Origin of the sequence: Vibrio rotiferianus CAIM 577 = LMG 21460 (assembly GCF_002741985.1) — a bacterium.
GTDB classification, from domain to species: domain Bacteria; phylum Pseudomonadota; class Gammaproteobacteria; order Enterobacterales; family Vibrionaceae; genus Vibrio; species Vibrio rotiferianus.
The window spans coordinates 1-57,671 of sequence record NZ_APHW01000101.1 but is presented as its reverse complement, the minus strand read 5'-3'; the positions used below and the strand labels follow the sequence as shown (position 1 = coordinate 57,671).

Here is a 57,671-nt window from a genome sequence, read left to right as displayed (position 1 = left end):
CAAGGCTTATTAATGTGAAAGAAGTGTTAACCATTAAGGGATTGTCACTGGGCATTAAAATGGAGTTAGTTAGGGATATTAGCTTTAGTCTAAAAGAGAAAGAGTTCTTAGCGATTGTTGGTCCTAATGGGTGCGGAAAATCGACCTTTATTCGCACCATTATGGGAACGGTGAATATATTCTCTGGTGAATTGAGTTTTCTTGGTAAACCACTTTCGAGTTATAACCATAAAATGCGTTCAAGATATATTGCATTTATGGGGCAGAATAATACCGTCGACCCACAAATGAGAGTGCTTGATTATATTTCACTGGGGCGGTTTCCTCATTTTCACTATTCCACACGCCAATATGACAACGAATGCATTACCCGCGTGATCGCTGAGCTTGGACTGGAGACGTTAAGAGAGCAAAAAGTTGGGCAGCTTTCTGGTGGAGAGTTTCAGCGCGTCAACTTAGCGCGAGTGTTGGTGCAAGAGCCCAAGTTGCTGCTTTTGGATGAGCCGACGAATCACTTAGACCCTAAAGCGAGAATAGAGCTTCTCAAAATCGTTAAGGATAAGCAGATCACGACGATTGCCGTATTACATGATTTAAACCTTGCCGAATACTTTGCCGACCAAGTGATGATCATTAATCGAGGCAAAATGCAGGTGTGCGATACGGTCGAAAACACGCTCAATGCTCACTGGATAAAAGATACTTTTGATTTGAATACCCTTCATTTCTTACATCCTACAACAGGAAAAGCGATCCGTTTTTTTGAAATAGATTAAGGAGTTACCGTGAAAAAAATATGCTTGATGCCGTTGTTTTTATCTGTCTCTGTTTACGCAAACACCAATGCACCGACGGAACCACATTACCCAGTCAGTGTTGAAAGCTGCGGGGACGTGTTGACGTTTGAACAAGCACCAAAACGAGCGGTATTCCAAGATCTCAATATGACGGAAATGGCGTTCGCATTGGGGCTACAACCTAACATGGTGGCGGTAAATGGTATTACAGGTTGGTATCAAGTATCTGATCAGTTCAAGGCAGACTTAGGTGATATTCCCGAAATCTCTGGGCGTTACTTAACGCTAGAACCTTTACTAGAAAAGAATCCAGACTTCCTGTTTGCTGGTTGGAACTACGGTCTTAAATTTGGCTCGGATCTGACGCCACAAAACTTGGCGCACTTTGGAGTAAAGACGCTGGTCCTCAGCGAAAGCTGCGCTCACATCACTAAGAAGAAGCAAGAAGCTCCATGGAGCTGCTTTACGGCGATGCCCTTAAGTTGGGCAAAGTCTTCGATAAGAGTGATAAAGCACAGAGCTTAGTCGAGAATTGGAAGAAAGACCTCAAAGACATCGAGGCAAAGGTATCAGCTTATCCAACCAAGAAGGTGTTCCTTTACGATTCAGGCATTGATCAGCCCTTTACCAGTGGGCGCTTTGCTATGCCTCATGCGCTGATCAAAGCGGCTGGTGGCGTCAACGTGATGGGCAACGAAAACTTTAGTTGGGGCACTGCACCATGGGAAAAAGTCGCCATTCATAATCCTGATATGATCATTTTGGTGGATTATGGCAGCTCAGATGATGCAGCGATCAACAGCTCGATAAAAGCCCTGAGTGACAACCCTCTAATGCGCCAAACGAAAGCGGTGAAAAATGGTCAATTTTTGCGGCTGAAGTACAGTGAGCTGACGCCAGGCCCCAACAATGTAGTTGCCATCAAGAAGATTGCAGCCAAGCTCCATCCCGAGGCTGGTATCGTGATTCATGAGTAATTCGAACGTAAAGTTTTGGCTTGCTATCGTGGCAAGCCTGATGCTGCTATCGGTCATACTGTTCCTTTCGCTCTCTTACGGAACAATAAACATCCCCTTTTCCGCTGTTTATCAGTTTTTTACCTTTGACCAGGCTTCGCTACCTGCAATGACCAACGTTATTTTGAGTGAGATTCGAATTCCTAGATTTCTTCTCGCGATTTTAGTTGGTGCTGGGCTTGCCATGGTGGGGGCGCTATTGCAGACCGTGACCAAGAACGACTTGGCTGACCCATTCTTATTCGGGTTATCCGCGGGAGCATCGGCTGGCGTTGTTGCGGTTATCAGCCATTTCGATTTAGCGTTAGGTCAATGGTCTTTACCGGTGGCAGCATTTGCTGGGGCAACCTTATCCGCAGCTTCGGTTATCCTAGTGTTCTTTTTGCAAAAGTCTCAAGGGGTTGAGCGCCTGATCTTATCTGGGTTGGCGGTTTCGTTCCTGTTTAGTGCCATTACTGGGTACTTGATTTATACCGGCGATCAACGTTCGGCGAGCAATATTCTCTTTTGGTCGATGGGGGGGGATTAGGGCTGGCAAAATGGGAGAATCTACCGTTTGCCTCTGTTGGGGTTATTGTGCTCGCACTGTTTACCATGCTGCGCTGGCGTTCGCTTGATGCTATGTTGGTGGATGAGGACACCAGTAACTCACTGGGTGTAAGCGTCAAATTCCTCCGCGTGACCGTGTTTATTTTATCGGCACTCTCTACAGCCATCTTTGTCTCTTTAAGTGGCGTGATTGGCTTTGTTGGACTTATCGTGCCGCATCTCGCGAAACCATTTTCCGGACCAAGTCATCGTTATCTATTGCCTTTATGTGCTTTTATTGGCGCGATGCTCCTCTCAGCCAGTGACTTAATGAGCCGAGTGCTGATCCCTGGTCAGGAGTTACCCATCGGCCTGATGACTTCTGCAATTGGCTCTATGTTTATTCTGTTTTTCGTACTTAGAAAGAAATAAGGCGAGATAGACCCCAATTGTCTTGGCGTTAACTCGGTATATAACAGTCGGCCTCACCGTTTAAAGTGGTGAGGCCGACTTTTTTGGTTAAGGGCGTGAGAAAGCTTATTCCTCGTTATCGATTACTTGTTGTTTAGGATGATTCTTTCCGCATCACCCACCGCTCTGGTTAAGCTATTGCTGCTAGACAACTGACCGGAACTTACCGGGCCAAGAACATGGGTATATAACGCTAACTGCTTCTCGAATGGCAGTTTTAGAGTGTTGTAGAGCTCCTGCCTAATTTGAACATGAGACTCTTGTGGGGCTGAAGATAAGCGTAGTAGGGTTTCATGAATAACAGTTTTCATCTGTTGTTTGTCCTTTTGTTTTCTACGTTGTTAGGGCTTAAATAAAGTACCACCACCGAGCATGTGCATACTCGGTGGTGGTCGTGTTCATCAGTATTGGAAGCGTTAGGCTTGGCGATTCAGCGTTTCAACCACAAGCGTATAGTTTGGTGACTCATTTATATTGGTTTGGTTTAGATTACTCGCTTTATCCAAGCGTTGGCGGCAACTAGGGCTTAAATGCTTTAAGTGAATCTGCTTGTTTTGAGCCTGATAGCGCTCAGTCAAAGTCACGATGGCGGCAATGGCGGAATGGTCAGTCACTCGAGTGTTGGCAAAGTCGACAACTACGTCTTGCGGATCGTCATGTACGTTGAATAGCTCTAGGAAGTTTGCCGCAGAACCGAAGAAGATCGGCCCATAGACTTTGTACTCTTTTATGCCTTCTTCTTTGGTACTTGTCTCTGCGTAAATATACTTCGCGTGTTCCCATGCGAACATTAATGCTGAGGTAATCACGCCTACCGCTACTGCAACAGCAAGATCCGTCAACACGGTTACCACGGTAACTAAAACAATAACGAAGAAATCTTGTTTAGGTACTCGACGTGCCAGCTTGAATGTCGCCCATTCAAATGTACTAATCACCACCATGAACATCACACCAACAAGGGCTGCGAGAGGAATCATCTCAATCAGTGAAGAAGCGAATAGGATGAACAACAAGAGCGAGATAGCGGCAACGATGCCCGATAGACGCCCGCGTCCACCTGAATTTACGTTGATCATGGACTGACCAATCATTGCGCAACCACCCATTGCTCCAAACACTGAACAGGTTAAGTTCGCGATGCCTTGCCCGATACACTCGCGATTAGGTTGACCACGGGTGCTTGTTATTTCATCCAGTATTGTCAGTGTGAGTAGTGATTCGATCAGACCAATTGCGGCAAGGATGACAGCGTAAGGCAAAATGATTTGCAGTGTTTCTACCGTAAATGGTACCGCTGGAATGGAGAAGCTAGGTAGCGAGCCTGCTAGTGTTGCGGTTTCGTCAACAGACATGGTGCGCAGGAAATCGATGACTGTGCGTGTTTCGAGATCCAAGCCTACAACAAGTGCTGTAACGGTGACGATTGCGACCAAAGAAGATGGTACAGCAGTAGTGAGCGTTGGTAGAAAGTGAATGATTGCCATGGTTAATGCAACTAGGCTTATCATTAGCAGCATTTGATCTTGTGGTAGCCAAGTCAGTATGCCGTTGATATCCGGCGCTTTAAACTGGCCTAACTGCGCTAGGAAGATAACAATCGCCAGGCCGTTTACGAAACCAATCATCACCGGGTGAGGTACGATTCGGATGAATTTCCCTAGTTTGAATAACCCCGCAGTGAGCTGAATGATGCCTGCCAGCATAATTGCGGCAAAGAGATATTGGACGCCGTGAATCGCCACAAGGGATACCATGACGACTGCCATCGCTCCGGTTGCACCAGAAATCATACCAGGACGCCCGCCAATGATAGAGGTGATAAGCCCTACAATGAAGGCTGCGTACAGGCCAGCCATCGGATCCACGCCAGCTACAAAAGCAAAGGCGACGGCCTCAGGGATTAAAGCCAAAGCAACGGTTAGCCCAGAGAGAATATCTTTTTTCATGTTAAACCCAATAGTTTATTTATTCGCTTGATGACCGTTAGATTTTGATAGTTTTTGTCTTTTCTAATTTCGTTAACTAAGGTTCTTCTTAGTTGTGCTTTAGTGACGGTTAGAGGAGGCATACTCAAAGGGCCTTTTACCCTGCATGACATCGTATCAGGGCAATATATCTCGGCTTTGGCTGTGTTTTTTAGTAGCCAACGAAAGCAATTTGGACATAATTTGTCTGTTTTTTCGTACATATTTCTTTGGCTTATTATCAGTTAGAGAGATAAAAAGTTAATGCCATTAGAATATAAGCGGATGCTATATCCATCATTGGCGATAGACTTGAACTTACAAATAAAAACATTATCGAAATTAAACTTGTACTTATTTGAATTTTCACAGTTATAGAAGAGTAAACTAGAGTCCAGTTCAACAAAGACGTTATCTTCTGAATCGAAAGAAAAGGAGATGACATCATCAATAGAGTTAAGAAAACTTAAAATTTTATTCCAGTATGTGGCATCGAAAGGTATTAACCTAATCTCAAAGTCCTCAATAGATGAATAGTCAATCCTTTCTAAGTTCATTTTCTACCTCAAAAAAAGCCCTAACCAAAATTGGATAGGGCTAAGTTGTGCAAGAGCGGAATAAAGTTATTTTTAAGTAGGTTACTTATCTCATATGAGCGAGTGGACTTTATCAAAATGGGGTTTATATCGACAAGTAGGCATGAAATGTTTTTTATTATTTCAAAACATTATGACTTAATTGTTTAATTTATAAAATAAAAACAAAGTCTTTTCCTGTTCAATTTAGTTTTTTTATTAATGATATGGGACGTGAAGTCGTGAGTAGGTAAAAGATTATAGAACGGTGAAGATAGTTAAAGAGTACTGCGCGTAAAAATTAAACATAATGCGCGCATGTTGTAATGAAGTGCGTCTAAATAATCAGCATAATCTTATAGTTTTACTTACGATGTGGATTGTTTGTGAAAGGAGAGGTATGAAAATATTTAGAGGCATATTAATTGATTTAATCATCCTTGTCGGGGTTCTATCCGGGATGATTACCTTCTCTTTAAATAAAGTCGATATATTAGGTACTATTCTGATTGTCACCGCTTCTTTGTTGATCCTTGCTCTATTTATCTATGGTTTAAAAGATGGATATAAAAGAAGCGGTTAATTCTATTATGATTCGATATTGAATTGGAATGAAATATAACTAATGACTCCCTTTTCTAGCCTAAATGATGTTCACGTAAGTTAAATGTCCTTATCATTAATTTAAAGGTAACATTAAAATGACTGGCACCATTATAAAATGCTCGAGAAATACAAATAGTGCACCAATGAATAGTCACTCAACGCAAAGTGTTGCGTTTTCTCATTACAATAATATCTCTGCTCAGCTGCCTATTGACCCTCAAACCAACCAACTTGTTGAAGGTGGCATTCAGGAACAAGCCAAACAGTGTCTTTTGAACATTAAAAGAATTGTAGAGAGCATTGATCACGTAATGGATGATGTGGTTAAAGTGAATGTCTACTTGACCAATATTGATGACGCAGAAGCAGTGAACAAGGTGTATGCGACTTTCTTTACGAACCTTCTGCCAACACGCACTGTCTTGGCGATTGAGGCGGTACCTTTTGAAGGGGCGTTGCTACAAATGGATGCGCTTATTTCAAATGGTGAGGGGACCACACCACAAAAGCCATGTGACTTAATCAAGGTGTCGCGTGATACTGAACTGGCACCAACAAGTCCGTTTTCTACCCAGACTGTCGCATTCTCACACTACAACAATATCTCAGCACAGTTGCCTATTGATACCGCGACAGGAAGCTTGGTCGAAGGTGGTGTAAAAGAACAAACTCAGCAATGTCTGCAAAACATCAAGAACATCCTAGAGAGCATTGATGTTCCGCTGGATGACATCGTAAAAACGACCGTTTACCTACAAGATCTGGCTGATATCGAGTCAGTGAACGAAGTGTATCGTACTTTCTTCCCCGACTCTGCGATTGCAAGAGCAGTGGCGTACGTGCCTGCGCGCTCAGTTATTCAAGCATCTGCGCTACCAATGGGCGCAGCAGTACAAATTGATGCTGTGATTTCTCATGGTGACGGCACGCCGCCGCAAGAAGTTGAAGATCGCCATGGCATTGTGATTAAGGCAAACAACACGCTGAACGCTCCTCTTGATGCGCTTGCGACGCAAACTGTGGCGTTTTCTCACTATAACCACATTTCTGCGCAACTACCGATGGATGCACTGAACCATGAACTGGTTCAAGGTGGGGCTAAAGAGCAAGCTGAGCAATGTTTGAAAAATATTAAAGCGATCGTTGAGAGTATTGGCCACGTGATGAATGATGCGGTTAAGGTCAATATTCAAGTGACTGACATTGCTGATATTGATGCAATCAACGAGGTGTACGCCACTTTCTTTGATGGCGATTTGCCAGCAAGAACCGTGATTGCCGTATCTAACATCGTGCTAGGTGCAAAAGTTCAAATGGATTGTGTTCTGTCAAATGCAGAAGGCACAAAACCACAAGTGTAATCAAATACAAAGCCATCACTCTGTTTAGGAGTGATGGCTAATGATTCAATTGCTCGTTGGATTATCTCTACTCTATATTTCTTTCTGGTTGAAAAACGACATCCAAGATCTCAATGGTTTTCTTGTTGCCGTTTGGCAGTATCCAATCGATCCGTTGACCGACAGATAGCCCAATGAGCGCCATACCAATCGGAGCGAGTATGGAGATGTGAGAGTTGTCTTTTACTTGGTTTGGATAAACGAGCACTTTCTGAATTTGTTCTTCCTCACCAAGGAATTTAAACGTCACTTTAGAGTTCATCGTGACAATATCGCTACTAATCTCATGTGGCTCGACAATCAAAGCGCGGTCAATTTCTTCTTCTAATTTAAGCAGCTCGTCGGTGAAATTCGGAATGTTATCAAGTAATCGACAGATATTGTTGTAGTCATCAGATGTAACGGTGATCGAATTAGACATAATACTTCCCTAAATCTAATTTCCATGCCCAAGCACCTTGAGGCCGCTCGGGTATATAGTGAAATTTTCTATTGCATAAAGCGAGATACCATACTCATGCATGGTTAGAGAAAATGTTACCTAAACTCAAGGATTGGTTATTTAAGTGAAAATCAGAACGAAATGGTCGTAAATCTTAATGTTTGCTCGCTAAGTCCTGCACTTAGACTTCAATTTAGAATCTTTAGCTCACCTCGCTACTTCTTGTTGATACAAGAGACGCATCACTGGTCTTTTTAGACTGGATTCGGAACTGTGATGGTGTCAGGTGGTACTTGCGTTTAAAGGCATCACAAAAGTAAGCGGCACTGCCAAACCCGCATCGGTTGCTGATCTGTGAAACGTTATAGGAAGTGAACGTTAACATGTTCAGTGCGAGCCCCATTCTTACGTCGACTAATAGCTGGCTAAACGATAAATTTTCTTTTTGTAAATGTCTTCTCAATGTAGAAGTTGAAGTAAACAGTTGTTTGGCGACATCCTGTATTTGCCACTTTCTTTGTGGTTCTTTCGTGATCATTCTAGCGATCACTTCTCGCTTACTTTCTTCGTAATTAAATTGAAATACATTGAAGACATCGATGCCAGACTCACAAAGTGAAAGTAACACAAAGTATAAGGTTTGCTCTAAAAACATGATTTTCAGAGCATCTCTACTCAGTGAGTCATACACTTCTTTGAGCAATTGAAAGTTGTTGTCCACATCCACTGGGGTTGGCAATTGATGGGCTACGGTGTTTTTGATGAAGCTACGTTTTTGAGGAAGTTGAAGTAGCGAGCCTTCTAGCATCTCATCGGTCACGATTAACAGCTGAATTTGTAAGGGCGAGAATGACGACTTCTGAGTCAAATGACATGACAGGCAAGTAAACTGCGGAATGATTAATGTTGATGGGCCATCGATGGTGATTTGCTGATCATTGATATAGACCGTCCCTTTCGCAAAGGCGATGTTTACAATGTAGTGATACTCTACGTAAAACTCCTCAAGTTTCACAGGCTTGTACATTTCAATATATCTATATTCCACTATTGCTTATCTCATAATTGGGCTTACTACATGCAGTAAGTTGGGCTAAAAGAAAAGCATCCATGCGACGGTACAATGCACAGTATAACGCCACTCACTCCTACTTTTCATAAATTCATCAAAGAAAGTGCATTATCTTAGCAATTTGAGCTAATTTCTAAATGCGTGCTATTGATTTTTTGATTAAGTAATTGAAAGTAAAGGGTAATGATGGTGTTTCTATCAGTAGTCGAAATTAAGATTAAGAGTCAGCTGATAAGTTCTTTGTTATGAGACCAGTTGGCGGTGATGTTCTTCATGCTGAAGAGGTGCTTAAATAATCCTGAATACCAGTAGATATAGATATTGGGCCATAATGTTTAGATGATTTGCTTTGAGGTTTATATCTAAAGTTTATGGGCTGATATCGGAATGGAATAGCGATGTTTCTATTGTATATTTTGTGTCGAGAGTGGTTAGGAGACATAACCTACCAGTCGAATCATGTAGCTATTGTTGATGATAAAAATTGCAATCCTTCGTTATCAATATTTACGGGTTAGTTAGTCTAAAGCTTGGCCAATGAGTTTGCCTAATCACTCTCAAACTATTCAAAACTTAGTACCTTGTTCAAAACTTAGTACCTTACTGAAAATTCTAATACGCCATATACCTGGTCATCAATTACTCATTGATGATTATTGGTCATTTGTCTTTCAATAACTTTCGGCTTATTCATCGTTAGTTAAAACACATCAAATATTTACTCCTATCCATTATTTTGGAAAATTCTTATGCAAGAAGACTACAAACAACCTTTGCGAATTGGCGTTGGTGGACCTGTTGGTTCTGGTAAAACGGCATTGTTGGAGGTTCTCTGCAAAACCATCCGAGACCAGTATCAAATTGCAGTGGTCACCAATGATATCTACACACAAGAAGATGCAAAAATTTTGACTCAAGCGGAAGCCTTAGATGCAGACCGTATTATTGGGGTCGAGACAGGTGGTTGCCCGCATACCGCGATTAGGGAAGACGCCTCAATGAACCTAGCAGCGGTAGAAGAGCTTTCTACGCGGCACAAAAACCTAGATGTGGTATTTATCGAAAGTGGTGGTGATAATCTTAGTGCCACGTTTAGTCCAGAGTTGGCTGATTTAATGATCTATGTGATTGATGTGTCGGAAGGAGAGAAGATCCCGCGCAAAGGCGGACCGGGCATCACACGCTCTGATCTGCTTGTTATCAACAAAATAGACCTTGCGCCTTATGTTGGTGCGTCACTAGAAGTCATGGAAGCCGATACCGCTCGAATGCGCCCTGAAAAGCCATATGTATTTACCAACCTAAAAGAAGGGCAAGGCTTGCCGGAAATCATAGACTTCATTGTCGATAAAGGCATGTTAGAAAAGAGATAGTGACAAATACATCATAGACATTACGCATCAGCAATGGTGCTTATCCGCAGTCGCTTCTATGTCTGATATGCACTGAAAACGATAAAAAAAGCAGCTTTAAAGAGTTAAAGCTGCTAAAGGATCATTGTGCAGAATAAGTAGATTAAATCTACGGAACAAAAAGTGAAATCAAACAATAGTAACGTTTGATAAAAGCTATAGTATATGACCAGTGTTTTAGTTCAATATATATAGCGGATGTTGAGTTTGAATCTAAACACCTGGAGCGTATAGCTAAATAGTCGTTACTTTAATAACCTAGTGAGATTCTTTGGTCTTTTTATATAGTCATAAAATTCTTTAGTTTTCAGTCGGCCGACCGAAAGTTCAATCTTTAGTTCATTAGCAAGTAATCTTAGCGTCGATCTGTTTACAATACTCTTACTGGCATTCAGTTTATCTAGGTATTCATCCAATATTTTGTCATCATAAACGTAAATATATTCACTCATAATTGCATGTCTTTTTCAATGATGGTTTTGTTGAGCATTGGACTCTAAAAGTAAATTGTTATTAATAGAGATGTGCTGCTAATAAAGAGATGGGGTTTAGACGATGGTCGCTTTATGGTTGGATTATTAGTGCATAAGAAAATCTCTTCAACTTATTTTGTTAGAATTTCTTGATGTTGAAATAGTCTAGTCTAATGATGAAATACAAATCTCACTATTGTATTTCTTTTAAATCCATTTAAATATTTGCTTGATTTATTTTGATAAATGTTGATTATGGTTGTGTTTGTATTTATCTGACACTGTGATGACTTTGACGTTTTACTAATTATCTGATTTTTATTAATTTATTAAAATGAGGATAAAATGAATAAATCACTGTTAGCGATTAGCCTGCTATTGAGCTCTACAGCACATGCTGCGCATTGGGGATACGAAGGTGAGAATGGGCCTGAATTTTGGGGTAAATTCTCTGAAGATTGCCAACAAGGTAAGAACCAAAGCCCGGTAAATATTCAATCAACTGTGTTGGGCATTATGGATGAGATAAGCATCAACTACCTAGGCAATTCCGTTTCCGCCATTGATAACGGCCATACTCTGCAAGCCAATGTTGAGGGCAATAACACGCTATTGGTTGACGGTAAAAAATTCACGCTTTCTCAATTTCACTTCCACACACCATCTGAAAACCATGTTGACGGAAAAGAGTACCCGCTTGAGGCACACTTTGTTCATACCGATAAAGATGGCAATCTCGCTGTTGTCGCCGTTTTCTATAAGCTAGGAGATGAAAATCCAGCGCTGAGCAAGTTGCTGAAGCAAGAGTTTGAAGAGGGAAAAACAACCAGCGTTGAGTCTGTGAGTATCAAATCGCTCATTCCTTCTAAGCACGCCTACTACCGATTCAATGGCTCGTTAACCACACCACCATGTTCTGAAGGTGTTCGTTGGCTGGTTTTGAAAGATGTTGAAACGGTATCTGAAGCGCAAGTGAAAGCGTTTATGGATATCATGGGCAAAAATAATCGCCCGATTCAGCCGATTAACGCTCGACTCATCATCAAATAATCATCAATGATAGCTCGTAGTCTGACGCGTTTTGCGCGCTATCTGCGATACATGGTTGTTTAAATGAAAAAAAGGACTCTTAACGAGTCCTTTTTGATATTAAAAATAAGAGCATACATCAAGTGGAACTCAAGTGCCTGATGGGGACTCCATCCTTGGAGATTTGACACTTAAGCGACATCGAGCGCAGTCATACATTACACCCGGATGTACTAACCAAAACCAATTTAACATTCGACTTATTAGCAGTACATCAAATGATTTTTGTTACTAAAACAGAGCTAACCTTATAAATTATAAATGGTTTTTCTTTCAGTGAGCCTGATGGTTTTGCCGATATTGAGCTTGCATCGAAGCGAAGTTAGCGCATTTTCAAATGCCCAGAGGGGCTCAGTTGTATTTTGGGGTGGTGAAAAAGTGAGCTGAATTGAAGATTGTCAGTTTTACTTGATAGAGAGTATTAATCGTCAGCGTCATCATTGGCCTTAAGTCTCTGTTTTAGAAAAATTGTTACCGTTTTGCGTTTATTTACCAAGTTAACCCTACCAAGTGGCTCTTTTTTGCAGTGGATAGAAAATCTAACCTATTCTTACTTCAAGCAATGAAATCAATGCGTTAATATGCATATGTTGTTCATAGAACGATAAGATTAACGGGTAGCAATGTCAGAGTTAGGGTTCTTTATTCGCGATATTTAGGAGTTAGCGCGTTATGTCAGAGAAAATTTCCACATCGGCGTTAGCAAAAATGCGCCAGATAGAAGCCAAGCTGTTGTTTGCTGATCTGAAACGCGCGGGTTACATCGTGCGTAAAGACGACCATTGGATTTTGACCGAAGAGGGCACCAAGTACGGTGGTGAGTATGTCGATCACCCTAAATTTGGGCCGTTCATCGTTTGGCCAACCAATTTGCACATAGAACTTGCGACGTCCTCTGGCAAAACCTACAGCGCTACCCAACTGGGTGAGAAGCTCAAACTTAATGCCAAACGCATGAACCAGTTGTTAAGCGAGTTAGGTTGGATTAGCAAATCTGACGAAGGTTGGAGCCTGACCGAAGCGGGCATACGTGCTGGAGGTCACCTGCGTGTCGATAAGGAATCGAATCATACCTTTGTGGTGTGGCATGACATAGTGTTGCGTAACAAGCGCCTTAAGCAGTCAGTGATTGAGTTTTTGGGGCAAGATGCCGAGTCTCATTCCACGGACAAGTCCCTTTCCAACTTTCGTCAAAAGTTTGAAGCCAAACACCGCACTTTAGACGGGCATTACGTTCGCTCCAAAGGGGAACTGTTAATCGATAATTGGTTATATCTAGCGGGCGTAGTGCATGCGTACGAACGCCAACTACCAATTGCCCAAGACGTGACCAGTGATTTCTATCTGCCTAGTGGCAAAGTTTATTTGCAATTTTGGGGCAGTGACACCGGCGAGATGTCAGAATCGGAGCAAGAGAAGATTCGTGGAGTGTACAAAAATCACAATTTCAACTTAATTGAAGTTGAAGCGAGTGAGGTAGATAGGTTAGATGAAGTGTTACCGAAACGCCTACGCCAGTTTGGTATTCAAGCCTATTAGCCGCACTGTCATCTAGAAACGAAAAACCCGTGAGCAGTCACGGGTTTTGTCTATTCAGCGTTTATCTTTGGTCGTCATCCGAAGGATTAGAAACCTTTGATGTTTTCCGCTTCTAGTTCAGAGAAGTACTTAACTGTCTTCACTTTAAGTTCTTGTTGTGAAGGCTCATCACAAACGATCACTGCTTTAGGGTGAAGCTGAAGTGCAGAAACCGTCCATAGGTGGTTTACGCTGCCTTCTACTGCTGCTTCTAGAGCAAGTGCTTTGTTGTGACCTGTTACTAGGATCATTATTTCTTCAGCGTCTAGTAGCGTACCAACACCGATAGTCAGTGCGTACTTAGGCACTTGGTTGATGTCGCCATCGAAGAAACGAGAGTTCGCGATACGAGTGTCTTCTGTCAGTGTCTTGATGCGAGTGCGTGAAGACAGAGAAGATGCTGGCTCGTTGAATGCGATGTGACCGTCGTTACCCACGCCGCCCATGAATAGGTTGATCTTGCCGTAAGACTTAATTTTGTCTTCGTAGCGCTGACATTCTGCTTCGTGATCTTCCGCGTTACCGTTAAGAAGGTTGATGTTCGCTTCTTGGATGTTTACGTGGTTGAAGAAGTTGCTGTACATGAATGAACGGTATGATTCAGGGTGATCCGCAGGGATACCAATGTATTCATCCATGTTGAATGTTACAACGTGTTCGAAGCTTACTTCACCAGCTTGGTAAAGTTCGATTAATGCTTTGTAAGTTGCTAGAGGAGTGCCACCAGTAGGTAGACCCAGAACGAATGGACGCTCAGCAGTTGGTTTGAAGTCGTTAATACGCTTAGCGATGTGTGCTGCTGCCCACTTGCCTACTTGTGCTGCCTGAGCTAACGGGATAAGTCTCATTTTGTGCCCCTAGTTATTGGAATTTAAGATGTCCTGAAACATTAATTCGCATTATAAAATAAGTAATGGCGAACTGCTATTGTTTTAGGTCAAAAATTTGCTTTTTCTTTAATCAATGTTGCTTTTCTCAGCAGTTTTCACGTTTGCTTACGATAATGGCTTACTTACATAGAAGGCGTTTGTGTCGCTAGACTAGCTGTTTAGTGTTTAAAATTTATGACTGAAATTAAGTTTTTCATGTAACTGATACGTTGAGTAGAGGTTTGTTCTGTAAGAGAAAGTAACAAGAAAATACGGAAGTTATGATCTTACGCAACCTATGGTGTGGCACGGTGTTTTTTCTTTAACCATACTTAAATGGAGTTTATTGCTGAGGAAAATCGCAATGAGAAATGAACTAGACGCCACCAAAGTGCTGCAAGCATATGAATGTGTCATGAACAAAGGCACGCCAACGGAATTCGGTAAAATATATGAAGGGGTTGAAGCATTCTCTGATTATGATGGCTACAACGTTTTTATGCGGGGGAATGGCGTGGAATTGAAAGTGGGATTCCATAACACCTATCACTTGGAGTATGACCAAGAACACCTAAAAGACAGCTTCCTGAAGAAGGTTGCAATGCTGGCCAAATAGTGGGAAGTGAGCTTATTGAGTTGAAAAAGCCCTTAAAGAAATTACTTAAGGGCTTTTCTTTGACTCATCCAAGCGTGAACACTTGGTGAGGGGCTGGAATTAATCGTCTTCTGCTAAGCTCTCTTCTGCATAGTCATCTGACGCTTCTGGTTTGTTGCGGCCATTTAGCGTGTGAAAGCGTTTGCGACCACGAGCCAGTTGGACGTACTTCAACCAAGTGCGTTCGATTTTTGTTTTCGCTTTGCCTGGGTTTTCTAGAACTTTCACGAAGTGTTTTTCTTCGGAGTTCTCAGGTGTCAACTCGCCTGACTCTAGGCCAAGCATAGTATCCCCATAAATTGTTAGGATTTCCTCTTCTGAGAGAGTAAAATCGCCAGACTTTGCAAAGCCGCGCGGAAATTTTACGTTGTCGTAAAAACGTTTTTTGCCATGACGAAATTCAGTGTCAGACATATCAACAGCCTCTGTAACCGTTATTGATGAATGTGATGAATTACGGCGAAATTAGGCGCAAAGCTAACAAAAGAAAAACAAAACTTTTTTGTCGTCAAAATTTTAATTAGTTGTTAATCTGGTTTTATATTGACCAGGAGATGGTTTATGGATGTAAAGGTCTTTCGAACATTTTTAGAGCTGGCAAAGGTTCGTCACTTCGGACGAGCTGCTGAGAACTTATACATTACTCAAGCCGCAGTAAGCGCACGCATCAAACAACTCGAAAGTTATTTCGATACGCAGTTGTTTATTCGTGATCGAAATAACATAAAGTTGACGTCTGCAGGCGAGCGTTTGATCGGCTATGCTGAGGTGATGGTCACCACTTTACAGCAAGCTAAGCTCGAATTATCCCTTGAAGATGGCAAAGCATTACAGCTCACTATGGGCGGTACGCCGAATATTTGGGATGCTTACCTGCAAAATTGCTTGAGTGTGGTAACAGACTCGTTCAGTGGTTATGGTTTTATGGCGGAAGTCATGGGTCGTGAAATGCTCAGCCGCAGTCTTTTAGAGCGTACTCTCGATATGGCATTTGCCTTTGACCAAATCAAAGCGGATGAGCTCAACTGCAAAAAAGTAGCGGATGTGGTGCTTGTGTTAGTTTCTACCGAGCCTGACTCTCTTGATACCGTATTTGGTAAGAAATACGTGTATGTGGATTGGGGTACACGCTTCGCTTCTGAGCATGCGGAACGTCACCCAAAAATCCCAGCTCCTTACCTTCGCACTTCTACCGCTCGTATCGCATTAGACTTCGTTTTGGAGAAAGGTGGTAGCGCATACCTACCAGCATCTTTGGTTGAGCCATTTATCGCAAGCGGGCAGCTCTACAAGGTGTCTGGCGTAGAAGATTGGTACCGCCCTATCTATTTGAGTTATCGCAAAGCTAGCACGTCTGTAGAGGCGATTAAACAGGTTGAAGAACTGGTTAAAGACATCGACCCTCTCACCGCGTATAGCTTGCAGCAAATCGCAGACATTCCTGCCGACGAATAGAGATAATTTGTCATCTTCTAAGTGAGATTAAGAAAAGCTCTTGGTATAAAACTAAGAGCTTTTTATTTGGATCTTTCTGAACCTAGAGTTATGGCAGAATGCATCCAGTGCTGTGCTATTAAGTCAGGTAGATGAACGACAAAAAAAGAGCACAATCAATTGTGCTCTTTTGCTTTTACAAGGGAGATAGGAGTAATTACAGGTTCATTAAACTTTCGAGTGAATCTTCCACACAATTGTAGTGATAAGTCCTTATGCTGGTGCCATCAGTTGTATTAATTTGAATTTCTGAAATCTCATTATCCGAGTCACGCTCAATAATGCCTATAGAGTGTTCCACCGATCTGCTAGTAATAACCTTGTGATTTCTAAGTACAATCACGCACGTATGTAAGTCCATGCCAATTCCCTTTAGCCGACGTTGTTGTGTTGTTCTTACCTAACCTTAGTGCACAAATTGACTAATGCCACATTTTCTCATTATTGAGTTCCGAAAATGGCTAACCTCATTCTGCATTGCAATCTACAATGTATGTGTACTGATTGAGCCCTAATGTTGGTTCTAAATGAAGGATGAAAACGGGAACACTAATATGACCATCAATCCATACGCTTCTTTAACCAGGGAGCAGTGCCAGAGAGCGCGTATGGCACGAGACAGTCGTTTTGACGGACGCTTTTACATTGCAGTGAAAACCACCGGCATCTTTTGTCGCCCTATCTGTCCTGCCAACTTACCAAAAGAAGAAAATGTCGAGTATTTCACCGATAAAACTCAAGCTTTGAAGGCTGGGTATCGCCCTTGTTTGCGATGCCGACCCGATAGCGCCCCAGGCTCTTGGGCGTGGAAAGGTGTCGAGACAACATTTCAACGCGCGATCACAATGATCGATCGCGGAGAATTGCAGAACCAGTCTCTTGCTGCATTATCGAAGCGCCTAGGGATCTCAGATCGTTATTTGCGCATGCTGTTCGAGCAATATCTTGGAATGTCACCCAAGCAATACGCTCAATACCAACAACTGATGTTTGCCAAGCAGTTGCTACACTCGAGCTCCATGTCAGTCACTGAAATTGGGTTTGCCGCGGGGTTTAATAGTACGCGACGTTTCAATGATGCGTTTCAAAAAATCCTGCAACTAACGCCATCTCAAATACGCCGAAAAGAGTTTGATGGCATGGGGACGAATCGAATTGTATTGCCTTATCGCGGTGCGTTGAATTGGCAACATATGCTTGATTTTTATCGCTTACGTGCAATTGAGGGAGTGGAGCAAGTTACTGAAGATGCATACCTGCGCAACGTTTCTCTGGATGACTGTCAGGCGCGATTCAAGGTCACTCAGGGCGAAGGTTACCTTGAGATGGCGTTTGATATTGAAGACGTAACCAAGCTGCTGAGTCTCGTGGCTGGTGTGCGTCGTATGTTCGACCTCGATGCGGATATCTGTACGGTGGAGCAGCACCTTGAATACATTGCGCCGGGATTAGTCAAAACACCGGGTATTCGTATTCCAGGCGTGTGGAGTGCATGGGAAGCTGGAGTTCGTGCTGTGTTAGGGCAGCAAGTATCGGTCAAAGCGGCGATTGGGCAGCTTAATTTGCTAGTAGAGACGCTCAGCAACGACCAGCAAGTACGTCACTTCCCAACGCCAGAAGCAATTGCCTGTGCCGATGTCAGTTTTTTGCGCATGCCGCAAAGTCGTAAAGACACATTGGTGCGATTTGCTCAGTACATGCAGCAGAATCCAGAAGCGGGCCCACAACAATGGCTGGAGTTGAAAGGCATAGGCCCGTGGACGGTGAGCTATGCGCAACTGCGTGGTCAGTCTAAACCGGATTGTTTTTTAGATAAAGACTTGGTGGTGAAGAAAGCTATGCCAAACTATCCGTCATTGAATACTCATACAGCGTCGCCTTGGGGCAGCTACGCGACTTTTCACTTATGGAATCAATCATGAAATCACTTTATACGGTAATGCCAAGTCCGTTAGGCGCAGTGACCATCCAAGCCAACGAGCAAGGTTTGCTGGGGATTTGGTTTGAAACGTGTACCACCAAACCATACGATTTGGGTGAACGTGATGATCAGCATATCGTGCTTAGCCAAACCGTTACCCAATTGGAAGAATACTTTGCTGGGCTGCGTAACGAATTCGACTTGCCACTTGCGGCAACGGGTACTGATTTCCAAACCCAAGTTTGGTATGCGCTGACGACCATTCCTTATGGCGAAACGTGGAGCTACCAAGACCTTGCGAATGCGATCGGCAACCCCAAAGCTGTGCGTGCAGTGGGGCTGGCTAATGGTAAAAACCCAATTTCGATTGTGGTGCCATGCCATCGAGTGATCGGTAAAAGTGGCAAGCTCACTGGCTATGCGGGCGGGGTAGAGCGCAAACAACGACTATTAGCGTTGGAGAAGGGTACACCACTTTAAGTGAGACCATTCTCAGAATCCGGCAAGTTTTACCTTATTTGGCTAAATTTTGTGTAGGGTTGTTGTGCTAATAAGCAATCCAGAGCAATGAAAAAGGATAATAAGGATATGTCTTTCAATACGGATTTTGATGCATTTATAAACCAAAGCTGGCAACAGCATGAAGCGCAGCCACAACAAACATACAAGCAATTAGAACAAGCGATTAGTGAGGTGGAAGATACTAATCATGCTGAACGCATTTTGCCTTTAATGCTGCATACCTCCATTGGTCATTTACACGATCCAAAGCAGTTTCTTACTAGTTTAGATAAACTCGAAAACGGCGTTGCAACTCAATGTTTGGCACGCCAGAGAGCTAAAGCGGTAGCGCAGTATTTTATTGACCAAAATACGGATCACATCGCTGATTTAGATGATGTCGACCAGCGCCGCGTGTTTGCTCAGATTGCCAACGAACTGTCGGCGATGAATGAGCTAGAGCAAGCGAGCACATGGTTAGTGAATGCAGCTGCTGGTCTAGAATCAGACAAGGTTGTAGAGCCGCTAGCGCGCTCGATTGCCATTACGGGTAACAACCTTGCTTGCCAATATGAAGAGCTTGAGGCGCGCTCTGAAGCGCAAATAGAACACATGTTAGAAGCGGCGACACTGGCACTTGAGTATTGGAAGGTTGCTGGTGGTTGGATGCAAGAAGAGCGCGCAGAATATCGCTTAGCCATGAGCCTACTTAAAGCAGGACAACCACTCAAAGCCAAAGTACACGCTGATCGCTGTGAGGCAATTTGTCGCCAAAATGGTGAAGATGCTTTTGAGCTCTTCTACGCTCATGATTTGTTGATGTTAGTGCACTATCACTTAAGCCAAGTGAGTAAGCAAACACTGACGGTGGATGACCAGAAGTATTGTGAGAACTCGCCATTGGCGTAATCTTTTCGTTAGCGAACTAGAACAAACAAAAAGCCCCGAGTTAATTAATGGCTCGGGGCTTTGTTTTGTTTGTGACTCAGTCCTATCACACAACTTGTGGCTTCGGCTGGTAGCGCCCAGGTTTGTGGTTCATCGCTAAGATTAAGTTGGTCGCGATCGCGCCAAGTACAGAAAGGGCGATTAAGTAAACATCGACGATAAACAGCGACATCACAACGATAGTACAGTCGAGCGCCATTTGTACTTTACCGGCACGAATACCAAAGCGCTCCTGAAGGTAAAGCGCCAGGATGTTAAAGCCACCTAAACTCATCTTGTGACGGAAAATCACCAGCATCCCCATACCAATCAAACCACCACCTAGTAGGGCTGCGTACACGGGCTCAATACGAGAAATCTCAATCACATGGTGCAAGTGGTCTACCGCAAAGGACACGATCGAAACCGCGATAAAAGTGTTGATGGTAAAACGCCAACCCATGCGCATCACAGACAGAATGTAGAAAGGTAGGTTCAGTGCGAAGAACACCTGACCAAAACTGAAGTCGCTGATTTTGGTGAGGAAGATTGCCAACCCTGCCGTACCGCCAGTAAGTAGTCCAACCTTGTTGAAGAAGATAACCCCAAGTGACACTAACGCGCTACCGAGCGTCAGCGCTAAGAGGTTCTCTCTAAGGCTATGATCTTTATCCATATAAATATTTTCCTAGGTTTTAAAAACGTCTTAGCTGCGAGCACGCAACCAAAACGGATGCGGTCAGCAAAACGCCAACCAAAGAGTGATAAAACGCTAAATAAAATGTCGCGAAAAGTGATTGATGTCGAGTTTTTGACCTAGATTACACAGATGTTAACTGTTTAACAGACTTTACACATTAAACTGGGCGAACACGGAAGGAACAAGGAAAAGTCATGATTAAACAAGTGGGTAGCACCACAATTCAGCCTTTGCATAAGCTCTCTTGTCACTGTGGAAAAGTGCAAATCGAACTGTCGTTACCGAATGGAATCGAGAAGCCTCGGCGCTGTGATTGCTCCATGTGTCGACGTCGTGGTGCGATTGCGGCGTCGGTACCTTTGAATGGGATTCGCATCATTCAAGGTGAGGAAGCACTTAAGCTTTATCAATTTAATACCAATACGGCTAAGCATTTCTTTTGTGGTGAATGTGGTATTTATACTCACCATCAGCGCCGCTCTAACCCAAGCGAATACGGTTACAACGTTGGCTGTTTAGAAGGTGTAAACCCATATGAATTGGGAGAGATAGAAGTAATGGATGGCGTAAACCACCCATCAGACCGATAAGAAATCTTAGAATCGATTAAGGCAGTTTAAGTAAACAAACTGCCATTCATCCATAGATGCGCGGCAATACTCGCAACGTAACCTAGCGCAATCACCGGTGCCCATTTAAGGTGCCCAAAGAAGGTGTATTGCCCTCTTGCTGCGCCCATGAGTGCAACGCCAGCAGCAGAGCCAATCGATAGTAAACTACCACCGACACCTGCCGTAAGGGTCACCAATAACCAGTTACCCATTGACATACTTGGCTCCATGGTCAAGACAGCAAACATCACCGGAATGTTATCGACGATCGCGGAAAGGATACCCACCATAATATTTGCCCAAATTGGGTTCCACTCGGTATACATCACGTTAGAAACCAATCCTAGGTAGCCAAGTAAACTAAGCCCACCGACACACATTACCACGCCATAGAAGAACAACAGAGTGTCCCACTCGGCACGTGATATACGATTGAATACGTCAAATGGTACTACCGAGCCTAGCCGCTTCAACGCGTAATCATCGCCATTGGCAATCGCCATTGCAGCTTTTTTGGCAAGAGAATGTTTGAGCGTTTTACGCAGGAAGTAGCCGAAAAATTGTAGATAGGCGAGTCCCATCATCATGCCGACCACGGGAGGGAAGTGCAAAACAGCATGGAAGGAAACCGCTGTCGCAATAGTTAGGATAAACAAACCAACGATGCGCCTTGCACCTCGCTTAAGTTCAATGTGCTCGTGAACCGTATCTGGCTTCGTATTTGGTACAAACAACGACATGATGAAAGCAGGAATGACGTAGTTGATCAGTGAAGGTACAAACAGCGGCATAAATTCAGCGAAGCTGACGTGACCTGCCTGCCAGACCATCAGAGTAGTAATGTCACCAAACGGGCTAAACGCCCCACCGGCGTTGGCAGCAATGACGATATTGATACATGCAAGATTGACAAAGCGGGGATTATCACCTGAAACCTTCATCACCACTGCACACATCAAAAGGGCGGTCGTTAAGTTGTCTGCGATAGGGGAAATCACAAACGCTAAGCTTCCCGTTAACCAAAATAGTTTTTTAAAGTTAAAGCCTTTTCCGACCATCCACGCTTGTAGTGCGTCAAACAGTCTGCGCTCTTCCATTGCGTTGATGTAAGTCATCGCCACCAGTAGGAACAATAAAAGTTCAGCGTATTCCAAAAGGTTGTGTTCCAGTGCGGCTTTGGCGATGTCTGCTTGGTTGTGCTGGGCAAAGGTGTAACCAATCAAGATCCAAATTAACCCTGCAGCGAGCAACACGGGTTTAGACTTTCGCATTTGCAGGTATTCTTCCAGCATCACCAGAATGTAGGCGATGGTGAAGAAAATGAGCGCGGCATAGCCGACGGTGGAATTGACGAGATTAAGATCACTGGTCGCAGCTGCAAATGTAGAGCTAGAAAACATCAAACAGCAAAACGCGACAATTGGATAGATTGGCATAGACATTTCTCCTTGTCCGACTGGAGAAATTTTAGCCACATATTAGAGGGTTAAGTGTGAGAAAGCTCGAATTAACGATAGGAGTTTTGAATTGATGTAGCTTGCGCCACTACTTTCTGAGTGACGCAATACTTGCCGCGCCAAATAGGATTGCAGCAGCATATAAACCATAGGTTAACCAATGGCTAATTTCTAAAAAAGGAACGAGTCCTTGACCTGCCCACATACAGCCTCCGTTTAATGAGCACGTTGTTGATGTCGAATAAATCTAAAGTAAATGAACAATGTTTTTTGTGAGTGATAGCAAATTACGCAGTATTAGAAATGATAATTTTGATGAGTGAGAGAGAGCTCTCATTTTTGATTGGCTTGCTTTACCCCTTAAGTGTTAGAGGTATATCTATGCCCAAGCACCTTGAGGTTGCTTGGGCATACGGACTCAGCGGAGTAATAGTTTTTGTAGTGGTGTTGCTTCAATAGCCTTTACAAGCAGCAGTGTCACCACAATCGTTGCTGGATAAATAAAGGCGTCTTTGGCTAGGTTCTCCAACCCTAATATACCTGCGACGTTCATCATCATGATGATCACCAATAAGTGGCTCACGTAGATACCCAAAATGCTCGGTGACCACTTAAACACCCATGGCATATTGCCAAAGTTTGGATGTGCAAGAAGCCACATGAATACGCCTAAAGCCCAAATCACTGTGCCAAATAAGAAGTCGTGTGAGTTAAAGGCGATCTCGTAATCCATTAAGTAATAGGCTTCGGCAAAGTGCAGTGCCATACCGATAAGAATCAAACGAATGGTGTTATTGCGTGACCAATGCCATTGATGTTGTCTCGCTAAATAACCAAGCACCACCAATAAAGTACTGAAGAACGGACCATTACGAGTGAAGAAGGGGGCGGGTAGCTCTGTGAGCGTGATGTAACTGCCGGCGAATACACCATAGACATAAAGCAGTACTGCTGTGGGAAGCAGTAGCTGTGTCATGCCAATTCGAACCAGAAATGCAATGAATGCCACCGCAATTACAAGGGCAGGTAGGAACCATAAATGGACTAAGCCACCCTCCAATAGCGAATTAATTGGGTTCGACATTAGATAACCCCAGTAACCCTGCCGCTCAGTGAGATAGCCTGCTTCAGCAACTACTTGCCAACGGAAGGGTACTAACAAACAGATCACACTCCAAACCAGCCATATCTTAAGCAGAGGTTTGGCGTAGTTTTTCAGTGTTTCAACAGGATGTGTGCTGAGCTTAGGTTGGATTAGATAGCCAGAGATGAGGAAAAAAAGTGGCACAGCAAAGCGAGCCAACTGGTTGAGTATGTACCCAATCCAAGGCACTCCATCCCACTGCCAATAAGTGAGAGCCATCTGACAGTGAAGCCCAACGATCGCAAACATTGCGATGACCCGAGCGAACTCTAAACTGGCAATTTTCTTTGTGGTTGCCATAAATACTTACCTAAAAAGTGAAAAATCGCTGAGAAATTAGCAGCTAATAGCCCACTCATCGTGGTAAAAAATCAACTCATGTGCAATTGATGGTAACCAGTTTCCGAAATTCAGACCCATCTCAAATTTCGAAAATTTGTATTCATTGAGTTGCTCAATGTATTGCGAACGAGAGTGTGCCTGATCGTAATAGTTGGTTTGACCAGTAAACTTAACATTGAAAAATAGGACGATCGTGCTAAAAATGGTGTTATGAAAAAAGGAAAAGTAACCAAAGAGCTCATACTGCAGCGCGCGTTCCAACTGGCGAGTGAAAACGGCTTGGAAAGTCTCACCATTGGTGAGCTCGCAAAGCAGTGTGGTATGTCGAAAAGTGGCTTGTTTGCTCACTTCAATTCCAAGTTGAACCTTCAACTGTCGGTGTTGGAATTTGCCAATCAAGTATTCGCTGAGCGCGTAATTGCGCCTGCGCGCGAGTTAGGCGATAGCAACATTGAGCGTAAAGTACGTGGCTTGTTGGACACTTGGATGACGTGGAATCACTCTTTTCAAGGCAGCTGTATGTTCCTTGATGCTTGGAACGACACCGCAGAAGAAGGCTGTGCGTTGCAAGCAGCATTGCGCAAATCGATTGATACTTGGTTGAATTACTTAGAAATTCAGATCAAGAAAGGTAAAGAAAACCAAGAGTTTGTCGCCGATTTAGACACGCGGCAAGCGACCTTTGATTTGTACGGGCAGTACTTAAGTGCGCATGTGTTTTACTCAATCAAAGGACAAGAAGAAAGCCAGAGGTTGTTCTGGCAAGGCATCGATAATTTGTTTACTCGATGGAAGCGCTAGCTCCGCGGTAACGGGCATAGTACAAGATTCATAACGAAGAGCGACACAGAGCGCTCTTTCTTATCAGTATAAAAAGCACGACCGTTCTATTTTGTGCAAGGCTGATAGCTAAGGAAAAATCATGAGTGAGAAAATTTACTTCAATACTTCGCAGAAATTCAGTGTTAAACGCAGTTTGGTCAACATCAGTACGCGTCTGCACCATACTCTGGCGCCATCACACGCAAAAAAGACGGCACGCAAACTGCTGCTTACCCCTGCTCGTACTCAGCCCAAAAATGCCGAGCCACAGGGGCTTATCAAAAGCGAAGTGCAAGGCCATGCTGGCGCAATCAAGACCTATCAGCTTGGCAGCGGTCCGGTTTGGGTACTTACTCATGGTTGGTCAGGGACAGCGAGCCAGTTCTATCCACTGATGGAGCATATTGCGGCATCGGGTTACACCGCACTGGCTTACGATCATCCTGCGCATGGTGAAAGTGATGGTCAGTATGGACACATCCCTGCGTTTGTTCGTGGCCTTGAGGAAGTATTGGATTCCGTCGATGACGTTGCAGGCTTGGTGGGGCACAGCATGGGCACTGCATCTGCATTAGAGTGTCGTCATAGTAAATTGGAAAACAAGCCTTTGTTGTTGATTGCCCCGGTTCTTAACTACGTAGAGAACTTGTTTGGCAGCATCGCGCGTTCGGGTTACTCAATGAAGTTATTCAAAGCGGTGGTTTCGGAAGTAGAAGACCAGTTTGGCTACCCATTGCAATCCATTGACCCAGAGAAACGCCTAGCTGAGCGAGAAGCGAAAACCATTATTGTTCATGATGAGCAAGATAAGTTCACCAAACACAGTGTGTCTGCTAAAGCAGCGGACGAGATTGAACGAGTTGAACTGGTTACGACGCAGGGGCAAGGTCATGGCCGCGTGATGAAGTGTGATGAGGTATTCCAGAGTTTCGACCGTTTAATTGAAGCAAGCTGATTATTGAAAACCATTCCCTAGGTTCTGATGAAACAACAAAGGACAGCCGAAGCTGTCCTTTTCTTGTTTTAACAATATTCAAAGCGAGTGATGTTGAATCACAACACCTTAGCGTGCTTAGTTACAGTTAGCTGGGCCAACTTCTTTCCAAACACCCCATTCGCCAGACTTGCTAGGATCTTGACCTTGCGTCCACCACTTCGCTTCCCAAGTTTTACCTGCGTGTGTTACTTGGTCACCGCCAGTGTAAACAGCCGTTGCATCCCATGCGTTAGTACAAGTGCCACCACCTGTGCTGTGCTTCGATACAACAACGGTTGCACTTGCTGAAGACGCTGCCTGACCATCGCTCACGCTGACAGTGAAACTTAGGCTTGTGTCTTGTGAGTATTCTGCTGCTGTGAACGTCACTTTCGCGCCGTTAACTGTTGCGTTTAGACCTTGAGGTAGCGTCCAATCAAGCGTTAGTGTGTCGTTGTCAGCGTCGCTAGAAGCTGAAGCATCAATCACGACTACGTCACCAGCTTTCGCTGTTGCAGGTGCAGAAACTTTTGCAACTGGCGCTGTGTTTGGTGGGTCAATCACGCCTGCTGGCTTAACCGTTACTACAACGAGATCAGACGCGGTAGCGCCTTCGTTATCAGTTACCGTTAGTTTGAACGTTAGCTGCTCTTCTGCAGTCACTTCCGCTACATCAAAGCTTGCTGTCGCAGTGTTCGCGCCAGATAGAGCCACTGCAGTGCCTGATACTTGCTCCCAAGCGTAGCTTGCGATTGTGCCATCAGAGTCAGTTGAGTTGCTGCCATCAAGAACAACACTTGCAGGACCTGTTACTGCTTGGTCTGCACCAGCTGCTGCCGTTGGTTTGCGGTTTGGTGGAACAACCACACCACCAGCCATGCCTTCGTGCATTGCGTTAAGGATGTCGCCGTTATCGGCATCAATTTCCCAAGAGAATAGACCTGCTAAACCTAGCGTTTTCGCGTAGTTACCTTTTGCCAATACAGAGCGGTGATCGTCAAATGTAATCAGTTCACCCGTTGAACGGTTCCACACCCAAGGTGCTTCTGCTTGATCATCATAGCCGTATTCAAAGCCGTTAATGCCTGTGTTGTTGGCGCCTAGCATGAATGACTTAATACCTTTGTAGTCAATCACGCCATCTTCCCAAACGCCTTGAGTCGTGCTGCCTTTCAGTTTACCTGTCGCAGTACCTGTCATTGGGTCGTTTGGATCCGTCAGCGTATCCGGTGTTACGCCTTCCCAACCACGACCGTACATTGCAGTACCTAGAACCAGTTTGTTCGCAGGAACGCCTTGCGCTAGGAGAAGTTGGATGCCGTTGTCAGCCGTGTAAGCTGGGCCTTTGTACGGTTCGCCGTTTTCATCAACGCCGCTACCATCACACTGACCAGGACGCATGAATGAGCCACAGTAAAGTGCCGTTTGGTGACCAGGAACGTTGTTCCAACCGCCGTAGAAGTCGTAAGTCATCGCGAAGATGTAATCCATGTATTGCACGGCATCTGCGTAATCAACGTCTTCAATTTTGTCGTAACCCACGCCAATTGCTGAAGTTAGTTCGTAGGTGCGGCCTGTTTCCGCTTCTAGGTCATCCAGCATTGCACGCAGTTCACGCATCAATGCAATGTAAGCTGGGCCATCGTTTACTGGGTCGCCTTTATCTGCTGCAGCACCGCCACCACCAGGGAACTCCCAGTCAATATCTACACCGTCGTAGAACTTCCAAGTTTTCAGGAATTTCTTAACTGACGCGACAAATGTGTCACGGTTTTTCTTATCAACGAAGTCGTAGAATGGGTCAGAAAGTGTCCAACCGCCGATAGATGGAATGATTTTTAGATCTGGGTTACGTTGCTTCAATGCCATCAGCATTGCGTAGTTACCCTTGATCGGAGTGCTGTATTCGTGACCAGCTTGAGCAAAGCTCTTCTGGTACGCTGCCCATGGATCATGGATAACTACTTCATAGTCATTTACACCACGACAGGCGGTTTGTAGAGCGTTGAAGCTGTTACCACCAACCGATTTTACCGACTCGTTTGGACCACAGATTGGGATAAAGCCGTAAAGGATGTGAGTCAAGTTGTCGACAGGCATGTTATCAACTGTGTAATTACGGCCGTAAATACCCCATTCAACAAAGTAAGTACCCATCACAACGCTTGGGTCTGTATTGTAGGTTTTGTTGTTCGGGTCAACATTCATGGTTAGAGGCGGTAAGTGAGAACCGTCTGTATCCGCGATAGTGATCTCTGCTGGTGCGCTCTTAGCACAACCAGTCGCGTCACACGCTTCAATTTCCATTTGGTACAAGCCACCTTGGCCGTATTCAAATGATGCCGTGGTTTGGCTACCAGTGATAGGGCCTGTTGCCACTTTTACGCCATCAAAGTAGATGTTGTAAGTGTCGCCAGAAGTGCCACTCCACTGATTAAATTTCACGTTGATCTTAGCTAGCTCATGGTACTTAACCATGTCGTTGTAGCCAGATGTGGTTTCCATTGCCAACTCAATTTTAGAAAACTGCAGGTTGTTGGAACCGTACATATCGATACTTGGTGCGGTTGGAGCCGCGTGTGCAGCGCTAGAAAGTGCGAGGGCAACCCCTACTGCGCATAGGTTAAATCGAATCATAACTTTTCTCTCAATCCTTGAATTCATGCTCGCGAGTGAGCACAAGCTGTTTCTGCGCAAAGAAAATAGATCACTGCTGTTGATGCGCAAAAACATCATATTCAGCATTTCAGAGTCTTTTTTTTCGTCAAAAAAAATTAAAACGCTTTTCGAGTCACTTGCGAGAACTTTCTATCCATTCAACAGTTTGTTGCAGTCAAAATTGAATATCGAGTCAAGAATTTATAAATTTCATGCAAAGCTATTAATAATTGTTATGTTAATGCCGATGGTTAAAAATGAGATGATTATCAATATTTTTCGCAAAAATAGAGGGGAATCAAAAGGAAGGGCGACAGACCTTGAGCTGTTTGGTTAATGGTTCAAGATCTGACTCAATTGAAATGCGGCTATTTGTTGCCAAAGTGCTCACTTAATGCTGCTCGGCGTTTTGATGCTGAGCCAATATCTGAACCTTGAACTGTGTGCTCAAACCCTTTGAGAATAAAGCGTTGATCCGGAATTCGGGGTTCAATACGTCGAATTTGAGGAGACAGGTGTGATCCCGAGATTTGATAAACCGTTTTACCCAAGCCTGTATTGAGAGTTATGAGCTTTCCATCAAATTCAAAATTGGTTGAAACAAAGCGATTGTTTCGGAATACGCCATCTGCGGAAAACAGTAATACTTCTGTTTGATAGGGCGGTGCGCCAATCTCGATCCATTCACCATAGATTTTGTCAGGATCGATGTAATCTAAATAAGACAGATGCAATAGGTAGCCAAATATACCCAAGACCCCGCAAGCAACCGTCAAGAAGATACTCTTGATCAACGCGAACTTATTGCGTTGAAAGAAAGAAGGTGGGGCTTCTTTTTTTTCAATTTTTCTTCGCCGAGTATTTGAGGTCATGGTTCCAATTCCTTTTGGTTTCTTTATATCGTGGAAAGCACAGAGATAAAAAACAAACAATCTCGTCACTTGAATGTGTGTTTTATGATTCCTTGCCCATTTTTACATTCAGTCACAATAATTTTTACAAGTGTATAGTGAAAACAGCCATTTTCATATTGAAGGTAAAAGCTTGAGTGAAGGATAAAAACAAGGTACAACGAAGGCGACGTTATTAAGAGGAACGAAAAATAATGACTATTAAGGAAAATAGCTACTTTGCTGGAATGGTGAAGTCTTTGGGTTTTCAACAAAAAAACCAAGACGTAAGTGTAGGGGTAATGGAAACTGGAGAATACACCTTCGGAACCCAAGCGCCAGAACGAATGACAGTGATCAAAGGGGCACTGCGCGTTAAGTTAGCGGATGAAAGTGATTGGAATACATATCAATCAGGGGAGTCGTTTGAAGTCGCGGGTAACTCATCATTTGATGTAGAAGTAAAAGACTCAACAGCCTATCTTTGTGAATACCTCTAATGTTGAAAACAGCCACTACTTAGTGGCTGTTTTCTTATCCCTTGTATCGAACTTCCACACACATTTGTGACTCGGTCACTTAACTGTTTGTAACTTAGGTATATACTTATTAATAAACTTACGTTTACAAAACAGAGGGGGCAGATATGGCAGTTCAACCTAAACACTCTGATCTACCTCCACGTTATGAGGCTACAGACTTCACGAAAGATCAGAGACAGCGATATACATCTGTTGCCAATGCAGCAGTAAAGAGGCGTGACTTTTACAAGAAAGCGCTAGAAAAGAGTTTGGTTGGAAAGGTCAAGGAGCGAGCTCTTAAACCTGTAATACAACCTAAGTCTGAAAAGCCTGGAAAAATGCGTCAGGCTATTTGGCTTGTCGTTATGATGGTCGTTGGTCTGTGGTTCATGTATATGTATGCGTAGTTAGGGGATGTTGCTCTTTCGCGGTTAGACTTCGTTCGGATGGCGACGCCTAGTCATTTCACGGACTTTCTACTTAACGGTGTTACATTTGAGCATTGTGTCATCGTGCCAAGTAGGCTGTGTGATTCCTTGAGTGCTTGGATGTTTTGAGAGCAATCTTCATAGAAAGCGAATCGATTCTTACCTGTGTGTTTAGCGGTATACATTGCTTTATCTGCGCATCGGGTGAGCTCAGAGAGATCATGTGCATCTTGTCTATAGATAGCGACGCCGACACTCATTGTGATTTCATTTATGGAGTCACAACTGTGGTACCCACCATGAAACAAGTTAACGATGCGAGAGAGGATATTGTTTAGATCCTTTTTGCTCCGTACGTCATAGAGCATGATGACAAATTCATCCCCAGCAAATCTTGCAATAGAATAATCGTGTTGGTTTGTGTTTCTGTCTTTGTTTCTAATGCTATTTTTTAGTCGGGTGGCGAAGTGCTGTAATACTTGATCACCCACATCATGACCGTAGCTGTCGTTAATTAACTTAAAGTTATCGATATCAAGAAAAACTAAAGCGGTTACTTTACCTCTGCCTTGCGCGTCTATCTCTTCCAGTTTTGATCTTGCCCACTTCTCGAAGCTCCAACGGTTCGCTAGCCCCGTTAGTTGGTCAAGGTATGCGAGCTCTTCAATGCCTTCACGATATAGATTTTGTATGTAAAGTACGACTTTTGAATAGTAATAAGCAAAGGTGTGACAGATAACGCTGGCGGCGATCAACGAAAAAACAAATCGTTGGTATGAGTAGCTTTCCCCTTCAAAAATAGATAGAGGAAGGTTGGAAGCAACAATGATTAAACCTACAAATATGCCGTTTAAGATTAATCCCAGTTTAAATTCATTGATGAGAATTAGCGTTGCCAGTATTGGGTATAACCACAATAACTTACCCGTCTCGCTATCGTTATAGAAAAACAGCAGCAGCCCATCACATATTAATAGAGCACTGAGTATCAGATCGGAATGACTATGGCTATCTTGGCATCGAATAGCATAACAGTTGATCAAGCATCCTAAGGCACAGATGCCATTTAGTACGCTCAGCCCATAGCTGCCTTGATTGTAGTGCGCTACCAAGCCGTATGACATAAACATTGACGCGAGAAAAGAGCACATAAAAGTGATCTTCTTTTGGCGAGTTAAGTGAATGTCCGCCATTTCTTCAAGGCGAGCTCCGGCCAGCTTTGACATCAAATATCCTTATAAAGACTTTATTTGGCTTCTCTTATCGATGAATAGGGTTTTTGGCTACCCAATGGCTTACCACTTGATGCAGCGGCCACATGGAAAGTCTAGAAGTACTTTGTGTGATGTGTTGAGTATCAGTAGTTAACTGTGAAGGTGGTCATATTTAGCTTGGTGATTTCTGTTCAATCTGTAAATTAATTACCGTTATTGAAATCTTTCACAATGCTGAAAAGTTTCAACGTTGCGGATGCTTTTGCTCATGAAATACTCGAAAAGGTTGTGATGCAATCATGGGTATTTGATGAAATGAAAGCGATTTCAAATTGTGATTTATCTTTGTTTTACTTTTATCTACTTGTTTATTAAGGTTGAATCTTAAGTTAGGTTTCATGTGTTGTTTCATGTCATTTGGCTCGCTATTGACCTGTGAAGCGGTAGCGGCTTTTCACCCCTTTCATTCCTTAATATCCCTATTGAAATAACAACACATACAAATTTTAGGGATATAAAATGAAAAACTTTAAAGTTTTACCTCTCTCTCTTGCTGTGGCCGCTTCGCTTGCTTCTCTACCTTCTTTTGCTGCTGATGCCGATGTTGATGCATTAGAAAAACGCATCCAAGAGCTGGAAACGAAACTGGAAACGGGTTACGTCTTTGACCAGCAACCGGCCGTTCTCTCTTCTGAAACAGAAGTCCCACTTGGAATTGTTTTCTCAGGCTACGCTCGCTACGGAGCGGGTTATCAAGGCAGTGACGCTCTGACCGTTGGTACTGCGGGGGCATTGAACTCGAATGCGACTGGTCGTCTTGGTAATGAACAAAACGGTGGTGAATTCCAATTAGCAAAAGCATTCAAGAGCGATGGTGGTGCGATTTGGGATTTGGTCTTCATGTTAGATCACTGGGCGGACGCTTCATGGGCTGACGATGGCGGCGTAAACGTGAAGAAGATGTATGCTGGAGCTTCTAATTTATTTGAATCCCAACCTGATTTGTATGTGTGGGCAGGTCGTGACTTCCACCAACGTCCTCAAACAGACCTAAACGACTACTTCTGGATGATGCACGATGGCCAAGGTGGTGGTTTCTATAACCTAGATTTAGGCGGTGTGAAGTTTGACTTCAGTGCAGTAGGTCAAGTGGAAGGTGACATGGTGGGAGACAATGGCCGTTATGCACTGACCAGTAAGCTACACGGTATCCAGCTAGGTGAATCTGCAAATCTCAGTGTTTATGCGAACTACGGTTTTGCGTCTGAAAAACTAAAAGATGAGGATGTGGGCGATGTTACCGCTTACCAAGTGGCAGGTGAACTATCTGCTGCAGGCCAACGTTTGATTGTTCGTTACTCGGACAATGCAAAAGACAGTGTGTTTGACTTAGCTGAAGACCAAACCGCGTTATTAGTGAGCTTTGATGGTAGTACCTCAATCACAGACAAAGCGGGTGTTCAATACTTAGCGGCATACCAGTCATTGGAAGTAGAAGGCAATGAAAGCCGTGTGAACTACAACGCGATTGTTCGCCCTACTTACCAATGGAACGATATTCACTCTACTTGGCTAGAAGCTGGCTACAGCGTGGTGGATTACGATGATATTGACGCTACTAATAGCTCTTGGAAAATGACGCTATCGCAAAATATGGCAATCGGTCCTGAAACCTGGTCTCGTCCAATGCTACGTTTCTACGCAACAGTCGGTAACGCAGACAACGAATACACAGGCTTTGACTCCAATGGCGACAAGGTGGCAACCGATGTAGATACTCTAACGGTTGGTGCAATGTTTGAAGCTTGGTGGTAAGCCCTACCTAGTTAATTACTGTCCATGTTATACCCAAGTAACGCTCTGAATCCTGCATATTGAAGTCACTTGGGTATCAAGATGGTAAACACTTAAGGCAGAAGTAACAGGTGTTTACTATCCATTTATCTCTTAACTCTTATGTTTTTGCCTCCCTCGCGGAGGCTTTTTTTCGTTAAAAGGCTGCGGTCTATGTTGTCTCATGAAACAGTTTCATGGGTGAAAAGAAAACTGCAAGTAGCCTCATTATTTATCAAATTACTCAATTTAGCCCCAAACTTGTTGTGAACTCTCTCACGCTAACCATCCAATGGATATTGAATAATTGCTTTATGAAAGCGGTTTCGAGAGTGATGAAACTCGTGATGTGCAGTCAGTAAAGAGGTTTCTTGTGGCGACGATTAAAGATGTATCTGAATACGCTGGCGTTTCTCAGGCTACGGTTTCTAGGGTTGTAAATGGCTCATGCCGAGTTAGCCATGACAAAAAGCTAAAAGTCGAAAAAGCAATCAAAGAGCTAGGGTATCGTCCCAACTCTATTGCACAAGCACTAGCATCCAGCCGCACTGGCAGCATTGGTATCATCGTTCCTGAATTGGGTGGCCCATTTTACTCAGGTATTTTGCACAGTATTGAAGAGCGTCTGCGCCGCATGGGTTACCACGTGGTTGTGACGGCAGGCTCCAACACGGAACAAAGTCAGCGTGAATCGGTAGAGTTTCTGCTTGGGCGCCGAGTGGACGCCATGATTCTGCACACACAGAGTCTTTCAGATGATTATTTGATCGATCTTGATAGCAAGGGGATACCGGTGGTTTTAGTCAACCGTTATATCCCTGAAATGGCACACAGCTGCATCGAGATCGATAACGAATTTGGTGGCCGAATGGCGACCGAATACTTGTTGCGAATGGGGCATCGCAACATTGCATGTATAACCGGACCTCTGGACAGATCTGACGCACGGGGGCGTCTACAAGGTTACCGCAAGGCTCTTGAAGAAGCGGAAATTGCGTATGACGAAGCGTTAGTGTCCGAGGCCGGTTTTACAGAAGAATCTGGCATCAGTGCGATGCGTAAATTGCTTAAGCGTGAAAGCGGTTTCACTGCAGTATTTGCATGTAATGATCACATGGCATTTGGTGCTTATGAAGTCTTAAAAGCAGAAGGAATATTGGTGCCTGAGCAAATCTCGCTTGTCGGGTTTGATGACATCTTATTTGCACGTTACCTAACGCCAGCCCTTACCACGGTTAACTTCCCTATAGAACAGATGAGCGCAGAGGCGGTGCAACTTGTCATCCAAGCGCTGAACAAGAACAAACGTGATGTGAACTTCAAACTCACTCCTAACTTAGTGCCAAGAAGTTCGGTCAAGGAACTGAATACTCTCTAGAACAATAATTAAGGACAACAACATGAAACTGAAAACTTTGACGCTTGCCATGACTGCTGCACTTGGTGTTGCTGCGACGGTAAACGCTGCCGACGAAACTAAAATCCGCTTCGATGGCTTTCCTGACTTCGATAGTAGCTTGAAAGTTCTACTACCTGATTTTGAGAAAGAGACGGGTATTAAAGTTGATTACCTAATGAATAATCATGGCGACCACCATACGAAGCTGACAACCAACTTGGCGACGGGTTCTGGTGCAGGTGATGTGATTGTTGTTGATGTAGAGAAGATTGGCCCATTTGTGGCGTCAGGCGGTTTGGTGAACTTGTCTGAGAATTATGGCGCTGATAAGTACGCAGAGAGCTTTGCTCCTTACGCATGGGCGCAAGGCAAAGGTGCTGACGGTGATGTGTACGGCATGCCTGTCGATTTAGGTCCTGGCGTTATGTACTACCGCACAGACATCTTTGAAAAAGCGGGCATTGATATTAACGAAGCGATCAAAGATTGGGATTCTTATATCGCCGCAGGTGAAACGCTGAAAAAGCAAAATGTACAGCTAATCGCTTCGGCAGCGGACGTTGCTCAAGCGATCATCTTCACTACAGTTCCTGAAGGTGAAGGTCTGTACTTCGACAAAGATGGCAACCCAGTTGTGACTTCTGAGCGCTTTGTGCACGCATTCGAAGTGGCAAAAGAGATCCGTGACAAAGGCTTGGACGGTCGTATTCTGGCGTGGTCAAACGAATGGTACGAAGGCTTCCGTAACGGCACATTTGCGACTCAGCTTTCTGGTGCTTGGCTACTTGGTCACCTAAACAACTGGATTGCGCCAGAAACAGCAGGCAGCTGGGGCGTGTCTAATCTTCCTGATGGTATTTACGGAAGCTGGGGTGGCTCATTCCTATCGATTCCAACCCAATCTAAACACCAAGATGAAGCGTGGAAGCTGATCGAATACATGACAACCAAGCGTGATATTCAGCTTAAACACTTCGAAACCATAGCAGCATTCCCTGCGAACACCACGACTTACGACGACCCAATGTTCGAAGAGAAAATCGAATTCCTAGGTGGTCAGCAAGCGCGCCTATTGTTTGCTGAAGTGGCGCAGAACATCAAGCCAGTGGCACCAGCGAAAGGCGATCACGTTGCTCGTTCAATCATCTTAGAAAACGCACTGATGGAAGTGCTGGATGAAGGTAAAGATATTAAGACAGCGCTTAAAGAAGCTGAGCGCATGATTAAACGTCGTACGCGTAATCTGTAATTTTTGCCAATACTTAAGGCAAGGAGGGGGCATGTCCCCCTTCTAGGTAAGAGGTCGTTACTATGAATCAGGCAGCGAGCAAGGTTATGGAAACATCACAGCGTGAGAGCATTTTTTCTCGTCTAAATTTGAAAGCGCTTACACCGTATGGATTCCTATTGCCGTTTTTGATTATCTTTTCAGTATTCGGAATTTTTCCGTTGCTGTTTTCTATTTTTCTTTCTTTTCATGAGTGGAACCCAGTCGAGGGGTTGGGGCAATGGACTATGTGGGGTTCGAAAACTACCACATTGCACTGACAGACCCGTGGCTGTGGCGCTCACTGAAAAACACGCTTTGGCTAGCTATCACATCAGGTGTGGCTCAGCACTTAGTTGCTTTACCTGTGGCGTACATCTTGGTGTCGCTGGGTGACCGTTTCCGTCATTGGCTGACATCGGCGTACTTCCTACCGTTCATCACATCTACGGTGGCAGCGTCGCTTATCTTCTTCAACATGTACTCGCCAAACTCGGGCATCATCAACCAAAGCTTGATGGCACTGGCAGACAGCACCTTGTTTGGTTGGGCATTCTCTTGGGTGAACGACTTCCAGCCAATTCGTTGGTTAGATGACGCGACCATGGTGAAGCCTTCCATCGCCATCATGGTGTTCTGGAAATACACCGGTTTCAACATCGTGTTGTACACCACCGGCTTGATGACGATTCCTAAAGACATCCTAGAAGCGGCACGTATGGACGGTGCAAACGCATGGCGTCGATTCTGGAGCATTTCACTACCAATGATTCGTCCATTCATCTTCTTTGCGGTCACCATGACCATCATCGGTAACTTGCAGTTGTTCGAAGAACCATTTGTTCTAACGCGCGGTACTGGTGGTACGGGTCAGTCTGGCTTAACCATCTCTATGTACCTCTATAAAGTGGGTTGGGAATGGTTAGAAATGGGTACAGCGTCAGCAATTTCATGGCTGCTCTTTACCTTGATTGCAGGCTGTACAGCGGTTCAATTCTTCTTCTTCGGTAAGAAAGGTCTAGGGGAGCAATAAGATGAGTACTAACACTTTACCTGCGGCGCAGCGTTGGCGTCCTAGCGATCGCAGCATCGAGATCTTCACCAAAGTATTGATGGTGATGCTCGGCTCCGTACTGATTGTTTCTGCCATCATGACGGTATTCCCGTTCATTTGGTCGGCGTTACTTTCAACCCGTGACCGTACCGAAATTTTTGGTACAGGCATCAGCTTTGCCATTGGTGATAGCTTAGCAGTCAACTACGCCAAGCTATTGGAAATTATGCCTTTCTGGCAGGCAATGTTTAACTCCATCTACATCGCGTTCCTAGGCACCACGATCTCATTGCTGTTTTGTAGCATGGGCGGCTATGCGTTTGCGGTCTACAAGTTCAAAGGTAAAAACGTGCTGTTTGGCATGCTGGTTGGCTCGATGATGATTCCGCCAGTATTGAGCCTGATCCCTTACTTTATGATCGTGAAGTTCCTTGGTTTGCTCGATAACCACTTAGCGGTTTGGCTACCATTTACCACTACACCATTTGGTATTTTCTTGATGCGTCAGCACGTGGTGGCATCGATTCCGAAAGAGCTGTTAGAAGCGGCGAAACTGGATGGTGCGGGGGAATTTAGAACTTACTGGAGTGTGGTATTGCCACTGATGAAACCGGCGCTAGCGACGCTTGCTATCGTGCAGTTCGTCTTCTTCTGGAACATGTTCATGCAACCTCTGGTAGTACTGACTACGCCAGAGAACTATGTGATTACACAGGCACTGCGAAGCGTGCAGGGCATTCCAAATACGCCATGGGGCGCGGTGATGCTAGGTACTACTATCTCTATTCTCCCGTTAGTAATTACTTACTTATTTGCTTCGAAACAGATGATTAGCGGTCTGACATCAGGCGCTGTGAAAGGTTAAGAGAAATTTAAGGCATAAAAATATAATGAATAAATTCCAATTACCCCAAGATTCTAAAATGCGCCGCCCAGAGTTTCTATTTGGTGTCGCGACCTCTTCTTACCAAATTGAAGGAGGTGCAGAACTTGGCGGACGCACCCCATCGATTTGGGATACGTTCTGCAACAAACCTGGCGCCGTCGATAATGCTGATAACGGTGATGTGGCGTGTGATCACTTTCATTTATGGAAACAAGACATTGAGATGATTCAAGGTCTTGGTGTAGATGCCTACCGTCTTTCGATGGCATGGCCACGCATCCTGCCAGAAGATGGCAAGGTGAATGAAGAAGGGCTGAAGTTCTACGAGCAAATCATCGATGAGTGTCATGCTCGCGGTTTGAAAGTGTTTGTCACCCTTTACCACTGGGACTTGCCTCAATACCTTGAGGATAAAGGTGGCTGGCTTAACCGTGAAACGGCCTACAAGTTTGCAGAGTACGCGGATGTGGTTAGTGCTTACTTCGGTGATAAGATTGATTCTTACGCAACATTGAACGAACCATTCTGCTCTGCTTACCTAGGTTACCGCTGGGGTGAGCATGCGCCAGGTATCAAAGGCGAACGTGAAGGCTTTTTGTCGGCACACCACCTGATGTTGGGCCATGGCTTGGCGATTCCACACATGCGTAACAACGCACCAAACGCGATGCACGGCTGTGTGTTCAATGCGACGCCCGCCTACCCATACACAGAGGCAGACGCAGAAGCGGCAGAATACAGCGATGCAGAAGGTTACCACTGGTTTATGGACCCAGTGTTGAAAGGGACATACCCAGAAACGGTACTTAAGCGCCAAGCACACAACATGCCGATGATTCTAGAGGGTGACCTCGATATCATCCGTACTGACCTAGACTTCATTGGCATCAACTTCTACACCCGTTGTGTGGTGCGATTTGATGCGAGCGGCATGCTAGAGAGCATTCCTCAACCAGAAGCAGAGCATACGTTTATTGGTTGGGAGATTTACCCACAAGCACTCACCGATCTATTGCTGCGTCTGAAAGTGCGTTACTCAAACCTACCGCCACTGTACATCACTGAAAACGGCGCGGCGGGCGATGATCACCATGTAGCGGGCCAAGTGAATGATGAACAACGTGTGCGCTACTTCCAATCGCATTTAGAAGCGCTGGATGAAGCGATCAAAGCAGGCGTTAATGTGAATGGTTACTTCGCTTGGAGCCTAATGGATAACTTCGAGTGGGCGTATGGCTACAAACAACGTTTTGGCATCGTACACGTTGACTACCAAACTCAAGAGCGCACCTTAAAGCAGAGTGCGATTGCGTACCGAAACATGCTGCTAGAGCGAGCTGAGGAGAACAAATAATGGCTAAAGTAGAATTCAAAAACATCAAAAAGTCTTACGATGATGTAGAAGTCGTCAAGCACTTCGACTTTACCGTGCAAGATGGCGAATTTGTGGTTTTCCTTGGTCCGTCGGGTTGTGGTAAATCGACCACACTGCGTATGTTGGCGGGTTTAGAAAGCATCACAGCTGGTGAGATTTACGTTGGCGATAAGCTGATGAACAAAATCGATGCCAAAGACCGTGACCTTGCGATGGTGTTCCAAAGCTACGCGCTTTACCCACACATGACGGTTTACGAGAACATCGCTTTTGCGCTTAAGCTAAAGGGCATGCCGAAAGATCAAATCGACGTTGAAGTGCGTAAAGCGGCGAAAATGCTGGAGTTGGATGCACTGTTGGATCGTAAGCCGAAAGAGCTGTCTGGTGGCCAGCGTCAACGTGTGGCGATGGGACGTGCGATGGTGCGTACGCCAAAAGTATTCTTGTTTGATGAGCCATTGTCTAACCTTGATGCCAAGCTGCGTGGTGTGATGCGTGAAGAGATTAAACACCTTCACCGTGAACTGAAAACGACGACGATTTACGTAACTCACGACCAGATTGAAGCGATGACATTGGCGGATCGTATCGTGATTCTGAAAGATGGTTATGTGGCTCAGGTTGGCACGCCAACAGAAGTGTTCCAACGTCCTGCAAACAAGTTCGTAGCACAGTTCATCGGTAACCCATCAATGAACATGTTGGATGCGAAGTTGGTAGGCGAAGAAGGTAATTGGGAAGTGGAACTGGGTGATGTTCGTATTCCTCTGCCAGAGCGTTTTAAAGCCCATGCGTCTAAGAACCTAGCGCTGCACTTTGGTGTTCGTCCTACGGACATTCATTTACGTTCAGAGCAAGTGGATCACGACCGTGTTCTGCCGTTCCCGGTGAAAATCAAAGACAAAGAGCTATTGGGTGCAAGTATTCTGTTGAAGACGGAAATTGCGGGTCAGCCATTAATGGTGGAAACACAAGCGGCTGAAGTGGATGTGGATACGCTGACTCTATACTTGGACTTAGATGCGATTCACCTGTTTGATGCACTGAGTGAAAACTCACTCGCTACGTTCTAACCAATATGAACTAGTGAGCGAAGAGTCAGTGTTTGTGCACTGGCTCTTTTTGTTTATAAGGAATTACTTAATAACATTGAGTGGACTGAATTCGTCAATTATATTTTTATAATTAGGGTCTGGTGGACTTTCTGGATGATTATGAATAAGAAAAAACGCTCGCCATCCATTTACGATGTGGCCAAATTAGCCGGGGTTTCCCCGAGTACCGTTTCACGCTATTTGAATCGTACTACCTTCATTTCTAAAGAAAAAACGATAGCGATAGAAGGCGCGATCAAAACTCTCGATTACAAACCGAATTACCGTATGAACCAAGGTTTAAATGCTCGCACCATGACCATAGGTGTGCTGGTTCAAAATCCGGAAAGTCCGTTCACTAGTCGTATTTTTAACGATATGGAACGTTTTTTGGGACCAAAAGGTTACTCCTTAATTATTGCTTCTGGGTATTGGCAGCATAGTATGCAGCTTCAGGCGCTTGAGTATTTGGAAAAGAGCAACGTAGACGGTGTTATTGTGGTCGCTGGTAGTCTGACTGAGCAGGAGTTAATCGAATACTCACGGAAGATTCCGGTCGTTGCTGTGGGGTATAACTTTACCAGTGAAAAGCTTCAATCAGTGAATATTGATAATGTGCTTGGCGGCCATATGGCAACGCTGCATCTGTTGCAACAAGGCCACGTGAATATCGCACATATTAAAGGCTTACTTAACCAGCCAGATGCGGTTGCTCGCTTCGTCGGTTATAAGAAAGCACTCACCGAAGCGGGAATTAAAGTACGAAACAATTTAATAAAGCAGGGCGACTTTAGCAGCGAGACTGGCTATGACCGAACGGTAGAGTTGATTGAATCGAAAGTGCATTTTTCCGCACTGTTTGCAGCCAATGATCAGACCGCCTATGGTGCAATAAAAGCATTACACGATCATGGGATAAAAGTACCGGAAGATGTTTCGGTGATCGGTTTTGATGATTTACCCACTTCCAAGTTTTTCACTCCTGGCTTAACAACATTGCGCCAGCCCGTAGAGGAAATTGGTGTTGTCTGTGCGGAGTCAATTTTAAGCCTACTGACTGGCGAGAAACGCAGTACGCGACTCCCCCCCCGATAGATCTTATCGTAAGGGAGTCTACAGTATCTAAATTCCGCCCTAAGGAGTCTCAGATAGGTAGTAAGTCCGATTGATAGTAAGCTAATTCACTAGGGAGTATTGGATTTGTTAAATGGAATACACGGCGCTGGTGGAGCTTGATTGCTCGTACATCAGTGCCATAGGTATTTTCAAACAGAGTATCTAGCTCCCCACTGTTTTTACATTGCGCTAAGCCTTGTTCAATATCCGCCAATAAGCCTGCTTGCTCTGGATGACAATAAAATACCAAGGGAAATGGGTAGTAGAGCAAAAGAGTAGGTTCTACAACTAAATCAGGTACAAGGTGCGCGTATTGCGTCACGATGGCTTCAGCTTCGTTTGCTCCCAGTGCCATGTAATCCGATTCTCCATTTTGCACCGCTAGCAATCTGTCTTCTAAACTGCCTTGTTCAATAACCTGGTATTGGTTAGTGCGAAACAAGTCGGCATCAGCCCAAGTCGCGGGAATACTAACGCTGAGCTGTTTGAGCTGCTTTTCACTTAATACACTAAATTCATTCAGCCTGTTCTTGTGGATAATCAAAACACGGCAACCTAACAAACCACGACACAAAGGCTCGGGCAACATCAAATACGAGCCCTGATTGAACTTCTTGTTTCCTGCGACCGTTACTAAAACATCGGTTCCTTGGGAGAATACTCGTCCCTCTTGTTCAGCCTTTGGATAATCCGTTACATCATTGTTTAGCTTAAGGTTTGGCTTAATTTTCTGTAGTGCGAGTTGCAATACTTTCCATTCAAACTGTTGTCGAATAGTGGATTTATTGCCATTCCAAAATTGTACCATTACCTCTTCCTCGAATTTACCTAGGTTAGATTATGATTCCATCATCAATTTCCAATTGAAAGCGCTTTCTTGGTGTGTCGTGAGTATTTGTGCACTTGCGCACGACACCGCTGCGATGATGGGATAGTGAATGGCGACTTTTGGGCCTCTGTCTCTGAGTAAGTTTAGTGAAGGTTTAAACTTGCATGAGCTCACAAAATATAAGGATATGCCTTTGTTTATAAGTTGTTGAATTTTATATGTAAAAAATGAAAGTGAGATCTTGGTTGTTTTTAAGTTGTTGAATGTATTGGTTTTATTTGATTGTGATCCGAGCTTTGTTTTTATGGGTCTATATTGAACAAGAAGAACTTTTTGACGAATATTGCCCTTGATAAGAAAGCGCTTTCTTGTTTGTGGTTTGAGCCCGTCGATGCGAATAAGAGATTATTTTGCTGATGACACCACATCTTAAAGTTGCTTTATTTTTTGAGAATCAAAGAAAGCGCTTTCTTTTCGTATTCAACATTATAAAAGGACAATGTGATGCATAAGAAAACTCTGCTCGCTACATTTGCTGCCAGCATGATGCTTGCTACTGCCGCTCAAGCGGACACCATCAAACAAGGTGGTACGCTGACGGTGCCAATCATCAACACCGGGTTTGTTGAAAACTTTAACCCATACACTACTAAGGACACGTTACACGGCATTATGTTCGAACCACTGTTTGTGTTGAACAACATGACGGGGGAAACACACTATCGTTTGGCTGAGTCGGTTGAATATTCCGATGATCTAAAAACCATTACGCTAAAACTACGTGACGGCTTGAAATGGTCTGATGGTGCGCCATTAACGGCGGAAGACGTGGTGTTTAGCTTTGAGTTAACCAAAAAATCTCCAGCATTTGATGTCAAAGCGATTTGGCCAACGGGTAACCTAAAAAGTATTGAAGCGAAGGATAAGCAGACAGTTGTATTTGATTTAGCAGAGCCGGATTCTACTTTCCTTTGGAGTATCGGTGCTTACCACATTGTCCCTAAACACACTTGGTCAACGGTATCGGATTACACAACGTTCACCAACCCAAATCCGGTGGGTAGCGGTCCAATGACAACCGTTAAGTATGTGAAACCACAACAAATGGAGCTGTGTCGTAACCCTAACTACTACCTAGAGAATCGCCCTTATCTAGACTGTGTAAACTTCCGTTCGTACAACGACAACTCGCAGATCCAACCGGCTCTGATCAAAGGCGAAATCGACTGGGGTTCAAACTTTATTGCTGACGTTGAGTCAACCTTTGTTGGGCAAGACAAAGAAAACAACCACTTCTGGTACCCAGCGAATGATGCGATTCACTTGTACGTAAACACTAAGAAAGCACCGTTTGATGACCTGCGCGTACGCCAAGCTCTGTCTATGGCACTAGACCGTGAAGCGATTGTTGATATCGCGGCTTATGGTTATCCAACCGTGAACTACAACGTCGGCGGTATTGCCGAGCTGTACAAAAATCACATTGACGAAAATGTGAACAAAAAGTACGGCCATCTAACGCAATACGATGCGAAGAAAGCGCAGAACTTGCTAGATGAAGCGGGCATTGTTGACCGCAATGGCGACGGCTTCCGTGACAATGCTGATGGCTCAACGGTTGAGTTCGATATCGAAGTGGTTAACGGCTGGACGGACTGGATTCAAGTCGTGCAAATGGTGACGGAATACTTCGCGGATGTGGGCATCAAAGCCAACGTGAAAACCGTTGACTGGGCCGTATACGACAAGAACTTGAAAGACAGTGCGTTCACTATGTCAATCAACTGGTCAATGGTGTCGGATAACCCAATCCTTGCGTTCCAAGAGTACTACCACACTTCACGTATCGGTAAAGGCTTCCATGCTGGCCACGGTGTGCACTCTCCTGAAATCGATAAGCTGATCGACAGCTTCGGTAAAATTGGTGATGCAGAGAAACAGGAAGCGATCATCTCTGAACTTCAAGAGTTCACGGCAGAGAACATGCCATTTATTCCGCTGTTCTCAAACCCAACTTGGTTCCAATACAGCACGAAAAACATCGTTGGTTGGCCAAGTGAAAAAGACCCTTACATCCAACCGGTTTGGTATGACGGCGGCAAGCGCGTGATCATCCTGAACAACCTACACCTGAAATAACTAGCAGTTTCAATTTGTAGGTAGGTTTTTTAATTAACATCGGAGCCGCAACCGTAATTGCAAAAGTAAGTGCTTGTTGTGGCTCGTAAGTTAAAGGTTTGATATGTCGTTTCTAGCTCGCCGATTTGGCTTTTATTTTACTGCCTTTCTGATTGCGATCTCTTTCAACTTCATGTTGCCGCGCTTAATGCCAGGTGACCCAGTTGATGCCTTGTTTGCTGCGGCGCAAGGTCGAATGGATCCTGCTCAGATGGATGCTGTACGTGAGATGTACGGCTTCGTTGATGGCAACATTTTTGTGCAATACATCGCTTACATGAAAAGTGTATTCACGCTTGATCTTGGTCCATCGGTTTTGATGTTCCCTGTTAGCGTATCTGAAGTGATTGCGATGGCACTGCCATGGACCATGTTCCTAGCGCTTGGTTCTCTTATTGTGGCGCTGATTATTGGTGTGAGTATTGGTACTTATGCCTCTTACCGTCGTGAAGGACTGTTTGGCCAAATCGTGCCGCCAGTACTGGCCTTCATCAGTAACTTCCCTTACATCGTTACTGCTTTATTGCTGTTCTACTTCTTCGGTTTGAAGATGGAATTGCTGCCGTTGGCTTACACCTATGACCCGTCGTTGGAGCCTGGCTTTAACTGGGAATTCATCAGCAGTGTCGCGAAACACGCAATCTTGCCAATGGGCTCAATGGTCGTGGTTGGTATCTCGACATGGGTGTTCAACATGCGTAACGCGATGATCAATGTGCTAGGTGAAGACTACGTCACCATGGCAGAAGCGAAAGGCTTAAGCAGCTACAAAGTGATGAGCCGTTACGCAGGTCGTAATGCGATCTTGCCTGTTGCAACAGCGATTGCGATGGCGATTGGTTTTTCATTCGCTGGCTCAATCATGACTGAGGTGGTGTTCAACTACCAAGGTTTGGGCAACATTCTGCTGAAGGGCATCGTGGCGCGTGACTACCCACTTATCCAAGCCATCTTACTTATCTTAGTAACGGCGGTTCTGACTGCCAACTTCATTGCCGATCTGCTGTACGTGTGGCTTGACCCACGAATTTCGAACTAAGGTGCATCATGGAAAAAATAATCAAAACCCCAACGCCTTCAGAGCACGATGAGTTAATGACTCGTGAGTCGAAATTCTCTTGGAAGCGAATCAAAAAAAGCTTCGGCAAAGTGTACGCTTTTTTCTATGGCAACCCGCCTGCCATTATCGGTGGCTTGCTACTGTCGATTGTTTTAGCTGGTGCGATTTTCGCTCCTGTGCTAGCAACGCATGACCCTGATCGTCGTGTTGCAAGACCACACGTCGCTCCGAATGCAGAGCACGTACTTGGCACTACTCGTAGTGGCCGTGATGTCTACAGCCAAGTGTTGCACGGTGCAAGAAAGTCACTCACAGTTGCGATTTCTGCTGGTGTGATTGCGATGAGCTTAGCCGTTATTATCGGTGTCTCTGCAGGCTACTTCGGCGGCAAAATCGATGAGCGTCTTAACTTCCTAACTAACGTTTTCTTGGTGTTCCCTCAGCTACCCTTGCTGATTGTGCTCGCCGCTTTCTTAGGGCAGGTGGGGTCCCTCGTCATCACCATATTGCTCGGGATAACTTCCTGGCCTTGGGGAGCGCGAGTGATTCGTTCGCAAACCATGGCGATTCGAAGCAAAGAATTCATTATCTCGGCAGAAGTGATGGGCGAATCAAAAATCCGCATCATTTTGGTCGAAATCCTACCAAACCTAGTCTCGATCGTATTTGGTGGTTTCTTGGGCACGGTGATTTACGCAATGGGCTCAGAAGCTGGCCTTGGCATTCTAGGCTTGGGTGATGCAACGGAAGTGAGCTGGGGCTCGATGTTGTACTGGGCACAAACGTCCTCGTCTCTATACACCGGCGCTTGGTGGGAGATGTTAGTTCCAGCCATGGCACTGGCAATCACAGGTGGTGCACTGGCACTGATCAACATGTCGATTGACCAAGTGAGTAACCCGAAACTTCGTACTGGTCCACACATCAAGCTGTGGCACAAACTGAAAAAAGAAGCAGATAAGCGCCGAGGTCTAAGATGAGCAACTTATTAGAAATTAACAACCTATGCGTCGATTATGTGTCACCAAACGGTGTAGCGCGTGCGGTGAACAACGTCAGCATCAGCATTGCTCCGGGGGAAACGCTCGGTATCGCTGGTGAGTCTGGTTGCGGCAAAAGTACCTTGGCATTTGCTATCTCACGTTTGCATAAAGCACCGGCTCTGATCTCTGAAGGGGAAATTCTCTACAAAGGTCAGGACGTGCTGAAGATGAACGATAAACAGCTACGCAACTTCCGTTGGAATGACGTGTCTGTGGTGTTCCAAAGTGCAATGAACTCTTTAAACCCAGTGATCACCATTGGTGAGCAGTTGACTGACGTGATTCTTGCGCACCGAAAAGTGACTTACCAAGAAGCGTATGACCGTGCGGTTGAGCTGCTTGGTGTAGTGGGCATTCACGGCGACCGCATGGCGAGCTTCCCACACCAATTGAGTGGTGGTATGCGCCAGCGCGTGGTGATTGCAGTTGCGCTCGCGTTAGAGCCAAAACTGATCATCATGGATGAACCAACCACCGCGCTCGATGTGGTGGTAGAGCGTGAAATCCTTAATGAACTTTACGAGCTGAAGAGCAAATTTGGCTTCTCGATTCTGTTCATCAGCCATGACTTGAGCTTGATGGGCGAAATCGCAGACCGCATTGGTGTGATGTACGCGGGCAACTTAATTGAACTTGGGGATGCGAAGAACGTATTTGGTGATCCTCAACACCCATACACCAAAGGTTTGATTTCTTCATTCCCAACCATTCATGGACCGAAAGAGCGTTTATACGGCATTCCGGGTAACCCCGTGAACCTACTGAAAATCCCGCAAGGTGTAACTTCCAAGCGCGTTGCAATGCATGTTTTGCAGAGTGTCAGAAGAGCGATCCAACCTTGGTGCCAGTCACAAACGGCAACCTAGTGTCATGTCATTTGATGTAAACGGGAGAGAATAATGGATAACGTAACAAACCCAGAAGTGATTCTCTCAGTTAAGAATCTAGTGAAAGACTTTCCTATTGGTCAGTCTGCAAAAAGCAACCTGATGCGAGCGGTGAATGACGTCACGTTTGAACTGCGCAAAGGGGAAGCACTGGCTATTGTGGGTGAATCTGGCTCAGGTAAAAGCACTGGCGCACGCGTTCTGACGCGCATCTACGACAAAACCGATGGTGAGGTAACGTTCAAAGGCCAAGAGTTGGGTGAATACATTCAAGAGCACGGCGAGCTGGAATACGCGCGCCAAGTGCAGATGATTTTCCAAGACCCATTTGGCTCGCTGAACCCAGTTCATACCATTTACCACCATATTGCACGTCCGCTTCTGATCCACAAACGTGCGGAAAAAGACGCGATTCCAAAGTTGGTTTACGAACTGCTTGAGCTAGTTGGTCTGTCTCCGGTGAAAGAAACCGCAGAAAAATACCCACATGAGCTAAGTGGCGGTCAGCGCCAACGTGTTGCGATTGCTCGTGCGATTGCCGTCGATCCTGAAGTGATTCTGGCGGATGAACCTATCTCAATGCTCGACGTGTCAGTTCGCTTAGGCATTTTGAATTTGATGTCGGATCTGAAAGACAAGCACGGCATCTCTTTCATGTACATCACCCATGACATCGCGACCGCGCGTTACTTCGCGGAAAAAACCGCCGTCATGTACGTGGGTCATATGGTCGAGTGGGGTGACAGTGATAGCGTGACACAAAATCCGCAACACCCATATTCCCAGTTATTGCTCTCAGCAGTGCCAGAAGTAGGAAATTCAGGTAAGCGTGAACTGATGGCGAAAAAAGGCGACATTCCGCTTTGGAAACCAAGTAGCGTGGGATGCCCATTTGCGACTCGTTGTTTAAAGGCGACAGAGGTGTGTACTCAATCAGTGCCTGACGCAACAAAAGTGGCGGAGAACCATTACGCACGTTGTCACCACTTAGGATAAAAACTCGAATTAGCTTATTAAAAAAAGCGTAGAAAGAAAGCGCTTTCATAATTATTGGAAGAACATTATGACTTTTGAACATTATTCTTGCCCAACCGTAGAGGGAAGCTTCGTCGATTTGGACGGTGAGCGATACTACAAGATTTCTCATGTCGACCAAATGAACCCGTTTTTCATCAGTGTCGTGTCAGCCAGTGATCATTGGCTGTTTATTTCATCCACGGGCAGCTTGTCGGCGGGGCGTATTCGTCCCGAGAACGCGCTGTTCCCATACAAATCCGTCGATCATATCCACGAGAACGCAGAAAACACGGGTTCAAAAACCATCATTAAAGTCGCTAGTGGACAAGGCGTAGCGATGTGGGAACCGTTCAACCGCCATCATGATGGCCTGTACCAAGTTGAGCGTCATCTGTATAAAAACACCATTGGCGACAAGATTGTTTTCGAAGAGCTTAACCACACGTTAAAGCTAAAATTCCAATACAGCTGGAACACCAGTGAAGAGTTTGGCTTTGTTCGTCGCTCGCAAATCACCGATCTGTCAGGCACAACTCGAGAGATTGAGTTGATTGATGGCCTGCAGAACCTATTGCCATCGGGCGCGCCACTGTCTGCGTTGCAAACTCGTAGCGCTTTGGTCGATGCCTACAAATGGAATGAGTTGCTTGATGGCAGTTCACTAGCGCTCTTTACCATGTACGCAAAACTGAGTGATCGCGCTGAGCCAGCGGAATCTTTGCTCGCAACGACCGTGTTCAGTGTCGATAACGATTACGGCCAGCGCTTATTGAGCAGCAGCCAAGTGAGCGCGTTCCGTCAAGGTCGTGAAATCCAAAACGAAACTTTGACTAAAGGCGTACGTGGTAGCTACTTGATTCACAAGTCTATCAAGCTAGAAGCAAACCAAAACAAGTCTTGGTTAATCATCGCGGATATCGATAAGAGCCATAGCGATGTGACGTCGATGCGTAATCGCCTTGCGCAGCCAGTGAACATGACACAGCAAGTTGAACAGAGCATCGCTGCCAACCAACAAGAACTGATCAGTTTGATGTCTGGTGCGGATGCGTGGCAAATCACCGCAGAAGAAGAGACCAGTGTGCACCACTACGCGAATGTGCTGTTCAATAACATGCGTGGTGGGGTATTTGAGAACAATTACACCCTAGACAAAAAAGATGTGTTGGCGACGATTCGCAATGCCAACCGCCTTGTGTTTGAACGTCATGCTGCGCTGTTTAATGACCTGCCGGAGCAGTTTACCCATGCTGAGCTTGTGAGCCTTGCTAAGCAGAGTGAAGACGCTCAGTTAGTCCGCTTAAGTTACGAATATCTGCCACTGACGTTTGGTCGTCGCCACGGTGATCCAAGTCGTCCTTGGAACCACTACGAAATCAAGCTGAAAGACGACAATGGCGAGCGTTTGCTTTCTTACCAAGGTAACTGGCGTGACATCTTTCAAAACTGGGAGGCCATTGCGCTGAGCTATCCTGGCTTTATTCAATCGTTCCTAGCCAAGTTTGTGAATGCATCCACAATGGATGGTTACAACCCATACCGCATCACCAAAGATGGTATTGACTGGGAAATGCTGGAGCCAGATGACCCATGGAGCAATATCGGCTACTGGGGCGACCATCAAATCATTTACTTACTGAAGTTCCTAGAACTGGCAGACAAGTATCAGCGCGATGATCTGTTAGCGATGATGCAAACGGATGTGTTCAGCTACGCGAACGTACCTTACGAGTTGTGTGATGTTGAGAAGCTGTTCGTCAATCCAAAAGACACCGTGACGTTCAATGATGAGTTGCAACACAACATCGAACAACGCGTATCTGCAATGGGCAGCGATGGTCGATTGGTGCTTGGTAGCGACAACGACGTGTACATGGTCAACCTGACTGAGAAAGTCCTAGTACCACTGTTGGCGAAACTGAGCAACTTGGTACTTGATGGCGGCATTTGGCTCAATACTCAGCGACCAGAGTGGAATGATGCGAACAACGCGATTGTGGGCAATGGCTTGTCGATGGTCACGCTGTACTACATGCGTCGCTATGTCGCATTCTTACAGCAACTGTTGGCAGATGCACCTGTGTCGGTCAGCATGTCTAAAGAAGTGTTTGAATGGCTACTTTCAACGACTCGTATCTTGTCGGAAGCGGCAAAAGAGATTCGCCAAGAAACCGTAACTCGCCAAACTCGCAAAGCGATCCTGACTCAGTTGGAGAAAGCCGCCGAAGATTTCCGTCAACGCGTATACCGTGTGAATGGCTTCTCGGGCAAAACCACCGTGGAAGCATCGGCTATCAAGCAGCTACTTGAGGTGAGTTTGACTGTGCTGGATTCGAGCATTGCTAGCAACTTGCGTGAAGATGGTCTGTTTAACGCCTACAACATCCTGACTTACTCAGCGGAAAGCTTGCAGGTGGAAGAGTTGTATCCAATGTTGGAAGGCCAAGTAGCAGCCCTGAGCGCCGGCGTGCTGACACCAGCGCAAGCGGTGAACTTGCTGGATAATCTGTTTGCCAGCGAGATGTACCGCGAAGATCAACACAGCTTCATGCTGTATCCAGATCGAGACTTGAGTGCATTCATGAACAAGAACAGCTTAACAGACGCGCAAATCAATGCGGTGCCGGTGTTAAGTTCGATGCTGAGTAAGGGCGATCAACGCCTAGTGAATGCGGATGAGCAAGGTCATTTCCACTTCCATGCAAGCTTAGAGAACAACGGTTATCTTAAAGCGCAGATTCAGCAACTCCGTGGTGAGTATGCTGATGTGGCTGAAGAAGAATGGGAAGCGATTGAGGCCCTATACGAAGATGTGTTCAACCACAAAGCGTTTACTGGCCGCTCAGGCACTATGTTTGGCTACGAAGGTTTGGGTTGTATCTACTGGCACATGGTTTCTAAGCTGTTGCTTGCGGTACAAGAAAACTACTTGGCAGCGCGTGAACTGGATGCTGATAGCGAAGAGACGCAAAAGTTAGCGGAATACTACTACCGAGTTCGCGCTGGTATTGGTTTCAACAAAACGCCAGAAAACTACGGCGCATTCCCAACAGACCCGTACTCTCACACACCAAAGCATGCTGGTGCGCAGCAACCAGGTATGACGGGGCAGGTGAAAGAAGAAGTGATCACGCGCTTTGTTGAACTGGGTATTTTGGTTGAAGAGGGCGAGATTCGTATCGACCCACGTTTGCTTCATCGTCATGAGTTCTTGACCGAATCGGCATCGTTCTCTTGCCAAAGTGTGGCGGGTCAAACGCAAAGCTATGTGGTTGAGAAAGATCAGTTGGCGTTTACGCTTTGTCAATTGCCGATTATTTATCAACTAGTCGAGTCTAAAGCTCAAGCGGGCATGGTTTTCACTCATTCAAATGGCAAGCAGTCAGTAATTGAAGGTTTGGTTATCCCGAAAGCACAAAGTAATGCGATCTTTGCTCGCTCAGGCGAGATTGAGAAAGTGATTGTGTCGATTCCAAGCTCTTTCTTGAGAGCGTAATACACTTGATAAACGAAGGCCCCGATACCATTCGGGGCCTTTTTGTATTTGCTTTAAGTTGGAAGAGTATCTGCCGCAGATACAAAGAAATTAACGTTTACCGACGGACTCTCGTACAACCAGCTCAGGTGTTAACTTGTGCTTTATTACGCGCTCTTGCTTGTGGACTAAAGCAATCACTCCTTGAGCTGCTTCATATCCCATCTCTTGAACAGGGAAGTTTACTGTGGTCAGTTTTGGTCGAATATGTTGACTGTGGCTGTCGTTATCGAAGCCGACAACAGAAATGTCCTTACCAATCTCCAAGCCGCGTTCGTACGCGACGTCATACACCGCGAGAGCGATGTTGTCGTTATGACAGAAGATGGCGGTAATTTCAGGGTCACGGTCAAGCAATCGTCGTGCACAAGTATGATTTAAACCACGGTCTTCATGGTCAAAACGACCTTCGACAATTAAGTTGCTGTCGTACGCAATGCCGTGTTCACTAAGAGCATTTCGATAACCCTGTAAGCGATCTCGGCTATCAATTTTGCTTAACTGACCTGTGATACAAGCCACTTTGGTGTGGCCATTTTCAAGCATGTGTTTTGTTGCTAAGTAGCCACCTAATTCGTTATCGATAAAGATGCACTTATCTGCAACCTCGGGAATGTAACGGTTGAGTACGATGGTAGATGGTGTCTTCTCAATAACCTCAATCAATTCATCGTCTGACAGCATGTCTGAATGAATGATCAAACCGTCGACTTGCTTAGAACGCAGGAAGTTAATTGAATCGATTTCACGTGAATGTGATTCTAAACCGCTGGTCACGATTAGGTGGTTGTTGCTTTCTCTAACGGTGTTTTCCGCATGGTGCATTAAAGGGCCATAGAAAGGGCCGTCTAAAGAGCCAACCAGCATACCGATGCTATTTGATCGGCTAGATGCCAAGGCCTGAGCAAACGCATTTGGTTTGTAGCCAAGCTTTTCTATTGCTGCAAATACCTTTTTTCGGTTTGCTTCTTTTACCGTTGGGTGACCATTTAGTGCTCGTGAGACGGTAGATTGAGAAACTTTTGCCAGCTCAGAGACTTCTTTAATCGTGATCAATGGGAAGTACCTTATCCATTCTAATTATTGAACTATGTTACTCGCCGTTCCCTATTCCTCATAGGGAGTACATCACATTTGTCGACTTGATCGCGCTCTGTGCGAGTGATATCCCCAAGCACCTTGAGGTTACTTGGGGATAATCGGTTTATAAATTAAGCTCAAATGTGAACTGCAGCAATAGAAAGTGCTTTCATAGGTGTTGGGATCACATACACCAAGCCAAACCATTACTAGACTCTATTAATTGAAAGTCATTGTATGGTTATTCATATGCTTATGGAATTAAACCATACCTTTAACGTTTATTGTGAGATGGATTATCCATCTTTTTTATTGTACGCACAAGAAAGCGCTTTCTTGTGCGTGCTAATTAGGAGAAACGAAAATGAAAAAGGACGTATTGGTTGTTACCACCAGCTTGCTGTCTCTGTCTCTAGTTGGGTGTAACAGTAGTTCTAGTGACACGGTGGATCCGAGTGTTGGGACCGGCTGGGCATTAGTTTGGAGTGATGAGTTTGATGGCGAAGAAATTGACAGTGAAAAGTGGAATCACGAGAAGAACTGTTGGGGAGGAGGCAATGCTGAGCAGCAGTGTTATGTCGATGATGCTAAAAATTCATTTGTTCAAGATGGCAAGCTGACCATTCGAGTGATAAAAGGTGATACCACGGGGCCAGACAGTGTAGAAGGGTCGGATGGTTATGGCGAAACGTTGACGACACTACCTTATTCTTCCGCTCGTTTACGAACGATGAATAAAGGTGATTGGAAATATGGGCGCTTTGAGGTTCGTGCGAAATTACCCCTAGGACAAGGCACTTGGCCTGCAATCTGGATGCTACCAACAGATTATGTGTATGGAGGATGGGCTGCATCAGGGGAAATTGACATCATGGAAGCCGTCAACCTGGGTACCACTTATCAGCATGAAGGAGTCGAGAAAAGAGAAAATCGTGTCCATGGTACCCTTCATTATGGTAAAGCGTGGCCGAACAATGTTTACTCGGGTGAAGAGTACGATTTTGGTGATGAGAACATTAGCCCGGCCGATGATTTTCATACTTACGCCATTGAGTGGGAACAGGGTGAAATCCGCTGGTATGTGGATGATGTCCACTATGCGACACAAACCAGTGAAGGCTGGTGGAGCCACTACCAGGATGATGAAGGTAATTGGATAAGTGGTGCTGAGGATGCGCCATACAACCAGAAGTTTCACCTGATTTTAAATCTTGCTATGGGGGGGGAAGTTGGCCGTCATCCGTCAATGATGGTGGGATTGATGCAAGCATTGAACAAGCGGAAATGCAGGTAGATTACGTACGCATTTATCAATGCAGTGTCGACCCTGAAACAGGTAAAGGTTGTGCGACACCGGCGTCTGACGACGCGGTTACGAATGAGGGCGTTGTAGAACCAAATTTCCCGAAGGAAGTGGATCTTTCTGCTATGTCGCTGCCATTATTTGCAAGTGGTGACTTGCTAGATGGCTTTAATTTAAATGGTTGGGATGACGGCAGTAATGATACCCGAACCATTGCTGATAACCTGATTAATATCTCGATTGTTGATAACGGCAATGCATACATCGAATCACTTAATGGTGCACTCGATATGAGTGAGTTTATTGATGGTGATTTGAGTTTTGATTTGAGCTTGGTGTCGGGGAACGCTAGCGCATTGTCGGTAAAAATGGATAGTGGTTATCCAGCGTTAGCTCCTATTGATATCCCATTCGCACATTTACCAGCGGTAGGCGAGTGGCGGTCATTTGTTTTCTCTGTTAATGACTTTATTGCTGCAGGTACCAATGGTTTTTCCATCACTGGCGTAAGCAACCCCGTGGTATTTGAACCCGTCAACAATGTTGATCTCGCGTTTAAAGTCGACAACCTGGTGTTTACCAAGCCTTTGATTATCGCGACTGACAGCATAGTAGAAGGGTTTACATTGGATGGTTATACCGCTGATGCTCCTGACAGCCGTAACTTTTCAGATGGGGTGCTCGATGCGCAGTTTAGTGGTGCAGGAAACCTATTTTTTACCGCTGAGTCAGCACTGGATATGAGTCGATACGCAAACTGGGTGTTAAAGTTTGATATCAATATTGTTGATTTAGGCAGCAATTCAGATGTCTTGATAAAGATGGATAGCGGTTGGCCAAATGTGAGTGATATTGCGTTAGCTGATTCCCCTCAAGGGCTACTGGCTGATGGGCAATGGCATACATACGCTATTCCAGTTGTTGACTTTATTGCTGCGGAGAATCGTTTCTCACCAGGAAGTCAATTTGATGTGAATAGCGTAACCAACCCATTTGTTTTAGAAGGGCTAGGTGGAGAAAACCTACACGTTAAATTACGCAATATTCGCTTTGTTGCACCCTAATTGACACGATTGAATTGAGATTATGAATCAAAGCTCATCTTACAAGATGAGCTTTTTTGTTAATTGACGGATCAATCATTCAACTCAATGATCAAACCTTTCAATGATGTGATCTACACACTAAGAAAACGCTTTCTTGGTGAGTTTGATCACTTTTTAGCTCGATTTTTGTCCATATAATGCCGTCAAAAGCGTTAGGGAATAGCTTTTTTGCTAATGGTTTGAGGATTTCTGTCTTTTTCTCTCAAATCTGGCTCAATTTGCTCATTTTAGGCAAAAAAATTTGCCCCATTAAGAAAGCGCTTTCTTGGAAATGCAAAATATAATAATGATGGAGTTATCATGAAAAACTTTAAAGTTTTACCTCTTACCCTAGCAGTGGCGGCTTCGTTTGCTTCTCTACCTTCTCTTGCTGCAAATTCTGATGTAGAAGCGCTTGAAAAACGAATTCAAGAACTAGAAACGAAAATCGAATCTGGCTACGTTTACGATCAACAACCAGCCGTATTAACACCAGAAACAGAAGTTCCTCTGGGTATCGTGTTCTCTGGTTACGCTCGTTACGGCGCGCATTACCAAGGCAGCGACGCTCAAACCGTAGGTACGTTCGGTGCATTGAATGCGAATGCAACAGGCCGTTTAGGTAACGAAGGCAACGGTGGTGAGTTCCAGTTAGCGAAAGCGTTTAAGAGTGATGGCGGTGCGATTTGGGATATCGTTTTGATGCTAGACCATTGGGCTGACTCTTCTTGGGCTGATGATGGCGGCGTAAACGTGAAGAAGATGTATGCTGGTGCAACAAACCTATTTGAGTCGCAGCCAGACCTTTACGTTTGGGCTGGTCGTGACTTCCACCAACGTCCACAAACAGATTTGAACGATTACTTTTGGATGACACACGATGGCCAGGGTGCGGGTTTCTACAACCTTAACCTAGGTGGGGCGAAACTGGACTTCGGTGCTGTAGGAGAAATCGAAGGTGATATGGTTGGCGATACAGGCCGTTACGCAATCACCAGTAAGCTACACGGTATTCAGCTAGGTGAATCTGCGAATCTAAGCCTATATGCGAACTACGGCTTTGCATCAGAAAAGCTCGATGGTGATGACTTGACGGCTTACCAAGTTGCAGGTGAGTTATCCGTTGCTGGTCAACGTTTAGTTGTTCGTTACTCTGATAACACCACAGACAGTGTTCTTTACAGCCATATGTTAGAAGAAGGCAAGAATGCCCTGCTAGTGAGTTTTGATGGCGGCACTTCTCTTACTGACAAATTAGGTGTGCAATACTTGGCTGCATACCAATCGCTTGAAGTTGAAGGTACAGATAGCCGCGTAAACTACAACGCGATCGTTCGTCCTACTTACCAATGGAACGACATCCACTCTACTTGGCTAGAAGCAGGTTACAGCGTTGTGGATTACGATGACTTTGATGCTACGAATAGCTCTTGGAAAATGACACTGTCACAAAACATGGCGATCGGTCCTGAGACGTGGTCTCGTCCAATGCTACGTTTCTACGCAACAGTGGGTAATGCAGATAACGAGTACACTGGCTTTAATGACAGCGGTGAAAAAGTGGCAACTGACGTAGATACGCTTACGGTTGGCGCAATGTTTGAAGCTTGGTGGTAATCACCTTTTAGTTCTTAACTCAGATGCGGTTCTTGGGGAGCCGCATCAAATCCCTTTAGCAATATGCGAGAACATACATAGTTTACTTAACATTATGGCGTTGTAAGTGACTAAGTACATAACGGGGGAGCTCGATTATATTGCAGTGGATGGTTGCCCATTCATAGCCGCTGGCATAGCGGCTTTTTTTAGGTTCATCGCGGCTTTCCGGGGAAAGCCGCTTTTATCTTTAAGAAGAAGTAATCAGTATCTCGATAGCCATATCCCATCCGCTTAATTAACTTTATCTTGTTATTTATCCCTTCAAGCGTACAGGTATTCAGCGGGTAGCTTGCTGAAGCAGTGATCCCATGAAGGTATGGACGGAGCTTTCGAGCGAACTCTTTGAGCGGCTTAATTCCACTCTCATTCACTTGTCCCAACCATACCTGCCACAGGTTTTTAGCCTGAAGTTCAG

Annotated in this window: 46 protein-coding genes and 5 pseudogenes; 35 read left to right on the top strand and 16 right to left on the bottom strand. The window is 44.9% G+C overall.

Going from position 1 to position 57,671, the window contains the following annotated elements; translation table 11 throughout:
* Window positions 1–14: 14 nt before the first annotated feature.
* The 3 genes and pseudogenes from B853_RS17445 (at window position 15) to B853_RS17435 (ending at window position 2,773) form a co-directional block, all read left to right on the top strand.
* Entirely contained in the window at window positions 15–776 is a 762-nt protein-coding gene (locus B853_RS17445) for an ABC transporter ATP-binding protein (RefSeq protein ID WP_038882815.1), read from the top strand.
* Between the two features lie 9 nt (window positions 777–785).
* A pseudogene (locus B853_RS26920) lies at window positions 786–1,774 on the top strand (ABC transporter substrate-binding protein).
* Between the two features lie 40 nt (window positions 1,775–1,814).
* A pseudogene (locus B853_RS17435) lies at window positions 1,815–2,773 on the top strand (FecCD family ABC transporter permease).
* Between the two features lie 122 nt (window positions 2,774–2,895).
* Here B853_RS17435 and B853_RS17430 read toward each other — a convergent pair.
* Window positions 2,896–3,123: a PAS factor family protein gene (locus tag B853_RS17430; RefSeq protein ID WP_038882818.1), complete on the bottom strand. Its 228-nt coding sequence runs from the start codon at window positions 3,121–3,123 to the stop codon at window positions 2,896–2,898.
* Window positions 3,124–3,228: 105 nt separating this feature from the next.
* Complete coding sequence (locus B853_RS17425) at window positions 3,229–4,761, bottom strand: SulP family inorganic anion transporter (RefSeq protein WP_010453607.1); 1,533 nt, start codon at window positions 4,759–4,761, stop codon at window positions 3,229–3,231.
* Between the two features lie 993 nt (window positions 4,762–5,754).
* Here B853_RS17425 and B853_RS17415 point away from each other — a divergent pair.
* Both B853_RS17415 and B853_RS17410 read left to right on the top strand, forming a co-directional pair.
* A complete protein-coding gene (locus tag B853_RS17415) occupies window positions 5,755–5,937 on the top strand; it encodes a hypothetical protein (RefSeq protein ID WP_010453603.1) in 183 nt (60 codons plus the stop codon).
* 118 nt (window positions 5,938–6,055) lie between these two features.
* On the top strand, window positions 6,056–7,321 hold the full coding sequence (locus B853_RS17410; protein ID WP_038886436.1) for a RidA family protein: 1,266 nt from the start codon (window positions 6,056–6,058) through the stop codon (window positions 7,319–7,321).
* Window positions 7,322–7,388: 67 nt separating this feature from the next.
* Here B853_RS17410 and rnk read toward each other — a convergent pair whose 3' ends face one another.
* Entirely contained in the window at window positions 7,389–7,781 is a 393-nt protein-coding gene (rnk, locus tag B853_RS17405; RefSeq protein ID WP_010453599.1) for a nucleoside diphosphate kinase regulator, read from the bottom strand.
* 223 nt (window positions 7,782–8,004) lie between these two features.
* Window positions 8,005–8,829: an AraC family transcriptional regulator gene (locus B853_RS17400; RefSeq protein WP_010453598.1), complete on the bottom strand. Its 825-nt coding sequence runs from the start codon at window positions 8,827–8,829 to the stop codon at window positions 8,005–8,007.
* A 794-nt stretch (window positions 8,830–9,623) separates the two neighbouring features.
* Here B853_RS17400 and ureG point away from each other — a divergent pair.
* The 3 genes from ureG (at window position 9,624) to B853_RS17380 (ending at window position 13,387) form a co-directional block, all read left to right on the top strand.
* Window positions 9,624–10,247 (top strand): urease accessory protein UreG, encoded by a 624-nt coding sequence (gene ureG, locus B853_RS17395; protein WP_010453596.1) that lies wholly within the window; start codon window positions 9,624–9,626, stop codon window positions 10,245–10,247.
* 857 nt (window positions 10,248–11,104) lie between these two features.
* Complete coding sequence (locus tag B853_RS17385; protein WP_038886148.1) at window positions 11,105–11,809, top strand: carbonic anhydrase; 705 nt, start codon at window positions 11,105–11,107, stop codon at window positions 11,807–11,809.
* Between the two features lie 711 nt (window positions 11,810–12,520).
* On the top strand, window positions 12,521–13,387 hold the full coding sequence (locus B853_RS17380; protein WP_038886146.1) for a glycerol kinase: 867 nt from the start codon (window positions 12,521–12,523) through the stop codon (window positions 13,385–13,387).
* Window positions 13,388–13,473: 86 nt separating this feature from the next.
* On the opposite strand, the gene nagB is transcribed toward B853_RS17380, so the two are convergent.
* On the bottom strand, window positions 13,474–14,274 hold the full coding sequence (gene nagB, locus B853_RS17375) for a glucosamine-6-phosphate deaminase (protein WP_010453588.1): 801 nt from the start codon (window positions 14,272–14,274) through the stop codon (window positions 13,474–13,476).
* A 385-nt stretch (window positions 14,275–14,659) separates the two neighbouring features.
* Between nagB and B853_RS17370 the strand changes: the two genes are divergently transcribed.
* Window positions 14,660–14,911 (top strand): DUF3081 domain-containing protein, encoded by a 252-nt coding sequence (locus tag B853_RS17370; RefSeq protein ID WP_010453585.1) that lies wholly within the window; start codon window positions 14,660–14,662, stop codon window positions 14,909–14,911.
* Between the two features lie 99 nt (window positions 14,912–15,010).
* Here B853_RS17370 and B853_RS17365 read toward each other — a convergent pair whose 3' ends face one another.
* On the bottom strand, window positions 15,011–15,364 hold the full coding sequence (locus B853_RS17365; RefSeq protein ID WP_010453583.1) for a MaoP family protein: 354 nt from the start codon (window positions 15,362–15,364) through the stop codon (window positions 15,011–15,013).
* Between the two features lie 147 nt (window positions 15,365–15,511).
* Here B853_RS17365 and B853_RS17360 point away from each other — a divergent pair, with 147 nt between their 5' ends.
* Entirely contained in the window at window positions 15,512–16,405 is an 894-nt protein-coding gene (locus B853_RS17360; RefSeq protein WP_038886145.1) for a LysR family transcriptional regulator, read from the top strand.
* Window positions 16,406–16,601: 196 nt separating this feature from the next.
* Here B853_RS17360 and B853_RS17355 read toward each other — a convergent pair whose 3' ends face one another.
* A complete protein-coding gene (locus B853_RS17355; protein ID WP_081469201.1) occupies window positions 16,602–16,805 on the bottom strand; it encodes a hypothetical protein in 204 nt (67 codons plus the stop codon).
* Between the two features lie 193 nt (window positions 16,806–16,998).
* Between B853_RS17355 and B853_RS17350 the strand changes: the two genes are divergently transcribed.
* The 3 genes from B853_RS17350 (at window position 16,999) to B853_RS17340 (ending at window position 19,775) form a co-directional block, all read left to right on the top strand.
* Window positions 16,999–18,366 carry a DNA-3-methyladenine glycosylase 2 family protein gene (locus tag B853_RS17350; RefSeq protein WP_038886142.1) on the top strand — a complete coding sequence of 456 codons (1,368 nt, stop codon included), beginning with the start codon at window positions 16,999–17,001 and terminating at the stop codon, window positions 18,364–18,366.
* The gene (locus B853_RS17345) at window positions 18,363–18,845 is read left to right on the top strand and encodes a methylated-DNA--[protein]-cysteine S-methyltransferase (protein WP_010453577.1); all 483 of its coding nucleotides are present in this window, start codon (window positions 18,363–18,365) and stop codon (window positions 18,843–18,845) included. The genes B853_RS17350 and B853_RS17345 overlap by 4 nt, the downstream gene beginning before the upstream one ends.
* A gap of 108 nt (window positions 18,846–18,953) precedes the next feature.
* Entirely contained in the window at window positions 18,954–19,775 is an 822-nt protein-coding gene (locus tag B853_RS17340) for a hypothetical protein (RefSeq protein WP_038886140.1), read from the top strand.
* A gap of 85 nt (window positions 19,776–19,860) precedes the next feature.
* On the opposite strand, the gene B853_RS17335 is transcribed toward B853_RS17340, so the two are convergent.
* On the bottom strand, window positions 19,861–20,469 hold the full coding sequence (locus B853_RS17335) for a DUF6198 family protein (protein ID WP_038886138.1): 609 nt from the start codon (window positions 20,467–20,469) through the stop codon (window positions 19,861–19,863).
* Between the two features lie 218 nt (window positions 20,470–20,687).
* On the opposite strand from B853_RS17335, the gene B853_RS17330 reads away from it, so the two are divergent.
* Window positions 20,688–21,083, top strand: coding sequence for a GFA family protein (locus tag B853_RS17330; RefSeq protein ID WP_010453571.1), 396 nt, complete (start codon window positions 20,688–20,690; stop codon window positions 21,081–21,083).
* 26 nt (window positions 21,084–21,109) lie between these two features.
* Here B853_RS17330 and nhaD read toward each other — a convergent pair whose 3' ends face one another.
* Together nhaD and B853_RS17320 are read right to left on the bottom strand one after the other, a co-directional pair.
* Window positions 21,110–22,540, bottom strand: a complete 1,431-nt coding sequence (gene nhaD / locus B853_RS17325) for a sodium:proton antiporter NhaD (protein WP_010453570.1) — start codon at window positions 22,538–22,540, stop codon at window positions 21,110–21,112.
* 439 nt (window positions 22,541–22,979) lie between these two features.
* Window positions 22,980–24,005, bottom strand: coding sequence for an acyltransferase (locus tag B853_RS17320; protein WP_038886137.1), 1,026 nt, complete (start codon window positions 24,003–24,005; stop codon window positions 22,980–22,982).
* A 252-nt stretch (window positions 24,006–24,257) separates the two neighbouring features.
* On the opposite strand from B853_RS17320, the gene B853_RS17315 reads away from it, so the two are divergent.
* Window positions 24,258–24,848 carry a TetR/AcrR family transcriptional regulator gene (locus tag B853_RS17315; protein ID WP_005428486.1) on the top strand — a complete coding sequence of 197 codons (591 nt, stop codon included), beginning with the start codon at window positions 24,258–24,260 and terminating at the stop codon, window positions 24,846–24,848.
* 121 nt (window positions 24,849–24,969) lie between these two features.
* Window positions 24,970–25,824 (top strand): alpha/beta fold hydrolase, encoded by an 855-nt coding sequence (locus tag B853_RS17310; protein WP_038886135.1) that lies wholly within the window; start codon window positions 24,970–24,972, stop codon window positions 25,822–25,824.
* Window positions 25,825–25,941: 117 nt separating this feature from the next.
* Here the strand turns inward: B853_RS17310 and B853_RS17305 are convergent, their stop codons facing one another.
* Window positions 25,942–28,482 carry a glycosyl hydrolase family 18 protein gene (locus B853_RS17305; RefSeq protein ID WP_038886133.1) on the bottom strand — a complete coding sequence of 847 codons (2,541 nt, stop codon included), beginning with the start codon at window positions 28,480–28,482 and terminating at the stop codon, window positions 25,942–25,944.
* 389 nt (window positions 28,483–28,871) lie between these two features.
* The gene (locus B853_RS17300; protein WP_038886129.1) at window positions 28,872–29,375 is read right to left on the bottom strand and encodes a DUF2850 domain-containing protein; all 504 of its coding nucleotides are present in this window, start codon (window positions 29,373–29,375) and stop codon (window positions 28,872–28,874) included.
* Between the two features lie 233 nt (window positions 29,376–29,608).
* On the opposite strand from B853_RS17300, the gene ppnP reads away from it, so the two are divergent.
* Window positions 29,609–29,893: a pyrimidine/purine nucleoside phosphorylase gene (gene ppnP / locus B853_RS17295; protein ID WP_010453558.1), complete on the top strand. Its 285-nt coding sequence runs from the start codon at window positions 29,609–29,611 to the stop codon at window positions 29,891–29,893.
* 146 nt (window positions 29,894–30,039) lie between these two features.
* Window positions 30,040–30,321, top strand: a complete 282-nt coding sequence (locus tag B853_RS17290) for a hypothetical protein (RefSeq protein WP_010453556.1) — start codon at window positions 30,040–30,042, stop codon at window positions 30,319–30,321.
* A 53-nt stretch (window positions 30,322–30,374) separates the two neighbouring features.
* Here the strand turns inward: B853_RS17290 and B853_RS17285 are convergent, their stop codons facing one another.
* A complete protein-coding gene (locus B853_RS17285; protein WP_038886127.1) occupies window positions 30,375–31,568 on the bottom strand; it encodes a GGDEF domain-containing protein in 1,194 nt (397 codons plus the stop codon).
* A gap of 507 nt (window positions 31,569–32,075) precedes the next feature.
* On the opposite strand from B853_RS17285, the gene B853_RS17280 reads away from it, so the two are divergent.
* The 8 genes and pseudogenes from B853_RS17280 to B853_RS17245 all read left to right on the top strand — a co-directional run bounded on the left by B853_RS17280 (window position 32,076) and on the right by B853_RS17245 (window position 41,633).
* A complete protein-coding gene (locus B853_RS17280) occupies window positions 32,076–33,371 on the top strand; it encodes a carbohydrate porin (protein ID WP_010453550.1) in 1,296 nt (431 codons plus the stop codon).
* A gap of 391 nt (window positions 33,372–33,762) precedes the next feature.
* Complete coding sequence (locus B853_RS17275; protein WP_010453548.1) at window positions 33,763–34,767, top strand: LacI family DNA-binding transcriptional regulator; 1,005 nt, start codon at window positions 33,763–33,765, stop codon at window positions 34,765–34,767.
* A 22-nt stretch (window positions 34,768–34,789) separates the two neighbouring features.
* On the top strand, window positions 34,790–36,037 hold the full coding sequence (locus B853_RS17270) for an ABC transporter substrate-binding protein (protein ID WP_038886126.1): 1,248 nt from the start codon (window positions 34,790–34,792) through the stop codon (window positions 36,035–36,037).
* 62 nt (window positions 36,038–36,099) lie between these two features.
* Window positions 36,100–37,088, top strand: a pseudogene (locus B853_RS17265) (carbohydrate ABC transporter permease).
* 1 nt (window position 37,089) lies between these two features.
* Window positions 37,090–37,974 (top strand): carbohydrate ABC transporter permease, encoded by an 885-nt coding sequence (locus B853_RS17260; RefSeq protein ID WP_009706754.1) that lies wholly within the window; start codon window positions 37,090–37,092, stop codon window positions 37,972–37,974.
* A gap of 25 nt (window positions 37,975–37,999) precedes the next feature.
* Window positions 38,000–39,349 (top strand): GH1 family beta-glucosidase, encoded by a 1,350-nt coding sequence (locus B853_RS17255; RefSeq protein WP_038886125.1) that lies wholly within the window; start codon window positions 38,000–38,002, stop codon window positions 39,347–39,349.
* Complete coding sequence (locus tag B853_RS17250; protein ID WP_010453536.1) at window positions 39,349–40,443, top strand: ABC transporter ATP-binding protein; 1,095 nt, start codon at window positions 39,349–39,351, stop codon at window positions 40,441–40,443. The genes B853_RS17255 and B853_RS17250 overlap by 1 nt, the downstream gene beginning before the upstream one ends.
* A gap of 141 nt (window positions 40,444–40,584) precedes the next feature.
* A pseudogene (locus B853_RS17245) lies at window positions 40,585–41,633 on the top strand (LacI family DNA-binding transcriptional regulator).
* On the opposite strand, the gene B853_RS17240 reads toward B853_RS17245, so the two are convergent.
* The gene (locus B853_RS17240) at window positions 41,609–42,388 is read right to left on the bottom strand and encodes a type 2 periplasmic-binding domain-containing protein (protein WP_038886124.1); all 780 of its coding nucleotides are present in this window, start codon (window positions 42,386–42,388) and stop codon (window positions 41,609–41,611) included. The pseudogene B853_RS17245 and the gene B853_RS17240 overlap by 25 nt on opposite strands.
* 525 nt (window positions 42,389–42,913) lie before the next feature.
* Here B853_RS17240 and B853_RS17235 point away from each other — a divergent pair.
* The 6 genes and pseudogenes from B853_RS17235 (at window position 42,914) to B853_RS17210 (ending at window position 52,090) form a co-directional block, all read left to right on the top strand.
* Window positions 42,914–44,548 (top strand): ABC transporter substrate-binding protein, encoded by a 1,635-nt coding sequence (locus B853_RS17235; RefSeq protein WP_038886123.1) that lies wholly within the window; start codon window positions 42,914–42,916, stop codon window positions 44,546–44,548.
* 103 nt (window positions 44,549–44,651) lie between these two features.
* Entirely contained in the window at window positions 44,652–45,626 is a 975-nt protein-coding gene (locus B853_RS17230; RefSeq protein WP_005428401.1) for an ABC transporter permease, read from the top strand.
* An 8-nt stretch (window positions 45,627–45,634) separates the two neighbouring features.
* On the top strand, window positions 45,635–46,627 hold the full coding sequence (locus B853_RS17225) for an ABC transporter permease (RefSeq protein WP_045392221.1): 993 nt from the start codon (window positions 45,635–45,637) through the stop codon (window positions 46,625–46,627).
* Window positions 46,624–47,576: pseudogene (locus B853_RS17220) on the top strand (ABC transporter ATP-binding protein). The gene B853_RS17225 and the pseudogene B853_RS17220 overlap by 4 nt, the downstream one beginning before the upstream one ends.
* Window positions 47,577–47,589: 13 nt before the next feature.
* Window positions 47,590–48,573 (top strand): ABC transporter ATP-binding protein, encoded by a 984-nt coding sequence (locus B853_RS17215; RefSeq protein ID WP_038887921.1) that lies wholly within the window; start codon window positions 47,590–47,592, stop codon window positions 48,571–48,573.
* A 67-nt stretch (window positions 48,574–48,640) separates the two neighbouring features.
* A complete protein-coding gene (locus B853_RS17210; protein WP_038887920.1) occupies window positions 48,641–52,090 on the top strand; it encodes a hypothetical protein in 3,450 nt (1,149 codons plus the stop codon).
* 90 nt (window positions 52,091–52,180) lie between these two features.
* Here B853_RS17210 and B853_RS17205 read toward each other — a convergent pair whose 3' ends face one another.
* On the bottom strand, window positions 52,181–53,185 hold the full coding sequence (locus B853_RS17205; RefSeq protein ID WP_010453519.1) for a LacI family DNA-binding transcriptional regulator: 1,005 nt from the start codon (window positions 53,183–53,185) through the stop codon (window positions 52,181–52,183).
* Between the two features lie 388 nt (window positions 53,186–53,573).
* On the opposite strand from B853_RS17205, the gene B853_RS26280 reads away from it, so the two are divergent.
* The 3 genes from B853_RS26280 to B853_RS17195 all read left to right on the top strand — a co-directional run bounded on the left by B853_RS26280 (window position 53,574) and on the right by B853_RS17195 (window position 57,214).
* Window positions 53,574–54,503 (top strand): glycoside hydrolase family 16 protein, encoded by a 930-nt coding sequence (locus B853_RS26280; protein ID WP_211285388.1) that lies wholly within the window; start codon window positions 53,574–53,576, stop codon window positions 54,501–54,503.
* Window positions 54,494–55,576 carry a putative glycoside hydrolase gene (locus tag B853_RS26275; protein ID WP_211285387.1) on the top strand — a complete coding sequence of 361 codons (1,083 nt, stop codon included), beginning with the start codon at window positions 54,494–54,496 and terminating at the stop codon, window positions 55,574–55,576. Before B853_RS26280 ends, B853_RS26275 begins: the two co-directional genes overlap by 10 nt.
* Before the next feature lie 342 nt (window positions 55,577–55,918).
* Window positions 55,919–57,214, top strand: a complete 1,296-nt coding sequence (locus B853_RS17195) for a carbohydrate porin (RefSeq protein WP_010453515.1) — start codon at window positions 55,919–55,921, stop codon at window positions 57,212–57,214.
* A 194-nt stretch (window positions 57,215–57,408) separates the two neighbouring features.
* Here B853_RS17195 and B853_RS17190 read toward each other — a convergent pair.
* A partial coding sequence (locus tag B853_RS17190) for a transposase (protein WP_143700817.1) occupies window positions 57,409–57,671 on the bottom strand: 263 nt, incomplete at its 5' end.

Excerpts from the sequence above, each read along its gene's own strand:
- B853_RS17430 (WP_038882818.1), bottom strand. The coding sequence starts at position 3,123 with ATGAAAACTGTTATTCATGAAACCCTACTACGCTTATCTTCAGCCCCA.
- B853_RS17425 (WP_010453607.1), bottom strand. The coding sequence starts at position 4,761 with ATGAAAAAAGATATTCTCTCTGGGCTAACCGTTGCTTTGGCTTTAATC.
- B853_RS17415 (WP_010453603.1), top strand. The coding sequence starts at position 5,755 with ATGAAAATATTTAGAGGCATATTAATTGATTTAATCATCCTTGTCGGG.
- B853_RS17410 (WP_038886436.1), top strand. The coding sequence starts at position 6,056 with ATGACTGGCACCATTATAAAATGCTCGAGAAATACAAATAGTGCACCA.
- rnk (WP_010453599.1), bottom strand. The coding sequence starts at position 7,781 with ATGTCTAATTCGATCACCGTTACATCTGATGACTACAACAATATCTGT.
- B853_RS17400 (WP_010453598.1), bottom strand. The coding sequence starts at position 8,829 with ATGTACAAGCCTGTGAAACTTGAGGAGTTTTACGTAGAGTATCACTAC.
- ureG (WP_010453596.1), top strand. The coding sequence starts at position 9,624 with ATGCAAGAAGACTACAAACAACCTTTGCGAATTGGCGTTGGTGGACCT.
- B853_RS17385 (WP_038886148.1), top strand. The coding sequence starts at position 11,105 with ATGAATAAATCACTGTTAGCGATTAGCCTGCTATTGAGCTCTACAGCA.
- B853_RS17380 (WP_038886146.1), top strand. The coding sequence starts at position 12,521 with ATGTCAGAGAAAATTTCCACATCGGCGTTAGCAAAAATGCGCCAGATA.
- nagB (WP_010453588.1), bottom strand. The coding sequence starts at position 14,274 with ATGAGACTTATCCCGTTAGCTCAGGCAGCACAAGTAGGCAAGTGGGCA.
- B853_RS17370 (WP_010453585.1), top strand. The coding sequence starts at position 14,660 with ATGAGAAATGAACTAGACGCCACCAAAGTGCTGCAAGCATATGAATGT.
- B853_RS17365 (WP_010453583.1), bottom strand. The coding sequence starts at position 15,364 with ATGTCTGACACTGAATTTCGTCATGGCAAAAAACGTTTTTACGACAAC.
- B853_RS17360 (WP_038886145.1), top strand. The coding sequence starts at position 15,512 with ATGGATGTAAAGGTCTTTCGAACATTTTTAGAGCTGGCAAAGGTTCGT.
- B853_RS17355 (WP_081469201.1), bottom strand. The coding sequence starts at position 16,805 with ATGGACTTACATACGTGCGTGATTGTACTTAGAAATCACAAGGTTATT.
- B853_RS17350 (WP_038886142.1), top strand. The coding sequence starts at position 16,999 with ATGACCATCAATCCATACGCTTCTTTAACCAGGGAGCAGTGCCAGAGA.
- B853_RS17345 (WP_010453577.1), top strand. The coding sequence starts at position 18,363 with ATGAAATCACTTTATACGGTAATGCCAAGTCCGTTAGGCGCAGTGACC.
- B853_RS17340 (WP_038886140.1), top strand. The coding sequence starts at position 18,954 with ATGTCTTTCAATACGGATTTTGATGCATTTATAAACCAAAGCTGGCAA.
- B853_RS17335 (WP_038886138.1), bottom strand. The coding sequence starts at position 20,469 with ATGGATAAAGATCATAGCCTTAGAGAGAACCTCTTAGCGCTGACGCTC.
- B853_RS17330 (WP_010453571.1), top strand. The coding sequence starts at position 20,688 with ATGATTAAACAAGTGGGTAGCACCACAATTCAGCCTTTGCATAAGCTC.
- nhaD (WP_010453570.1), bottom strand. The coding sequence starts at position 22,540 with ATGCCAATCTATCCAATTGTCGCGTTTTGCTGTTTGATGTTTTCTAGC.
- B853_RS17320 (WP_038886137.1), bottom strand. The coding sequence starts at position 24,005 with ATGGCAACCACAAAGAAAATTGCCAGTTTAGAGTTCGCTCGGGTCATC.
- B853_RS17315 (WP_005428486.1), top strand. The coding sequence starts at position 24,258 with ATGAAAAAAGGAAAAGTAACCAAAGAGCTCATACTGCAGCGCGCGTTC.
- B853_RS17310 (WP_038886135.1), top strand. The coding sequence starts at position 24,970 with ATGAGTGAGAAAATTTACTTCAATACTTCGCAGAAATTCAGTGTTAAA.
- B853_RS17305 (WP_038886133.1), bottom strand. The coding sequence starts at position 28,482 with ATGATTCGATTTAACCTATGCGCAGTAGGGGTTGCCCTCGCACTTTCT.
- B853_RS17300 (WP_038886129.1), bottom strand. The coding sequence starts at position 29,375 with ATGACCTCAAATACTCGGCGAAGAAAAATTGAAAAAAAAGAAGCCCCA.
- ppnP (WP_010453558.1), top strand. The coding sequence starts at position 29,609 with ATGACTATTAAGGAAAATAGCTACTTTGCTGGAATGGTGAAGTCTTTG.
- B853_RS17290 (WP_010453556.1), top strand. The coding sequence starts at position 30,040 with ATGGCAGTTCAACCTAAACACTCTGATCTACCTCCACGTTATGAGGCT.
- B853_RS17285 (WP_038886127.1), bottom strand. The coding sequence starts at position 31,568 with ATGTCAAAGCTGGCCGGAGCTCGCCTTGAAGAAATGGCGGACATTCAC.
- B853_RS17280 (WP_010453550.1), top strand. The coding sequence starts at position 32,076 with ATGAAAAACTTTAAAGTTTTACCTCTCTCTCTTGCTGTGGCCGCTTCG.
- B853_RS17270 (WP_038886126.1), top strand. The coding sequence starts at position 34,790 with ATGAAACTGAAAACTTTGACGCTTGCCATGACTGCTGCACTTGGTGTT.
- B853_RS17260 (WP_009706754.1), top strand. The coding sequence starts at position 37,090 with ATGAGTACTAACACTTTACCTGCGGCGCAGCGTTGGCGTCCTAGCGAT.
- B853_RS17255 (WP_038886125.1), top strand. The coding sequence starts at position 38,000 with ATGAATAAATTCCAATTACCCCAAGATTCTAAAATGCGCCGCCCAGAG.
- B853_RS17250 (WP_010453536.1), top strand. The coding sequence starts at position 39,349 with ATGGCTAAAGTAGAATTCAAAAACATCAAAAAGTCTTACGATGATGTA.
- B853_RS17240 (WP_038886124.1), bottom strand. The coding sequence starts at position 42,388 with ATGGTACAATTTTGGAATGGCAATAAATCCACTATTCGACAACAGTTT.
- B853_RS17235 (WP_038886123.1), top strand. The coding sequence starts at position 42,914 with ATGCATAAGAAAACTCTGCTCGCTACATTTGCTGCCAGCATGATGCTT.
- B853_RS17230 (WP_005428401.1), top strand. The coding sequence starts at position 44,652 with ATGTCGTTTCTAGCTCGCCGATTTGGCTTTTATTTTACTGCCTTTCTG.
- B853_RS17225 (WP_045392221.1), top strand. The coding sequence starts at position 45,635 with ATGGAAAAAATAATCAAAACCCCAACGCCTTCAGAGCACGATGAGTTA.
- B853_RS17215 (WP_038887921.1), top strand. The coding sequence starts at position 47,590 with ATGGATAACGTAACAAACCCAGAAGTGATTCTCTCAGTTAAGAATCTA.
- B853_RS17210 (WP_038887920.1), top strand. The coding sequence starts at position 48,641 with ATGACTTTTGAACATTATTCTTGCCCAACCGTAGAGGGAAGCTTCGTC.
- B853_RS26280 (WP_211285388.1), top strand. The coding sequence starts at position 53,574 with ATGAAAAAGGACGTATTGGTTGTTACCACCAGCTTGCTGTCTCTGTCT.
- B853_RS26275 (WP_211285387.1), top strand. The coding sequence starts at position 54,494 with ATGCAGGTAGATTACGTACGCATTTATCAATGCAGTGTCGACCCTGAA.
- B853_RS17195 (WP_010453515.1), top strand. The coding sequence starts at position 55,919 with ATGAAAAACTTTAAAGTTTTACCTCTTACCCTAGCAGTGGCGGCTTCG.